Source organism: Streptococcus infantis (assembly GCF_047464615.1).
GTDB classification, from domain to species: domain Bacteria; phylum Bacillota; class Bacilli; order Lactobacillales; family Streptococcaceae; genus Streptococcus; species Streptococcus infantis_Y.
This window is the reverse complement of record NZ_JASHBO010000007.1, coordinates 57,672-115,342: the sequence shown is the minus strand read 5'-3', so window position 1 is coordinate 115,342 and position 57,671 is coordinate 57,672. Positions and strand designations below refer to the sequence as shown.

The 57,671-nt window shown below is 39.8% G+C and carries 49 protein-coding genes, 1 tRNA gene and 5 pseudogenes (2 of these 55 cut by a window edge); 45 read left to right on the top strand and 10 right to left on the bottom strand.

Annotated features, from left to right (window positions below; translation table 11 throughout):
* From QM450_RS05555 to nrdI, 21 genes and pseudogenes are all read left to right on the top strand, one after another.
* Positions 1-214 (top strand): annotated as a pseudogene (locus QM450_RS05555) (IS30 family transposase); it begins 739 nt to the left of the window's first position.
* A gap of 20 nt (positions 215-234) precedes the next feature.
* Positions 235-336: pseudogene (locus tag QM450_RS05550) on the top strand (alcohol dehydrogenase); the annotation flags it as partial.
* Positions 337-473: 137 nt separating this feature from the next.
* Positions 474-851: a DUF1033 family protein gene (locus QM450_RS05545; RefSeq protein ID WP_007555701.1), complete on the top strand. Its 378-nt coding sequence runs from the start codon at positions 474-476 to the stop codon at positions 849-851.
* 58 nt (positions 852-909) lie between these two features.
* A complete protein-coding gene (comGA, locus tag QM450_RS05540; protein WP_414319931.1) occupies positions 910-1,851 on the top strand; it encodes a competence type IV pilus ATPase ComGA in 942 nt (313 codons plus the stop codon).
* Entirely contained in the window at positions 1,772-2,815 is a 1,044-nt protein-coding gene (gene comGB / locus QM450_RS05535; protein WP_414319930.1) for a competence type IV pilus assembly protein ComGB, read from the top strand. Before comGA ends, comGB begins: the two co-directional genes overlap by 80 nt.
* The gene (gene comGC / locus QM450_RS05530) at positions 2,816-3,139 is read left to right on the top strand and encodes a competence type IV pilus major pilin ComGC (RefSeq protein WP_414319929.1); all 324 of its coding nucleotides are present in this window, start codon (positions 2,816-2,818) and stop codon (positions 3,137-3,139) included. It begins immediately after the preceding gene.
* A complete protein-coding gene (comGD, locus tag QM450_RS05525; protein WP_075230215.1) occupies positions 3,102-3,536 on the top strand; it encodes a competence type IV pilus minor pilin ComGD in 435 nt (144 codons plus the stop codon). The genes comGC and comGD overlap by 38 nt, the downstream gene beginning before the upstream one ends.
* On the top strand, positions 3,499-3,801 hold the full coding sequence (comGE, locus tag QM450_RS05520; RefSeq protein ID WP_414319928.1) for a competence type IV pilus minor pilin ComGE: 303 nt from the start codon (positions 3,499-3,501) through the stop codon (positions 3,799-3,801). The genes comGD and comGE overlap by 38 nt, the downstream gene beginning before the upstream one ends.
* Positions 3,764-4,225 carry a competence type IV pilus minor pilin ComGF gene (comGF, locus tag QM450_RS05515; RefSeq protein ID WP_414319927.1) on the top strand — a complete coding sequence of 154 codons (462 nt, stop codon included), beginning with the start codon at positions 3,764-3,766 and terminating at the stop codon, positions 4,223-4,225. The genes comGE and comGF overlap by 38 nt, the downstream gene beginning before the upstream one ends.
* The gene (gene comGG, locus QM450_RS05510) at positions 4,203-4,637 is read left to right on the top strand and encodes a competence type IV pilus minor pilin ComGG (protein ID WP_414319926.1); all 435 of its coding nucleotides are present in this window, start codon (positions 4,203-4,205) and stop codon (positions 4,635-4,637) included. The genes comGF and comGG overlap by 23 nt, the downstream gene beginning before the upstream one ends.
* 109 nt (positions 4,638-4,746) lie before the next feature.
* Positions 4,747-5,448 (top strand): histidine phosphatase family protein, encoded by a 702-nt coding sequence (locus QM450_RS05505; protein WP_414319925.1) that lies wholly within the window; start codon positions 4,747-4,749, stop codon positions 5,446-5,448.
* Positions 5,449-5,637: 189 nt separating this feature from the next.
* The gene (locus QM450_RS05500) at positions 5,638-7,344 is read left to right on the top strand and encodes an ABC transporter ATP-binding protein (protein WP_414319924.1); all 1,707 of its coding nucleotides are present in this window, start codon (positions 5,638-5,640) and stop codon (positions 7,342-7,344) included.
* Between the two features lies 1 nt (position 7,345).
* Complete coding sequence (locus QM450_RS05495; RefSeq protein ID WP_414319923.1) at positions 7,346-9,112, top strand: ABC transporter ATP-binding protein; 1,767 nt, start codon at positions 7,346-7,348, stop codon at positions 9,110-9,112.
* A 242-nt stretch (positions 9,113-9,354) separates the two neighbouring features.
* Positions 9,355-10,044, top strand: a complete 690-nt coding sequence (locus QM450_RS05490; protein ID WP_045614750.1) for a gamma-glutamyl-gamma-aminobutyrate hydrolase family protein — start codon at positions 9,355-9,357, stop codon at positions 10,042-10,044.
* 169 nt (positions 10,045-10,213) lie between these two features.
* Positions 10,214-11,563: a glucose-6-phosphate isomerase gene (locus QM450_RS05485; protein WP_248034795.1), complete on the top strand. Its 1,350-nt coding sequence runs from the start codon at positions 10,214-10,216 to the stop codon at positions 11,561-11,563.
* 130 nt (positions 11,564-11,693) lie between these two features.
* Positions 11,694-13,154 carry a glutamate--tRNA ligase gene (gene gltX, locus QM450_RS05480; protein ID WP_414319922.1) on the top strand — a complete coding sequence of 487 codons (1,461 nt, stop codon included), beginning with the start codon at positions 11,694-11,696 and terminating at the stop codon, positions 13,152-13,154.
* Positions 13,155-13,848: 694 nt separating this feature from the next.
* The gene (locus QM450_RS05475) at positions 13,849-15,063 is read left to right on the top strand and encodes a pyridoxal phosphate-dependent aminotransferase (RefSeq protein ID WP_045762715.1); all 1,215 of its coding nucleotides are present in this window, start codon (positions 13,849-13,851) and stop codon (positions 15,061-15,063) included.
* A gap of 253 nt (positions 15,064-15,316) precedes the next feature.
* Positions 15,317-15,901, top strand: coding sequence for a DUF2625 family protein (locus QM450_RS05470; RefSeq protein WP_414319921.1), 585 nt, complete (start codon positions 15,317-15,319; stop codon positions 15,899-15,901).
* A 508-nt stretch (positions 15,902-16,409) separates the two neighbouring features.
* Positions 16,410-17,300, top strand: a pseudogene (locus QM450_RS05465) (helix-turn-helix domain-containing protein); the annotation flags it as partial.
* A 61-nt stretch (positions 17,301-17,361) separates the two neighbouring features.
* Positions 17,362-17,895: an ABC transporter permease gene (locus QM450_RS05460; RefSeq protein WP_414319920.1), complete on the top strand. Its 534-nt coding sequence runs from the start codon at positions 17,362-17,364 to the stop codon at positions 17,893-17,895.
* A 75-nt stretch (positions 17,896-17,970) separates the two neighbouring features.
* A complete protein-coding gene (gene nrdI, locus QM450_RS05455) occupies positions 17,971-18,438 on the top strand; it encodes a class Ib ribonucleoside-diphosphate reductase assembly flavoprotein NrdI (RefSeq protein WP_414319919.1) in 468 nt (155 codons plus the stop codon).
* A 316-nt stretch (positions 18,439-18,754) separates the two neighbouring features.
* Here the strand turns inward: nrdI and QM450_RS05450 are convergent, their stop codons facing one another.
* Positions 18,755-19,003: a MarR family transcriptional regulator gene (locus QM450_RS05450; protein ID WP_414319918.1), complete on the bottom strand. Its 249-nt coding sequence runs from the start codon at positions 19,001-19,003 to the stop codon at positions 18,755-18,757.
* 565 nt (positions 19,004-19,568) lie between these two features.
* Positions 19,569-21,260 (bottom strand): arginine--tRNA ligase, encoded by a 1,692-nt coding sequence (gene argS / locus QM450_RS05445; RefSeq protein WP_414319917.1) that lies wholly within the window; start codon positions 21,258-21,260, stop codon positions 19,569-19,571.
* A 143-nt stretch (positions 21,261-21,403) separates the two neighbouring features.
* Between argS and argR the strand changes: the two genes are divergently transcribed.
* Positions 21,404-21,850, top strand: coding sequence for an arginine repressor (argR, locus tag QM450_RS05440; RefSeq protein ID WP_001231485.1), 447 nt, complete (start codon positions 21,404-21,406; stop codon positions 21,848-21,850).
* Between the two features lie 47 nt (positions 21,851-21,897).
* Positions 21,898-24,432 (top strand): DNA mismatch repair protein MutS, encoded by a 2,535-nt coding sequence (gene mutS / locus QM450_RS05435; protein WP_414319916.1) that lies wholly within the window; start codon positions 21,898-21,900, stop codon positions 24,430-24,432.
* A gap of 40 nt (positions 24,433-24,472) precedes the next feature.
* On the opposite strand, the gene QM450_RS05430 is transcribed toward mutS, so the two are convergent.
* Together QM450_RS05430 and QM450_RS05425 are read right to left on the bottom strand one after the other, a co-directional pair.
* Positions 24,473-24,931, bottom strand: coding sequence for a DUF3021 domain-containing protein (locus tag QM450_RS05430; protein ID WP_414319915.1), 459 nt, complete (start codon positions 24,929-24,931; stop codon positions 24,473-24,475).
* Positions 24,928-25,368 (bottom strand): LytTR family DNA-binding domain-containing protein, encoded by a 441-nt coding sequence (locus tag QM450_RS05425; RefSeq protein WP_301392188.1) that lies wholly within the window; start codon positions 25,366-25,368, stop codon positions 24,928-24,930. Before QM450_RS05425 ends, QM450_RS05430 begins: the two co-directional genes overlap by 4 nt.
* 342 nt (positions 25,369-25,710) lie before the next feature.
* On the opposite strand from QM450_RS05425, the gene rpsL reads away from it, so the two are divergent.
* From rpsL to QM450_RS05350, 15 genes are all read left to right on the top strand, one after another.
* Positions 25,711-26,127 (top strand): 30S ribosomal protein S12, encoded by a 417-nt coding sequence (gene rpsL, locus QM450_RS05420; RefSeq protein WP_001142333.1) that lies wholly within the window; start codon positions 25,711-25,713, stop codon positions 26,125-26,127.
* Positions 26,128-26,146: 19 nt separating this feature from the next.
* Complete coding sequence (rpsG, locus tag QM450_RS05415) at positions 26,147-26,617, top strand: 30S ribosomal protein S7 (RefSeq protein ID WP_000087876.1); 471 nt, start codon at positions 26,147-26,149, stop codon at positions 26,615-26,617.
* Positions 26,618-26,895: 278 nt separating this feature from the next.
* Complete coding sequence (gene fusA / locus QM450_RS05410) at positions 26,896-28,977, top strand: elongation factor G (protein WP_330787031.1); 2,082 nt, start codon at positions 26,896-26,898, stop codon at positions 28,975-28,977.
* A 113-nt stretch (positions 28,978-29,090) separates the two neighbouring features.
* Complete coding sequence (locus tag QM450_RS05405; RefSeq protein WP_414319914.1) at positions 29,091-33,485, top strand: PolC-type DNA polymerase III; 4,395 nt, start codon at positions 29,091-29,093, stop codon at positions 33,483-33,485.
* A 74-nt stretch (positions 33,486-33,559) separates the two neighbouring features.
* A complete protein-coding gene (locus QM450_RS05400) occupies positions 33,560-34,075 on the top strand; it encodes a DnaA ATPase domain-containing protein (RefSeq protein WP_414319913.1) in 516 nt (171 codons plus the stop codon).
* Positions 34,076-34,090: 15 nt separating this feature from the next.
* The gene (locus QM450_RS05395) at positions 34,091-35,041 is read left to right on the top strand and encodes a helix-turn-helix transcriptional regulator (protein WP_414319912.1); all 951 of its coding nucleotides are present in this window, start codon (positions 34,091-34,093) and stop codon (positions 35,039-35,041) included.
* Positions 35,042-35,048: 7 nt separating this feature from the next.
* Complete coding sequence (locus tag QM450_RS05390; RefSeq protein WP_414319911.1) at positions 35,049-36,371, top strand: DUF262 domain-containing protein; 1,323 nt, start codon at positions 35,049-35,051, stop codon at positions 36,369-36,371.
* Positions 36,365-38,218 carry a DUF262 domain-containing protein gene (locus tag QM450_RS05385; protein WP_414319910.1) on the top strand — a complete coding sequence of 618 codons (1,854 nt, stop codon included), beginning with the start codon at positions 36,365-36,367 and terminating at the stop codon, positions 38,216-38,218. The genes QM450_RS05390 and QM450_RS05385 overlap by 7 nt, the downstream gene beginning before the upstream one ends.
* A gap of 126 nt (positions 38,219-38,344) precedes the next feature.
* The gene (locus tag QM450_RS05380; protein WP_414319909.1) at positions 38,345-39,586 is read left to right on the top strand and encodes an aminopeptidase; all 1,242 of its coding nucleotides are present in this window, start codon (positions 38,345-38,347) and stop codon (positions 39,584-39,586) included.
* Between the two features lie 9 nt (positions 39,587-39,595).
* Positions 39,596-39,826, top strand: coding sequence for a GlsB/YeaQ/YmgE family stress response membrane protein (locus QM450_RS05375; RefSeq protein ID WP_049504434.1), 231 nt, complete (start codon positions 39,596-39,598; stop codon positions 39,824-39,826).
* A 327-nt stretch (positions 39,827-40,153) separates the two neighbouring features.
* Positions 40,154-41,062, top strand: coding sequence for a LysR family transcriptional regulator (locus QM450_RS05370; RefSeq protein ID WP_049504432.1), 909 nt, complete (start codon positions 40,154-40,156; stop codon positions 41,060-41,062).
* A 39-nt stretch (positions 41,063-41,101) separates the two neighbouring features.
* Positions 41,102-42,130, top strand: coding sequence for a tRNA preQ1(34) S-adenosylmethionine ribosyltransferase-isomerase QueA (gene queA / locus QM450_RS05365; RefSeq protein WP_414319936.1), 1,029 nt, complete (start codon positions 41,102-41,104; stop codon positions 42,128-42,130).
* 179 nt (positions 42,131-42,309) lie between these two features.
* Positions 42,310-42,858: a DUF6287 domain-containing protein gene (locus QM450_RS05360; RefSeq protein WP_414319908.1), complete on the top strand. Its 549-nt coding sequence runs from the start codon at positions 42,310-42,312 to the stop codon at positions 42,856-42,858.
* A 1,023-nt stretch (positions 42,859-43,881) separates the two neighbouring features.
* Positions 43,882-45,171, top strand: coding sequence for a DUF308 domain-containing protein (locus QM450_RS05355; RefSeq protein ID WP_261103793.1), 1,290 nt, complete (start codon positions 43,882-43,884; stop codon positions 45,169-45,171).
* A gap of 9 nt (positions 45,172-45,180) precedes the next feature.
* Entirely contained in the window at positions 45,181-46,269 is a 1,089-nt protein-coding gene (locus tag QM450_RS05350) for an AI-2E family transporter (RefSeq protein ID WP_414256322.1), read from the top strand.
* A 663-nt stretch (positions 46,270-46,932) separates the two neighbouring features.
* On the opposite strand, the pseudogene QM450_RS05345 reads toward QM450_RS05350, so the two are convergent.
* Both QM450_RS05345 and QM450_RS05340 read right to left on the bottom strand, forming a co-directional pair.
* Positions 46,933-48,077, bottom strand: a pseudogene (locus QM450_RS05345) (low temperature requirement protein A).
* A 163-nt stretch (positions 48,078-48,240) separates the two neighbouring features.
* Entirely contained in the window at positions 48,241-49,083 is an 843-nt protein-coding gene (locus QM450_RS05340) for an aldo/keto reductase (RefSeq protein WP_070888836.1), read from the bottom strand.
* A 102-nt stretch (positions 49,084-49,185) separates the two neighbouring features.
* On the opposite strand from QM450_RS05340, the pseudogene QM450_RS05335 reads away from it, so the two are divergent.
* Positions 49,186-49,527, top strand: a pseudogene (locus tag QM450_RS05335) (T6SS immunity protein Tdi1 domain-containing protein); the annotation flags it as partial.
* Positions 49,528-50,071: 544 nt separating this feature from the next.
* Here the strand turns inward: QM450_RS05335 and QM450_RS05330 are convergent.
* The 4 genes from QM450_RS05330 to QM450_RS05315 all read right to left on the bottom strand — a co-directional run bounded on the left by QM450_RS05330 (position 50,072) and on the right by QM450_RS05315 (position 52,927).
* Positions 50,072-50,587, bottom strand: a complete 516-nt coding sequence (locus QM450_RS05330; protein ID WP_021767032.1) for a DUF308 domain-containing protein — start codon at positions 50,585-50,587, stop codon at positions 50,072-50,074.
* Between the two features lie 218 nt (positions 50,588-50,805).
* Positions 50,806-51,222, bottom strand: a complete 417-nt coding sequence (locus tag QM450_RS05325) for a helix-turn-helix domain-containing protein (RefSeq protein ID WP_235084148.1) — start codon at positions 51,220-51,222, stop codon at positions 50,806-50,808.
* A gap of 96 nt (positions 51,223-51,318) precedes the next feature.
* A tRNA-Lys gene (locus QM450_RS05320) sits at positions 51,319-51,391 on the bottom strand.
* Between the two features lie 264 nt (positions 51,392-51,655).
* Complete coding sequence (locus QM450_RS05315; RefSeq protein WP_414319907.1) at positions 51,656-52,927, bottom strand: replication-associated recombination protein A; 1,272 nt, start codon at positions 52,925-52,927, stop codon at positions 51,656-51,658.
* A gap of 115 nt (positions 52,928-53,042) precedes the next feature.
* Between QM450_RS05315 and QM450_RS05310 the strand changes: the two genes are divergently transcribed.
* The 6 genes from QM450_RS05310 to pepF form a co-directional block, all read left to right on the top strand.
* Positions 53,043-53,513, top strand: coding sequence for a DUF3013 family protein (locus QM450_RS05310; RefSeq protein WP_414319906.1), 471 nt, complete (start codon positions 53,043-53,045; stop codon positions 53,511-53,513).
* A 9-nt stretch (positions 53,514-53,522) separates the two neighbouring features.
* A complete protein-coding gene (locus QM450_RS05305) occupies positions 53,523-53,951 on the top strand; it encodes an NUDIX hydrolase (RefSeq protein ID WP_414319905.1) in 429 nt (142 codons plus the stop codon).
* Positions 53,948-54,421, top strand: a complete 474-nt coding sequence (locus QM450_RS05300; protein ID WP_414319904.1) for a GNAT family N-acetyltransferase — start codon at positions 53,948-53,950, stop codon at positions 54,419-54,421. The genes QM450_RS05305 and QM450_RS05300 overlap by 4 nt, the downstream gene beginning before the upstream one ends.
* A gap of 136 nt (positions 54,422-54,557) precedes the next feature.
* Entirely contained in the window at positions 54,558-55,508 is a 951-nt protein-coding gene (gene prmA, locus QM450_RS05295; RefSeq protein WP_414319935.1) for a 50S ribosomal protein L11 methyltransferase, read from the top strand.
* 1 nt (position 55,509) lies between these two features.
* Positions 55,510-56,253, top strand: coding sequence for a 16S rRNA (uracil(1498)-N(3))-methyltransferase (locus QM450_RS05290; protein WP_414319903.1), 744 nt, complete (start codon positions 55,510-55,512; stop codon positions 56,251-56,253).
* 10 nt (positions 56,254-56,263) lie between these two features.
* On the top strand, positions 56,264-57,671 hold the 5' portion of the coding sequence (pepF, locus tag QM450_RS05285) for an oligoendopeptidase F (protein ID WP_414319902.1). It continues 389 nt past the right edge of the window; the window shows 1,408 of its 1,797 coding nt (coding positions 1-1,408); its start codon is at positions 56,264-56,266; its stop codon lies off the right edge, out of view.

The window sequence follows — 57,671 nt, the reverse complement described above, 5'->3', positions numbered from 1 at the left end:
TGTTTTCTAAGGAGCATATCTATTATGCACACCCCTATGCCTCTTGGGAAAGGGGAACTAATGAGAATCACAATAGGCTCATTCGGAGATGGTTACCTAAAGGAACTAAAAAACGACTCCCAAAGAAGTCGCATTCATCGAAAAGTGGATTAATAACTATCCTAAAAAATGCTTGAACTACAAGTCGCCTAGAGAATTTCTTCTCGCTGGCTAACTTGAACTTGAAATTTAGCTTTCAAACTTAGTGAAATAGAAAAGGCCTATGAAGTATTTAGTAAGGCTGCCGATCATCATGCGATTAAAGTGATCATTGAAAACGATATTTCAGAAGGTTAATCTTGTTTTTAAATCCAGTTATTCGTTTTTGAATAGCTGGATTTTTTGAAAATGTTATATAATTCGTGAAAATGAGCAAAATTCTTTCATTGTTCTCAAAATTTCGCTATAATATACGGTACAAAGGAAGTTAAACTATGTATCGAGTTATAAAAATGTACGGAGATTTTGAACCGTGGTGGTTTATAGAAGGCTGGGAAGACGACGTCATTGCGAGCAAAAAATTTGATAACTATTATGATGCTTTGAAATATTATAAGTCTTGTTGGTTTGAGTTAGAAAAGGAGATTCCCCTTTACAAAAGTAGAGGAGACTTGATGACTATTTTTTGGGATCCAGAAGATAAACGCTGGTGTGAAGAATGCGATGAATTTCTTCAGCAATATCATTCCTTGGCTTTGTTGGAAGATGGTCAAGTCATTCCTGATGAAAAATTTAGACCTGGTTACGAAAAGCAGACTGGTTTAGAAATCCACCGTACTTGTCGCATAAAAAAAGAAGAAACAACTTTTTAATGAAGTTGTTTCTTCTTTTTTTATATTTTCTTCGAATAATAAGAATGAGGAGGAAGATATGGTACAAACACTTGCACAAGAATTGATTACACTGGCCAAAAAACAGGGAGCTCAGGACATCTATTTTGTTCCTAAAGAAAAGATTTATGAGCTACATATGCGAGTTGGAGATGAGAGACATTTGATTAACACCTATGACTTTGAAAAGTTGGGGGCTGTCATTAGTCATTTTAAGTTTATTGCGGGGATGAACGTTGGAGAAAAACGCCGTAGTCAGCTTGGTTCCTGTGATTATCAGCATGGAGACAAGATTTCTTCATTACGTTTATCGACGGTGGGAGATTATCGTGGTCATGAGAGTCTAGTAATTCGGCTTTTGCATGATCAAGAACAAGAGTTGCGCTTCTGGTTTCAGGACCTTATAGAACTGGAAAAGGGCTTTAGGCAACGCGGACTTTATCTTTTTGCAGGCCCCGTAGGAAGTGGCAAAACTACTTTGATGCATGAATTAGCCAAGTCATTGTTCAAGGGACAACAGGTCATGTCCATTGAAGATCCAGTAGAAATTAAGCAGGAAGAGATGCTGCAACTACAGCTCAATGAAGCTATCGGACTTAGCTATGAGAACTTGATAAAACTTTCCCTACGACATCGTCCAGATCTTTTAATCATTGGAGAAATTCGAGATAGTGAAACAGCCCGTGCTGTTGTACGAGCGAGCTTAACGGGAGCTACAGTGTTTTCGACCATCCATGCAAAGAGTATTCGTGGGGTTTATGAGCGCCTCTTAGAACTTGGTGTTAGTGAAGATGAACTTGCAGTTGTTTTACAAGGTGTTTGTTATCAAAGACTAATCGGGGGAGGAGGAATTATTGATTTTGCAAATGGAAATTATCAAGAACACCAGGCAGAAAAGTGGAATGGACAAATTGACCAGCTTCTTAAAGAAGGACATATCACTGCCCTTCAAGCTGAAACGGAGAAAATTAGCTACCAGTAAGCAGAAGAAAATCATCACTCTTTTTAACAATTTATTTTCTAGTGGTTTTCATCTGGTAGAAATCATTTCCTTTCTAGAGAGAAGTCTCTTGTTGGAAAAGGAATATGTATCGCAGATGCGTCTAGGACTCTCGCAGGGAAAATCCTTCTCGGAAATGATGGGGACTTTAGGTTTTTCAAGTTCAATTGTCACGCAACTTTCCTTGGCTGAAGTTCATGGGAATCTTCATTTGAGTTTAGGGAAAATTGAAGAGTATCTAGATAATCTTGCTAAGGTCAAGAAAAAGTTAATCGAAGTTGCGACCTATCCAATCATTTTGTTAGCTTTCTTACTGCTCATTATGTTGGGGTTGCGAAATTATCTCTTGCCCCAACTGGATAGTAGTAATATAGCTACTTTAGTGATTAGCAACTTACCACAGATTTTTCTTGGGCTTGCTCTAGCGTTAAGTCTTGCATCTTTAACAGGATTGATTTTTTACAGAAAATCTAGGAAGATACAAGTCTTTTCTTTTCTAGCTAGAATCCCCTTTCTAGGTGTGTTTGTTCAGTATTATCTAACTGCCTATTATGCTCGAGAATGGGGAAATATGATTGGACAGGGTTTAGAATTGTCGCAGATTTTTCAGATGATGCAGGAGCAAGACAATCCTCTTTTTAAGGAAATCGGACATGATTTATCCCTGTCCTTGCAAAATGGGCATGAATTTTCTATGGTTGTGCAGAATTATCCTTTTTTTAGAAGAGAGTTGGGATTGATTATTGAATATGGAGAGATCAAATCCAAGTTGGGAAGCGAATTGGAAATCTATGCGGAAAAAACGTGGGAATCCTTCTTTACCCGAGTTAATCGTACCATGAATCTAGTTCAACCCCTGGTTTTTATTTTTGTAGCCCTACTAATCGTTTTATTGTATGCAGCTATGTTGCTGCCCATGTATCAAAATATGGAGGTTAATTTTTAGATGAAAAAAATGATGATGAAATTAAAAGAAGCTACGGTAAAAGGGTTCACTCTTGTAGAAATGTTAGTGGTCCTTCTTATCATTAGCGTCCTACTCTTACTTTTTGTACCAAATCTAACGAAGCAAAAGGATGCAGTGAATGACAAGGGGAAAGCAGCAGTCGTCAAGGTGGTAGAAAGCCAGGCCGAACTCTATAGTCTGGAGAAAAATGAGCGTGCAAGCCTAAGCAAGTTAGAGGCAGATGGACGTATCACTGCTGAGCAAGCAAAAGCTTACAAAGAGTATCATGATAAACAAAAGACAAGTCAAACAGTTGCGGATTAGGGCTTTTACCATGCTAGAAAGTCTATTGGTCTTAGGGATAGTCAGCATTTTGGCCTTGGGTTTGTCAAGTTCAGTTCAATCCACTTTTGCGGCGGTGGAAGAACAAATTTTCTTTATGGAGTTTGAGGAACTTTACCGAGAAACCCAGAAGCGAAGTCTGGCTAGTCAACAAAAGATGAATTTAATGTTAGAAGAGAGGAGCATTAGTAATGGTTATCAAAAGTTAGCCATTCCTAAAGGGATTCAGCTTCAGTCACATCAGTCAATAACATTTGATAAGGCTGGAGGTAGTTCATATCTGGTTAGCATCAGATTTCAAACAAGGAAAGAAGTGGTTCGCTACCGACTAAATATAGGAAATGGGAAGATTAAACGTATTCAAGAAGCAAAAAATTAAGGCGGTTATTTTACTGGAGGCAGTGATTTCACTAGTCATTTTCGCCAGTATTGCAACTCTCTTGCTGGGACAGATTCAAGAAAGTAGAAAGAGAGAAGCAGAACTTCTAAAACAGGAAGAAATTTTGCGAGTGGCTCGTATGGCTTTGCAGACTGGACAAAAGCAGTTGACTGTCAATGGGTTTACGGTTCATGTTATCTCGAATGAGCAAGGTTTGGAGGTGTATTATGGGACTGAAAAATTGCTGGCAATTCAAGATAAGTAGAGTCAGAGCGTTTACTCTTTTAGAATCCATGGTTGCTCTTCTTGTGATTAGTGGGAGTTTGCTTCTTTTTCAATCTATGAGCCAACTCTTGGTTTCAGAAGTTCGCTACCAGCAGAAAAGTGAGCAAAAAGAATGGCTCTTATTTGTGGATCAGCTGGAAGCAGAGCTGAATCGAGCCCAATTTGAAAAAGTAGAGAATGATAGACTTTACCTCAAACAGGATGGGAACCCCATTTCCATGGGAAAATCAAAGTCAGATGATTTTCGTAAAACAGATGCCAGTGGACGTGGCTACCAGCCGATGGTTTACGGTCTGAAATCAGCTCATATTTACCAAAACGGGCAAAATGTTCATTTTAATTTTCAGTTTGAAAAGGGACTTGAGAGGGAGTTTATCTATCGTGTGGAAAAAGAAAAAAGTTAGGGCTGGAGTTCTCCTTTACGCTATCACTGTTGCTGGAATTTTTAGTCTTTTGTTGCAGTTTTATCTGAACCGGCAAGTAGCTCATCATCAGGATTATGTCTTAAATAAAGAGAAACTGGTGGCTTATGCGATGGCTAAGAGAACCTATGAAAGAGCTAATTCTGAAAGTGGAGAACAGTCATTTAATGCAGGAAAGGCAACTTATCGTAATGACCAAAAGGGATTTACAGCGATTGTTGACACTGGGAAAAATCAATTTGAATTTCACTTTTCACCTTTGAAAAAGACCGACGATAAGACGAAGAAAACAGAAAAAAAGTCAAAAGAAGAAAGCGAGAAGAAAAAAGAAGAGGTTAAAAAAGAGGCCACCGAGCCATCTAAAGTTGCTCCTTCTAAGAATGATAAGACATAGATTATCAGATTTGTAAAATATAGTTTAAGTGGTGATGTTGGACTCAGTGGGTTAGGACAAGGTTTTTGTCTGAAATCATGCTATAATAGATACATATGGAGGACGGAAAATGTCAAGTGTAAAATTGTATCTAGTGCGTCATGGAAAAACAATGTTTAATACGATTGGGCGTGCTCAAGGTTGGAGTGATACTCCACTGACAGCTGAAGGAGAGCGAGGTATTCACGAATTGGGAATTGGTTTGCGTGAGTCTGGCTTAACCTTTGAGCGTGCTTATTCAAGTGACTCAGGGCGAACTATCCAAACTATGGGAATTATCCTTGAGGAGCTTGCTTTAACAGGGGAAATTCCTTATCGTATGGATAAGCGAATCCGTGAATGGTGCTTTGGTAGTTTTGATGGTGCTTATGATGGAGACCTTTTTATGGGGATCATTCCGCGTATTTTTAATGTCGACCATGTGCATCGTTTGTCCTATGCTGAACTAGCTGAAGGTCTGGTAGAAGTAGATACAGCAGGCTGGGCTGAAGGCTGGGAAAAACTAAGTGGTCGTATCTGGGAAGGTTTTGAAGCCATTGCTAAGGAAATGGAAGCTAATGGGGGAGGAAATGCTCTCGTAGTCAGCCATGGAATGACTATTGGAACCATTGTTTATTTAATCAACGGCATGCATCCGCATGGCCTTGATAATGGAAGTGTGACGATTCTCGAGTACCAAGATGGTCAGTTCTCGGTCAAGATTGTTGGCGACCGTAGCTACCGTGAAATTGGACGAGCTAAACTAGAAGAGCAAGCTAGTTCAGAGCAATAAAAATTCGGTTCTCAATTAGAAGATTTTTAAACGATTTTATAGAATGCTGATGTCGTCATTGCACAAGCTTGTAAGAATTAAGTGCTTTGACAATAGCATTCTTTTTTGTTAGAATAGCATCAACATGAAAGCATAAGAAGGGACTGACAGAGTTGTCGTTCCCTTTTGTCTATCTTAGAAGGGGGAAATATGCTGTTTCAGAAAATAAAAGCCTATAAATGGCAGGCTCTAGCTTCCTTAATTATGACAGGTCTAATGGTAACGAGTTCACTCTTGCAACCGCGTTATTTGCAGGAAGTTTTAGAGGCACTGCTAACAGGTGATAATGAGGCTATTTATAGTATCGGTTTTTGGTTAATCCTGGTTGCCTTGATTGGTCTAGTCGCAGGTGGAATTAATGTTGTATTAGCAGCTTACATTGCTCAAGGAGTTTCGTCAGACTTACGGGAAGATGCCTTTCGTAAGATTCAAACTTTTTCATACGCTAATATTGAGAAATTTAATGCAGGGAACCTTGTTGTTCGTATGACCAACGACATCAATCAGATTCAAAACGTAGTCATGATGACCTTCCAAATTCTCTTTCGACTACCACTTTTGTTTATCGGTTCCTTTATTCTAGCAGTTGTCACCCTACCTTCTCTATGGTGGGTGCTGGTTCTCATGGTTGTTCTGATTGTTGTCATAATGGGTTTTATGATGGGAGTGGTGGGACCACGCTTTTCAAAGTTCCAGACCTTACTAGAGCGTATCAATGCCATTGCTAAAGAAAATTTGCGTGGTGTGCGCGTGGTTAAGTCTTTTGTCAGAGAAAAAGATCAGTTTGATAAGTTTACGCAGGTGTCAGATGAATTATTGGGAGAAAACCTTTATATTGGTTATGCCTTTTCTGTTATGCAACCTGCAATGATGTTAATTTCGTATGGGGCTGTTTTTCTCTCAATCTGGCTTGTAGCAGGTATGGCAGAGTCAGATCCATCAGTCGTTGGTTCCATTGCTTCCTTTGTGAACTATCTGAGTCAGATTATCTTTACTATCGTTATGGTTGGATTTTTGGGGAACTCAGTTACTCGTGCCATGATTTCCCTCCGTCGTATTCGCGAAATCCTTGATACAGAACCGGCTATGACCTTTAAAGATGTGGAAGATGAAGAATTAGAAGGAAGTCTCAGTTTTGAAAATGTAACCTTCACCTATCCAAATGATGAAGAACCTATCCTAAAAGATGTATCTTTCGATATTGCAGCTGGTGAGATGGTTGGGGTTGTCGGAGCAACCGGTGCAGGGAAATCAACCTTGGCTCAGTTGATTCCACGTCTGTTTGATCCTCAGCAAGGTTCGATCAAAATTGGTGGAAAGGACATTCGGACAGTTAGCGAAGGGACGCTTCGCAAGACAGTCTCCATCGTCCTACAAAGAGCCATTCTCTTTAGTGGAACCATCGCAGATAATCTCAGACAAGGAAAGGGAGATGCGACAGTTTCAGAGATGGAACGCGCAGCTCGTATCGCACAAGCTAGTGAATTTATTAGTCGCATGGAATTGGCTTTTGAAAGTCCGGTTGAGGAACGTGGAACTAACTTTTCTGGTGGACAAAAACAAAGAATGTCCATTGCGCGTGGGATTGTCAGCAATCCTAAGATTTTGATTTTCGATGATTCAACCTCTGCACTTGATGCCAAATCAGAGCGTTTGGTTCAAGAAGCCCTCAACAAGGACTTAAAGGGAACGACTACGATTATCATCGCACAAAAGATTAGCTCTGTTGTTCATGCGGATAAAATTTTAGTGCTTGATCAAGGTCGATTGATTGGTCAAGGTAAGCATGCTGACTTGGTTGCAACAAACCCAGTTTATCGTGAAATTTATGAAACGCAAAAAGGAAAGGAGGAGTAGGATGAAGACATTTGAATTTTTTTGGAACTATTTTAAAGTTTACAAGATATCCTTTATCGTTGTCATTGCTATGATTATCATTGCAACGGTAGCACAAGCCCTCTTTCCAGTATTTGCAGGTCAAACAGTCACAGAGCTGGCTAATTTGGTTATAGCCTATCAAAATGGAAATCCAGATATGGTTTGGCAAAGTCTATTGGGACTCCTGATTAATCTTGCTTATATTTTGATAGTTTTAGTAGTTTCTAGTCTCATCTATATGGTCTTGATGAGCCGCATTATTGCCGAATCGACAAATGAGATGCGTAAGGGACTGTTTGGCAAGCTTTCTCGCTTGACAGTTTCCTTCTTTGACCGCCATCAAGATGGGGATATTCTGTCTCGTTTTACCAGTGATTTGGATAATATTCTCCAAGCTTTCAACGAAAGTCTAGTGTCTGTCATGACCAATATTGCCCTTTATATTGGCTTGCTGATTGTCATGTTTGCCAAAAATGTCACCTTGGCTTTGATTACGATTGCCAGCACTCCAGTTGCTATCATCATGTTGTTCTTTATCTTAAAGCTCGCGCGGAAATATACCAACCTTCAACAAAAAGAAGTTGGGAAACTCAATGCTTATATGGATGAGAGTATCTCTGGACAAAAAGCAGTTATCGTTCAAGGTATCCAAGAAGATGTGATTGCTGGCTTTGTTGAGCAAAATGAACGGGTTCGAAAGGCTACTTTCAAGGGCAGAATGTTTTCAGGAATTCTTTTTCCTGTTATGAACGGGATGAGCTTGGTCAATACAGCAGTCGTTATTTTTGTAGGTTCAGCTGTATTATTGAATGATCAGAATATCGAGAAAGCAACTGCACTTGGTTTGATTGTCATGTTTACTCAGTTTTCGCAACAGTATTACCAGCCCATTATCCAATTAGCGGCGAGCTGGGGAAGTTTGCAATTGGCCTTTACAGGTGCAGACCGTATCCAAGAAATGTTTGATGCAGAGGAAGAAATTCGTCCTCAAGATGCTCCAGCCTTTAGCGAATTAAAAGAGGGTGTGGAGATTCGTAACGTAGACTTCTCCTATCTCCCAGGGAAACCGATTCTAAAAGATGTCAGCATTTCAGCTCCAAAAGGGAAAATGATAGCGGTAGTTGGTCCGACAGGTTCAGGGAAGACTACCATCATGAATTTAATCAATCGTTTTTATGATGTGGATGCAGGCAGTATCAGCTTTGATGGTAGAGATATCCGAGAATTTGACTTGGATAGTTTGCGAAGTAAGGTGGGAATTGTTCTACAGGATTCTGTTTTGTTCAGCGGAACTATTCGGGACAATATTCGATTTGGTGTACCAGATGCCAGTCAGGAAATGGTAGAAGCAGCTGCTAAGGCTACACACATCCATGACTACATCGAAAGCTTGCCAGATAAGTATGATACCTTGATTGATGATGACCAGAGCGTCTTCTCGACTGGTCAGAAGCAGTTGATTTCCATCGCTCGTACCTTGATGACAGATCCACAGGTCTTAATCTTGGATGAGGCAACATCAAACGTTGATACTGTAACAGAAAGTAAGATTCAAAATGCCATGGAAGCTATTGTGGCAGGAAGAACTAGTTTTGTGATTGCTCACCGCTTAAAAACCATTCTCAATGCCGATCAGATTATTGTCCTTAAGGATGGTGAGGTTATCGAACAAGGAAATCATCACGAATTACTCAAGCTTGGAGGTTTTTACTCCGAACTGTATCACAATCAATTTGTCTTTGAATAATACTCTTCGAAAATCTCTTCAAACCACGTCAGCGTCCCCTTGCCGTACTCAAGTATAGCCTGCGGCTAGCTTCCTAGTTTGCTCTTTGATTTTCATTGAGTATAAGCAAAAAAGTTGTCCTAATTTTGGGCAACTTTTTCTGATAAAAAAATTTTATCACGGACTTAAAAAATACATATTAGACAGGAGTGGGCAAGGATGATAAGATAAGATTATCAATGGAGAAGGAAAGGAAATCAGTGATGGCAAGAACAGTTGTTGGAGTAGCGGCAAACCTATGTCCTGTGGACGCAGAAGGAAAAAATATTCATTCATCAGTCTCTTGTAAATTTGCTGAGAGTATTCGTCAGGTTGGCGGACTTCCTTTGGTGATTCCAGTTGGGGATGAGTCGGTGGTCCATGACTATGTAGAAATGATTGATAAGCTCATCTTGACTGGGGGACAAAATGTTCATCCTCAGTTTTATGGTGAAGAAAAAACGATTGATAGTGATGATTATAACCTAGCTCGTGATGAGTTTGAGCTCGCTCTTCTACAAGAAGCATTGCGTCAGAATAAGCCAATTTTAGCCATCTGCCGTGGCGTTCAGCTTGTGAATGTTGCCTTTGGTGGGACACTCAATCAGGAGATTGAAGGTCATTGGCAAGGTCTACCTTTTGGGACTTCACATTCTATTGAGACAGTTGATGGCAGTGTGGTGTCTAAATTATTTGGTAAAGAAAGTCAAGTAAACTCAGTGCACCGTCAGAGCATTAAAGACCTGGCACCAAATTTCCGTGTGACGGCTGTGGATCCACGTGACCAAACTGTTGAAGCAATTGAATCCATTGATGAACACCGTATTATTGGTCTCCAGTGGCATCCAGAATTTCTGGTCAATGAAGAAGATGGAAACTTAGAATTATTTGAGTATTTATTGAATGAATTGTAACGACTAGAAATTTAGTCGTTTTTTTATTCGTTGTTTACGAATGTTTATAGAGTTGCATTTTTACGCAAACGTTTGAATTGTGATAAAAATTGGAAATTTTTAGTATAAAAACTTGAAAAAATTGTTAGTAAGCGTTATGATAGAAAGGAAGAAATTTTGGAGGAATACTATGTCACATATTAAATTTGATTATTCAAAAGTATTAGACAAATTTGTTGCACCACATGAAGTGGAGTACATGCAATCACAAGTTACAGCAGCAGACGAATTGATTCGTAAAGGAACTGGTGCTGGTAGCGACTTCTTGGGTTGGTTGGACCTTCCTGAAAACTACGACCGCGAAGAATTTGACCGCATCTTGAAAGCTGCTGAACAAATCAAATCAGACAGCGATGTTTTGGTTGTTATCGGTATCGGTGGATCATACCTTGGAGCTAAAGCAGCCATTGACTTCTTGAACCACCATTTTGCAAACTTGCAAACCAAAGAAGAACGCAAAGCACCACAAATCCTTTATGCTGGGAACTCAATCTCATCAACTTACCTTGCTGACTTGGTAGAGTATGTTTCAGATAAAGACTTCTCAGTAAACGTGATTTCTAAATCAGGTACAACAACTGAACCAGCCATCGCTTTCCGTGTCTTCAAAGAACTTTTGGTTAAGAAATACGGTCAAGAAGAAGCTAACAAACGTATCTATGCAACAACTGACCGCCAAAAAGGTGCAGTTAAGGTTGAAGCAGATGCTAACGGTTGGGAAACTTTTGTAGTTCCAGATGATATCGGTGGACGCTTCTCAGTATTGACCGCAGTTGGATTGCTTCCAATCGCTGCATCAGGTGCAGATATCAAAGCCCTTATGGAAGGTGCTAATGCTGCTCGTAAAGATTACACATCAGACAAACTTTCAGAAAACGAAGCTTACCAATACGCTGCAGTTCGTAACATCCTTTACCGTAAAGGATATGCTACTGAAATCTTGGTAAACTACGAGCCATCACTTCAATACTTCTCAGAATGGTGGAAACAATTGGCTGGTGAGTCAGAAGGGAAAGACCAAAAAGGTATTTACCCAACTTCAGCTAACTTCTCAACAGACTTGCACTCATTGGGTCAATTTATTCAAGAAGGAACTCGTATCATGTTTGAAACAGTTGTCCGCGTTGACAAACCACGTAAGAACGTGATTATCCCTACTTTGGAAGAAGATCTTGACGGACTTGGTTACCTTCAAGGAAAAGACGTTGACTTCGTTAACAAAAAAGCAACTGACGGTGTTCTTCTTGCCCACACTGACGGTGACGTGCCAAACATGTACGTGACTCTTCCTGAGCAAGACGCCTTCACTCTTGGTTACACTATCTACTTCTTCGAATTGGCTATCGCCCTTTCAGGTTACTTGAATGCTATCAACCCATTTGACCAACCAGGTGTTGAAGCTTACAAACGTAACATGTTTGCCCTTCTTGGTAAACCAGGATTTGAAGAATTGAGCAAAGAACTCAACGCTCGTCTATAATAGAGCTGAAAAGAGTGGTTTTACCACTCTTTTTGCTTTTTCTTGAAAAGAGAAATTGGACTCTGGCACGACTTGTGATATAATATAGAGAGCAAAAAGGCAGACGCCTAGAGACTATATAGGAGAAGATATGTCAAAAGATATTCGTGTGCGTTATGCACCAAGTCCAACAGGACTACTACACATCGGAAATGCCCGTACAGCATTGTTTAACTACTTGTATGCACGCCACCATGGTGGAACTTTTATCATCCGTATCGAGGATACTGACCGCAAGCGTCACGTCGAAGACGGAGAACGTTCGCAGCTTGAAAACCTTCGTTGGTTGGGAATGGATTGGGATGAAAGTCCAGAGACTCATGAAAACTACCGCCAATCAGAGCGTTTGGAACTCTATCAAAAATATATCGACCAATTGCTTGCTGAAGGGAAAGCCTACAAATCTTACGTCACTGAAGAAGAGTTGGCAGCTGAACGTGAACGCCAAGAAGCAGCTGGTGAAACACCTCGTTACATTAACGAATACCTTGGTATGAGCGAGGAAGAAAAAGCAGCTTATGTTGCAGAACGTGAAGCCGCAGGTATTATCCCAACTGTTCGTTTGGCAGTTAATGAGTCTGGTATCTATAAGTGGCATGATATGGTCAAAGGTGATATCGAATTTGAAGGTGGCAATATCGGTGGGGACTGGGTTATCCAAAAGAAAGATGGCTACCCAACTTACAACTTTGCCGTTGTGATCGATGACCACGATATGCAAATTTCTCATGTTATTCGTGGAGATGACCACATTGCTAATACACCAAAACAACTTATGGTTTATGAGGCACTTGGTTGGGAAGCTCCAGAGTTCGGTCATATGACCTTGATCATCAACTCTGAAACTGGTAAGAAGTTGTCTAAACGTGACACCAACACCCTTCAGTTCATCGAAGATTATCGTAAGAAAGGCTACCTGCCAGAAGCAGTCTTTAACTTTATCGCTCTTCTTGGCTGGAACCCTGGTGGAGAAGACGAAATCTTCTCTCGTGAAGAACTCATTAAGCTCTTTGATGAAAACCGCCTCAGCAAGTCTCCAGCAGCCTTCGATCAGAAGAAGCTTGATTGGATGAGCAATGACTACATTAAGAATGCGGATCTTGAAACTATCTTTGAAATGGCAAAACCATTCCTTGAAGAAGCAGGACGTTTGACAGACAAGGCTAAAAAATTGGTGGAACTCTACAAACCACAAATGAAATCAGTGGATGAAATCGTTCCATTGACAGATCTCTTCTTCTCAGACTTCCCAGAATTGACAGAAGTAGAACGAGAAGTCATGGCTGGTGAAACAGTCCCAACAGTTCTTGAAGCTTTCAAAGCAAAACTTGAAGCCATGTCAGAAGATGAGTTTGTGGTAGAAAATATCTTCCCACAAATCAAAGCAGTACAAAAAGAAACAGGTATCAAAGGGAAGAACCTCTTCATGCCTATCCGTATCGCTGTTTCAGGAGAAATGCATGGTCCTGAATTACCAGATACCATCTACTTGCTTGGACGTGAAAAATCTATCCAACACATTGAAAAAATGTTGGAAGAAATTGCGAAATAATCTGGCGGAATTAAATTTCGTTCTAGATATTTGTAGAAGTAAAAACTGAGAGAATCACCTGGTTCTCTCTTTTTTATTGCCAAAGCAGAATCATATTCAATTAATACTCTTCGAAAATCTCTTCAAACCACGTCAGATTTATCTGCAACCTCAAAGCCGTGCTTTGAGCAACCTGCGGCTAGCTTCCTAGTTTGCTCTTTGATTTTCATTGAGTATAAATTTTTAAGTGACGCTTTAAAAAGAGTTCTTTTTATATGTACTTATTTGAAAATGCAAAAGTTTTAGTGTATAATACTAAGTGACAGGGCAAGGGAAAGAAGTCAGTGATATGGTAAAATTCTTTACAAACAGACTCGAATTAGCCCAGACATCGTCTATGTTGTTTGTTGAGTCGACTTATTTTTTCTTTGCGTTTTGCTGGACACAGGAAGAAATTCATGAGTTCATGCAACTATCATCCATAACGATGCCTTCGTTTTCGATTCGAAGTTTATATGCGAGACTTTAGATTTAGATGTATGTCTTACTAGAGGTGCATATTTTTCTCTTTCTTCTCCCAAAAATAGAAAGAAATCGACCTTGCTCTGTTTACCTTGCGTTAAGCAAGGTTTTTTTGTGGAATAGTAGTGGGCGATTTACGATTTTTCTATCAAGTGGTATAATATTAACTATCCTGATGAATTGAGGAACTCAAATGAAAGAATTTAACAAATCAATCAAATTAGAGCATGTGGCTTATGATATTCGTGGACCAGTTCTTGAGGAAGCCATGCGTATGCGAGCAAATGGAGAAAAAATCCTCCGTTTGAATACAGGGAACCCAGCTGAGTTTGGTTTTACCGCACCAGATGAGGTTATCCATGATTTGATTATGAATGCGCGTGATAGTGAAGGTTATTCAGATTCAAAAGGTATCTTTTCAGCTCGCAAAGCTATTATGCAGTACTGTCAGCTCAAAAAATTCCCAAATGTAGGTATTGATGATATCTATCTTGGAAATGGTGTTAGTGAACTAATTGTTATGTCCATGCAAGGTCTCTTGGACAATGGCGATGAAGTCTTGGTTCCAATGCCTGACTACCCACTTTGGACAGCTGCAGTTAGCTTGGCTGGAGGAAATGCCGTTCACTACGTCTGTGATGAAGAAGCTGAATGGTATCCAGACCTAGATGACATTAAGTCTAAGATTAGTTCAAATACTAAGGCTATCGTTTTAATCAATCCAAATAATCCAACGGGAGCCCTCTATCCCAAAGAACTCTTGTTAGATATTATCGAGATTGCTCGTCAAAATGACTTGATTATCTTTGCAGATGAAATCTACGACCGTATGGTTATGGATGGCAATGTCCACACACCAGTAGCTAGTTTGGCTCCAGACCTTTTCTGTGTTAGCATGAATGGTCTGTCTAAATCGCACCGTATCGCTGGTTTCCGTGTAGGTTGGATGGTCTTGTCTGGACCTAAACATCATGTAAAGGGCTATATTGAAGGTCTCAACATGCTTTCAAACATGCGCCTTTGTTCCAACGTCTTGGCTCAACAGGTTGTTCAAACTTCGCTAGGTGGTCACCAATCGGTGGACGAATTACTCTTGCCAGGTGGTCGTATCTACGAGCAAAGAAACTTCATCTATAATGCCATTCAAGATATTCCTGGTTTGTCAGCGGTTAAACCTAAAGCGGGTCTTTATATCTTCCCTAAAATTGACCGCAATATGTATCGTATCGATGATGATGAACAATTTGTCCTTGATTTCTTGAAGCAAGAAAAAGTACTTTTGGTTCATGGACGAGGCTTTAACTGGAAAGAACCAGATCACTTCCGTATCGTATATCTGCCACGCGTAGATGAGTTAGCCCAAATCCAAGAAAAGATGACTCGTTTCTTGAAGCAGTATCGTAGATAAGAACGATCTAGGTTTCGAGTACAATCAGTAAATTTTATCTCAGAGAAATCAAATGTTTTGATGATTTTAACATTGTTTCTCTGAGTTTTTTCATGTTATTAAAAAATGTATTGATTATCTGCAATATCCTGAGAAGTTTGAATTTGTTGATTTAGATAATGAAGTATCTGCGATTGAACTTCTTTAATGTTGTGCATATAAATAAAAATGAAGCAAGAGTGTAAAATTGAATGGGATAGGGTAGACGAATAAAATGTTAACTACGAAAAAGATTATTGCGGAATTTGAGGAAAGTTCTAATGATATTAAATTTCTTGAATTTAACAAAAAACTAACGGATAGTATAGAAAGACCACAAGAACTGAAGTTTATCTTAGAACATTTTTCTTATGTAACTGTGAATGGTTATTTAAAAATCTTGGGGAATGATTCAGAGAATGGATTCAGCTACTGTAATGAATTGTTTTCAAAATGTTATAACTCGAATCGTTGTTTGATAGCTTATGATATCTTGGGTGGTCTATTTGCAATAAATATTGAAAAATTAAATGCAATAGAATATTTCGCTCCCGATACATTAGAATGGGAGGATTTGGAGATAGATTATAAGGACTTTTTATATTGGGTGACGACAAATCAGTTAGACACATTTTATCAAGAACTGATAGTACCAGATTTGTTCACATTAGATTTATCGCTTGAAAAAAATGAAGTTGTTTTGACCTATCCTTTTATTTGGTCAATGGAGTACACTCCATCAGGTGCAGTTAGAAAAATAGTTCCCTTTAAAGAATTGTTAGAAATGAATGCTGATTTTTATAGACAGTTAAGGATGTGATAAATAAAGGGTACAATGCATGAAAAAGATATTTGAAATTAGTACATACAGTGAAATAGTATTAAATGGGAAATAATCATTAATGTAAACTGTTATTATTAAAGGCTTCCAAAGCAAAAAGCTTTTTTGTATAAATGTGTATTACGAATGTGTGACTGATAGACAAACATTAAAATATATGATAAACAAAAATAGAAAAAAATTAAAAGGAGAATCCTTATGTCAGTAATTTCATCAGTGGGCCTCACATATTGGTTGACAAAAGAAAAAGTCAAATAGTGTAGATAATAAATCTCACAATGAAATAAGGTCGGGCAAAAAGTCTTTAAAATAAAAGAAAAGCATATTATTAGATGTTTAAAAACCGTGATTTAACGCGATTCTTGAATTTTAAAATTTCGATGTATTGCAATAAAAATTAACCGAAAAACTACATTCTTTGTGAAATAAATTAGATGTTCGGATATATAGAGAAACGCTCTAGACAAAATCTCATGAGCCAGAAATATTGAATCAGCAACTGGATGAGGAAGCCTTTCTTACTCATCTCACCCAAAAAGAAAACTGGTGGATTGGGCTTTCAAAAGAAAAACAAGGGAATTTTGTTATTCCCTACTATGTTCTAGGTCAGGACTGGCAGATCGTCCTTGCAGATCAGGAATTTGAGGGTTTGCTAGTCATGTCTTTTGAAGCTCCTTATCAAGTCAACTTTGAAAAGTGGAAGCGTGATGTTGAAAAGACACTCTTTTATGGTTCGGTCAATTTAGATCAGTCTGAAAGTCTCTTTTCTTACTACGAACCCATTTATCGAGTGATCATCCAGGGGAATCTCCAGCAGATTATCGAGGAGTTGACCTTGCTTGAGAAGATTGTCCTTGAAAATACACCAAGGGTATCCATTACCAAGCAGCTCTTTACCCAGTTTGTCATGGATGTCTTCCATCTTTTTGAACATTTGAAAGCTGACGATATGACAGATATTGTCAAGAACATTCATGCCATTACAACTTTTGAGGATTTAGTCGCTTATACCAAGGAGACCTTGACTTCCTTCTTTGGCCAATACCGCATGAATGAAAATGTGGTCAGTGTGCTCGAGGTCATTGGTAGAGATTACAAAAAAGAACTTTCTCTCAAGGATATCAGCAAGGATCTCTTTATCAATCCCGTTTATTTGGGTCAGCTAATCAAGAAGGAAACCAATTCCACCTTTGCTGAGCTTCTCAATAAGCAACGCATCAAGGCTGCCCAGCAACTCTTGCTATCTACAAATGATAGTATTGAGGATATCTGTTATACAGTTGGTTACAGTAATGTTGGTTATTTCTATAAGGTTTTTCGAAAACTGTGTGGGAAGTCTCCTAAAGCCTACCGTAAACAGGTGGAAACGAACTTGTAACAGTTGTTCTCCTTCGTAAAATATGCTATAATAATTAAAAAATTATGAGGAGGTTACTTTTATGAAAAAGAAACCAATCTATCTTTGGGTATTGCTAATTTTATCAGCCTTACTCTCAGCAATGTCGCTATTTGGGATCATATCTCCAGTACCTACTGCGGAGGGGATGAGCAATCTAGAAACATCAGCATCAGGTGTTAATGCTACCTATGCTAAGGAGTTCGTTGATTACACCATTAAGGTATCGGAGCATGGTCATTCTGTCTTCAGCATTCTCTTGGTTGTCTTATCTGTTATTCTAGTTGTTGTGGCTTTGTTTTTCCTTATTCGTAAAAACCTTCAATTGGCTAACTACACTTATCTTGCTTATGTCTTCGTTGCCATCGTTGGATCTATCTACAACTTTATCGGCGTTCAGGATGCGGTTTCACTTTTTACAGATCCTAACATCCGTATGGGAGCGGAGCTTGGTGCCAAAGGTTCAGCCATTTTTGGGATTGTACTCAATGTTATCTTCCTAGCAATCGTCTTCTATAAAATGTGGCGTCAGCAAAAAGAATTAACAGAAGCTCAAGAAGAGGAAGAACTGGCCTAAGAGTTGACAAAGGATAACTATCAAGATACAATCTTGGTAGTTATTTTTTTGAATTCAAAAAAGAAGGAGGAGAGCATGAAAAAAATTTCCTTAGTCTATATCAGTCTGAGTGGAAATACTGAAAGTTTCGTCACACGTCTGAAAGCTTACTTATTAGAACAGTATGGGAACATTGAAGTGGACAAGATCCATATTAAAGATTTGGTCAAGGAGGGAGAGAATTTCTTTGAGATGACCAATCCATATGTCGCTTTTCTACCGACTTATCTAGAAGGTGGCAATGGTATTGACAATGGTGATGTGGAGATTTTGACCACTCCAGTAGGGGACTTTATCGCTTACGGTGACAATGCCAGCAAGTGTTTTGGTGTCGTAGGATCAGGCAATCGAAACTTCAACAACCAATACTGTTTGACGGCTAAACAATACAGCCAACGCTTCGGATTCCCCGTTCTAGCTGACTTTGAGATGCGTGGAATGCTGGGAGATATCAAGAAGGTCGCAGGGATTATTGCGGAACTCTATGAATTAGAAGCTTTGTAAGAGGTCAGATTTTCTGAGGAAGAGTTTTATTCCATGAATAAAGGATTTACTTCAAGAGGGAATAGTCGAAATGAGTAAATTACAGAGATCATTTTTAAAGTATATAAAACGCAAACCAAGCTTCAAGGATATTATGCTATGCAGTGCTTTGCTACTCTTAGAGTTCGCTCTGTTGCAGTTCTCCAAGAAATTTCTTGATGAAAGTTTGTCAGCTTACGGAACCATGGCATCACTAGGGATTGTTATACTGGTGGGAATCGTAGTTCTCCGGAAAAAATAGAAAAGGACTCGAGAAATACTATCTCGAATCCTTTTTTTATTTTCTGATGTCTTCAACAATTTCTTTTGAAATCATGATTCCCAAACGATATCCTTTATTGATGTAGTCAATGACATCGTTGATGTTTTCTGTTGTTTGAATCTTTTCCTTGATAGTAGCGCGAAAAGATTCATCCTTTAACAGCTGTTCTTGTAGAAGTCTTTGTAGTTTTTCCTTTTCGTATTTGTTAATGAGAAAAAGAACGACAAGACTGATGACAACTAAAATATAAGCATATTGGCTCATAAAGTCTCTCCCTAAGTGATAAAGAAGTTAATAGCAAGAGAAAAGCGAAAAAGATTTTTCGCTTTTCAAGTAATGACAATATAAAATCAGGCAGACGATAGCATAGCTAAAAAAGTGGTTGTTCTGCCCCTGACTCTAGCACCAAACCAAGATTCGTAGAAAATGTTGGTTTGGCTGCATAGATTACTCTGTAATCCAATAACTTTAAGATTACGACGTTTTAGGACATAAATGAATCATATTTATGTCCTAAAACTAGTGAAGCGCCTAGCTAAAGCCCGAATAGGATTTGGCGTTAGTTACTTAGACTGCATTACAATAAAGTGATTAAAAGCCTACGACATGAGCCTAACCAAATCGATATTATTTGGTTAGCTAGTCCGCATAAAAGCGGCTAGCGTCTAACAATTAGGAACTTTAGTTCCAATAACTTTAAGATTACGACGTTTTAGGACATAAATCGATCATATTTATGTCCTAAAACTAGTGAAGCGTTTAGGCAATTCGCCAGATAGCGATTGCCGTCAAGAGACTAGGAACTTTAGTTCCAGTCTCTTGTAACGATTTACATCTTCTCTGGTGCTTCTACGCCCAGCAGACGAAGTGCTTCTTTGAGGACAACCGCAGTTGCATAGCTGAGGGCTAAACGACTGTCGCGTTCTGGACTTTCATCCAAGATACGAGTGTGAGCGTAATATTTATTAAAGGCTTGCGCTAAGCTAATTGCAAATTTAGCAATGATAGAAGGTTCAAAGTTATCCGCCGCACGGTTGATAATACGTGGGAAATCTTGGATGAGTTTAATAATTTCCCAGCTTTCAGGATCATTCAAGCTATAGTTGGCACTTGTTTCTGGTTTGAAATCGGCTTTACGCAAGATGGATTGGATACGAGCATAGGCGTATTGAACATAAGGACCAGTCTCGCCTTCAAAGGATACCATAGCTTCAAGGTCGAAGTCGTATCCATTTGTACGGTCAGTTTTAAGGTCATAGAATTTAATGGCTCCAACTCCAACAGCATGAGCAACCTGGTCTTTATTTTCAAGTTCCGGATTTTTGGCTTCGATTTGCGCTTTGGCACGACTGACAGCCTCTGCAACTGTAGGCTCTAGCAAGATGACATTCCCTTTACGAGTAGAGAGTTTTTTCCCTTCTTTTGTAACCAAACCAAAAGGAACGTGAGTAATATCTTCACTCCAGTCGTAGCCCATCTCTTGCAAGACAGCTTTGAGTTGTTTAAAGTGGGCGGATTGCTCTTGACCAACGACATAGATAGATTTAGCAAATTGATATTCGTTTTTACGGTAAAGGGCAGCGGCCAAGTCACGTGTGATGTAGAGAGTTGCACCATCAGATTTCTTGATAAGAGCTGGGTGTTCAATTCCATATTTTTCAAGATTCACAACTTGGGCACCTTCTGATTCGACCAAAAGTCCTTTTTGAGAAAGGATGTCTACAACTGCATCCATCTTGTCATTGTAAAAGGCTTCACCGTTGTAGCTGTCGAATTCAACCTTCAATTCATTATAAAGGCGGTTAAATTCCACCAAACTTTCATCACGGAACCATTGCCAAAGTGCGAGAGCTTCCTCATCTCCATTTTCAAGTTTACGGAACCATTCGCGTGCTTCTTCATCCAAGCCAGGGTCATTTTCAGCTTCAGCATTGATGCGAACGTAGAGTTTAAGAAGTTCATCGATCGGATGAGCTTTTACAGCTTCTTCGTCACCCCATTTTTTGTAGGCAACAATTAGCATTCCAAACTGTTTACCCCAGTCTCCTAAATGGTTGACCTTGACTGTTTGATAACCGATTTTTTGGAAAATATGTGACAAGCTATCTCCGATAACAGTTGAGCGCAGGTGACCAATAGAGAATGGCTTAGCAATATTGGGACTAGACATGTCGATAACAACATTTTCTTGTTTACCAATATTTTGGTCAGCATAATGTTCTTTTTCAGTGATAACAGCTTGTAATACTTGAGCAGAAATGGCATTTTTATCAAGGAAGAAGTTAACATAAGGTCCAGTAGCGACGACTTTTTCAAAGGCTTGGCTATTGATTTTTTCAGCGATATCTGCTGCAATCATTTGTGGAGCTTTTCTCTCAACTTTTGCTAGAGTAAAGGCAGGGAAGGCGATGTCTCCCATGTCAGAGTTTTTGGGTTGTTCTAGTAAATTTAAAATAGCCTCTTGATCCAGGCTCTCAATGACGCTAGCCAATTCGCTAGCAATCAATTGTTTTGTATTCATTATAAACTCCTTTGGACTTTTCTTCTATTTTATCACAATTTTGAGGAATGATAAGAATTTTTTTGAAATATTCGGTTTTTTTGGTATAATGTTCTTAATTAAATAGTTGTAAAATATTATAAATATTCACTCGAGAGGATGTTATGAGAAAAAGAGAACGCCATCAGTTAATCAAACAAATGATCACTGAGGAAAAATTAGGAACTCAAAAGGAGATTCAAGATCGTTTGGAAGCACGCAATGTTTTTGTAACGCAAACGACATTGTCGCGTGACCTTCGCGAACTGGGCTTGACCAAGGTTAAGAAAAATGATAAGGTCTACTACGTACTAGCAAATGAGACAGAGAAGATTGACCTGGTTGAGTTTTTATCCCATCATTTGGAAGGTGTAGCAAGAGCTGAGTTTACCTTAGTTTTGCACACAAAATTGGGTGAAGCCGCAGTTTTAGCCAATGTTGTCGATGCCAACAAGGATGAATGGATTTTAGGAACAGTTGCGGGTGCCAATACTCTCTTGGTAATCTGCCGAGATCAGCATGTTGCTAAACTCATGGAAGATCGTTTGTTAGATTTGATGAAGGATAGATAAGGTCTTGGGAGTCTCTCTCAAGACTATTTTTAACAAGGAGAGAATGGATGACGACAGAAAAATTATCACCTGGCATGCAACAGTATGTGGATATTAAAAAACAATATCCAGATGCTTTTTTGCTCTTTCGTATGGGTGATTTTTATGAGTTATTTTACGAAGATGCAGTCAATGCTGCCCAGATACTAGAAATTTCACTAACCAGTCGCAATAAGAATGCTGAAAATCCTATTCCCATGGCTGGAGTGCCTTATCACTCAGCCCAACAGTATATTGATGTCCTAGTTGAGCGTGGCTACAAGGTGGCCATCGCTGAACAGATGGAGGATCCTAAGCAGGCTGTTGGCGTTGTAAAACGTGAGGTCGTCCAGGTGATTACACCAGGTACAGTCGTCGATAGTAGTAAACCAGATAGCCAAAACAACTTTTTGGTGGCCATCGACCGTGATGGTCAGCAATTTGGCTTGGCTTACATGGACCTGGTGACGGGTGATTTCTATGTGACAGGCTTATTGGATTTTACCCTGGTCTGTGGTGAAATCCGAAATCTTAAGGCAAGAGAAGTTGTCATCGGCTATGACTTAACTGAAGAGGAAGAACAGATTCTCAGACGTCAAATGAATTTGGTACTTTCCTATGAGCAAGAATCATTTGAAGACATCCATCTACTGGATCCACGATTGGCACCCGTTGAACAAGCTGCCAGCAGTAAGCTTCTTCAGTATGTCCATCGGACTCAGATGAGAGAGCTCAACCACTTGAAGTCAGTTGTTCGCTATGAAATCAAGGATTTCTTGCAGATGGATTATGCAACCAAGGCTAGTTTAGATCTAGTAGAAAATGCTCGTTCTGGCAAGAAACAAGGGAGTCTTTTCTGGTTGTTAGATGAAACCAAGACTGCCATGGGGATGCGTCTTTTGCGCTCTTGGATCCACCGTCCCTTGATTGACAAGGACCGTATCCTTGAACGTCAGGAAGTTGTACAGGTCTTTCTGGATTATTTCTTTGAACGTAGTGATTTGACAGAAAGCCTAAAGGGAGTCTACGATATTGAGCGCCTTGCTAGTCGTGTTTCTTTTGGGAAAAGCAATCCTAAAGACCTCTTGCAATTAGCGACTACCTTGGCCAGTGTTCCAAGGATTCGCGCAATTTTAGAAGGAATGGAGCAACCAGCTCTTGCCTATCTAATTGAACAACTTGATGCTATCCCTGAGTTGGAAAATCTCATTAGCGCAGCCATTGCTCCTGAAGCTCCTCATGTGATTACAGATGGGGGTATTATCCGGACTGGATTTGATGAGACTTTAGACAAATACCGACGAGTTCTCAGAGAAGGGACTAGCTGGATTGCTGAGATTGAGGCTAAGGAGCGAGAAAACTCTGGCATCAGCACGCTCAAGATTGACTACAATAAAAAGGACGGTTACTATTTCCATGTTACTAATTCGCAACTGGGGAATGTGCCAGCCCACTTCTTCCGTAAGGCTACGCTGAAAAACTCTGAGCGTTTTGGGACAGAGGAGTTGGCGCGTATCGAGGGAGAAATGCTAGAGGCGCGTGAGAAGTCAGCCAGCCTTGAATATGAAATCTTTATGCGTATCCGTGAGGAGGTTGGCAAGTATATCCAACGTCTACAAGCCCTGGCCCAAGGAATCGCTACTGTTGATGTCTTACAAGGACTAGCGGTAGTAGCAGAAAATCAGCACTTGATCCGTCCAGAGTTTGGTCAGGATTCGCGAATTGACATTCAAAAAGGTCGTCACGCTGTCGTTGAGAAGGTCATGGGAGCTCAAACCTATATTCCCAATAGTATCCAAATGGGTGAAGATACTAGCATCCAGCTGATTACAGGGCCTAATATGAGCGGGAAGTCAACCTATATGCGTCAGCTAGCTATGACAGCAGTTATGGCCCAGATGGGTTCTTATGTACCGGCAGAACGTGCTCACTTGCCAATTTTTGATGCAATTTTTACCCGTATCGGGGCAGCAGATGACTTGGTGTCTGGTCAGTCCACCTTTATGGTCGAGATGATGGAGGCCAATAATGCCATTGCGCATGCGACTGAGAAATCCCTCATTCTCTTTGATGAGCTAGGACGTGGAACGGCAACCTATGATGGCATGGCCTTGGCTCAGGCCATCATCGAGTACATCCATGAGCATATTGGAGCCAAGACTCTTTTTGCGACTCACTACCATGAATTAACCAGCCTGGAAGCTAGTCTTGAACATCTAGTAAATGTTCACGTGGCTACGCTTGAGCAAAATGGTCAGGTTACTTTCCTTCATAAGATTGAACCAGGTCCAGCAGACAAATCGTACGGTATTCACGTCGCTAAGATTGCTGGATTGCCGACAGATTTGCTAAAAAGAGCGGATGCGATTCTAACTCAACTAGAAAGTCAAAGTCAGGAAAGTCCTGCCCCAATGAGGCAAACGAATGCAGTCTCTGAACAAATTTCCCTATTTGACTCAGCGGAAGAAAATCCTATCCTAGCAGAATTGGCTAAAGTAGATGTGTACAATATGACACCGATGCAGGCCATGAATCTCTTGTTAGAATGGAAGCAAAAATTATAAGTCAAAACCCACTCAAAAGACTGAGTGGGTTTCTGTTGTATTATTTTTTCTGAGCCAATAGTTGGTTGATGTGGGCAACCTTCTTTGATTCTCTTTTATAAAGAATCGTCCAGATGATGAGATATACGATTGCAAACTCTGGGATGAGTTGAAGAATGAAAGTCCAGCGAAGTGGAAACCAACCTGCCAGAATTGCTAGAGGAACAAAACCTAATAGCATGAGGAAGAAGTGAGTGACAGTCGCACGAAGAAGGCTCCAATCTTGAGCGAATAGACGACTGCCAAAACTAAAGAGAACTCCGATAGCTGCCCAGATGATAGAACAGTAGAGCAAAACTAGAGCGCCATGTACCTGTTGTTGGAACATGAATTGGCCAATCAAAGAGTTGGGGCTAAGTGGTGCGTAGTTGCTTGGTGAATAGATAAACGAAAAGATAATAGATAGGATGAGACCGATGAGGATACCAGTTGAGGCATCGTGAAATACTTGTTTTTTCATAGTTCTAATTTCTCCTTAATAGCTTTGAGGTAACGGCGAGATGAGTAGGTGAAACTGTCATTTTTTAGATAAATTTCAATCAAGCCGTTAGAGGTTAGTTTTAGATGACTGATAGCATCAATGTTGACAATTTCCGATTGGGAAATTTGGATAAAGGAAGCAGGTAGAATTTCACTCGCTTGGTAAAGGCGAATGTCGAGCGCATAGGTTTGGCTATCCGTTTCAGCCAACACTTTACGGTTTTCAATATAAACGCGCTGAATAGTACCGACTTCAATGAGATAAAGCTGATCTTGAAATTTTCCTTTAAGAGTTTCTTTTTGATCCAGTGATTGAACAAAGTCTTGAACTTTTTGAACTCTAGGGGACAAAGATGGTGCTTCTATGATGATTTGTTCTTCTGCATATTGTTGATCAATGTCAAGTCTGACTTTCATATTTTCTCCTTTGTAAAGTTGTAATAGAGATCTCTTACTTACAAATCTATTAAACACCATTTTCTTGGCAATTACAAGAAGGTTTGTCTATGTGGTCGGTTGAAGAGTCTATCTGGTAGGCGAGCGTTTTCAACTAAATTTAAGATCAAAGAAGTCAAAAAATAAGTAGAAATATATTGACAAAAATAGAAAAAACGTGGTACAATAATAGACGGTACTTTTTACTTTTGGTCTCTCAAGAGTGTACAGGGACGTGCTGACAAATGTTGCAAAAGTACACACAGATGATAGCTGTCACCAAGTGTATCATCACCAAAAATAAAAAAACACAGGAGAATGTAGATGCCTACAATTAACCAATTGGTTCGCAAACCGCGTAAATCAAAAGTAGAAAAATCTAAATCACCAGCTTTGAACGTTGGTTACAACAGTCATAAAAAAGTTCAAACAAACGTTTCTTCACCACAAAAACGTGGTGTTGCAACTCGTGTTGGAACAATGACACCTAAAAAACCTAACTCTGCCCTTCGTAAATTTGCTCGTGTACGTTTGAGCAACCTTATCGAAGTTACTGCCTACATCCCAGGTATCGGACACAACTTGCAAGAGCACAGCGTGGTGCTTCTTCGCGGTGGACGTGTAAAAGACCTTCCAGGGGTACGTTACCATATCGTCCGTGGTGCACTTGATACTGCAGGTGTTAACGATCGTAAACAAGGCCGTTCTAAATACGGTACTAAACGTCCGAAAAAAGCATAAGGAAAGGGGATAAAGAGAAATGAGTCGTAAAAATAGAGCTCCAAAACGTGACGTATTGCCAGATCCGCTTTACAATTCACAATTAGTTACTCGTCTTATCAACCGCGTTATGCTTGATGGTAAACGTGGTACAGCTGCTTCAATCGTTTACGGTGCTTTTGAACAAATCAAAGAAGTTACTGGTAACGATGCACTTGAAGTATTTGAAACAGCTATGGAAAACATCATGCCTGTACTTGAAGTACGTGCACGTCGTGTTGGTGGTTCTAACTACCAAGTCCCAGTTGAAGTTCGTCCAGAACGTCGTACAACACTTGGACTTCGTTGGTTGGTAACAATCGCTCGCCTTCGTGGTGAACACACAATGCAAGACCGTCTTGCAAAAGAAATCTTGGATGCTGCTAACAACACTGGTGCAGCAGTTAAGAAACGTGAAGACACTCACCGTATGGCTGAAGCTAACCGTGCCTTCGCACACTTCCGTTGGTAAAATCATGATGCTGGGAACGGCAAGGATGCAAAGTGAAAATAGGAAACTAACGCAGTATTCGATGAATACAAGGAAGTTTATCTTTTTCACACAGCATCCCGTTCCGGCTCAAATCGGCTAATTAACTTTAGCCCTTGTTCAACTCAACTTACCATTTCGTAAGTTGAAACCAACAATAACAAGATAAACATTGAGAACGGGTAGGTCCTGCCTATCCGTTTTTATTAAATCGTGTTATAATAGAATAGAAATAAAAAAATATAGGAGAAACAAACCTCATGGCACGCGAATTTTCACTTGAAAAAACTCGTAATATCGGTATCATGGCTCACGTCGATGCTGGTAAAACAACTACAACTGAGCGTATCCTTTACTACACTGGTAAAATCCACAAAATCGGTGAAACTCACGAAGGTGCGTCACAAATGGACTGGATGGAGCAAGAGCAAGAACGTGGTATCACTATCACATCTGCTGCGACAACAGCTCAATGGAACAACCACCGCGTAAACATCATCGACACACCAGGACACGTGGACTTCACAATCGAAGTACAACGTTCTCTTCGTGTATTGGACGGTGCGGTTACAGTTCTTGACTCACAATCAGGTGTTGAGCCTCAAACTGAAACAGTTTGGCGTCAAGCAACTGAGTACGGAGTTCCACGTATCGTATTTGCCAACAAAATGGACAAAATCGGTGCTGACTTCCTTTACTCAGTAAGCACACTTCACGACCGTCTTCAAGCAAATGCACACCCAATCCAATTGCCAATCGGTTCTGAAGATGACTTCCGTGGTATCATCGACTTGATCAAGATGAAAGCTGAAATCTATACTAACGACCTTGGTACAGATATCCTTGAAGAAGACATTCCAGCTGAATACCTTGACCAAGCTCAAGAATACCGTGAAAAATTGATCGAAGCAGTTGCTGAAACTGATGAAGAATTGATGATGAAATACCTCGAAGGTGAAGAAATCACTAACGAAGAATTGAAAGCTGGTATCCGTAAAGCGACTATCAACGTTGAATTCTTCCCAGTGTTGTGTGGTTCTGCCTTCAAGAACAAAGGTGTTCAATTGATGCTTGATGCGGTTATCGACTACCTTCCAAGCCCACTTGATATCCCAGCGATCAAAGGTATCAACCCAGATACAGAAGAAGAAGAAACTCGTCCAGCATCTGATGAAGAGCCATTTGCAGCTCTTGCCTTCAAGATCATGACTGACCCATTCGTAGGTCGTTTGACATTCTTCCGTGTTTACTCAGGTGTTCTTCAATCAGGTTCTTACGTATTGAACACTTCTAAAGGTAAACGTGAACGTATCGGACGTATCCTTCAAATGCACGCTAACAGTCGTCAAGAAATCGACACTGTTTACTCAGGTGATATCGCTGCTGCCGTTGGTTTGAAAGATACTACAACTGGTGACTCATTGACAGATGAAAAAGCTAAAATCATCCTTGAGTCAATCAACGTTCCAGAACCAGTTATCCAATTGATGGTTGAGCCTAAATCTAAAGCAGACCAAGACAAGATGGGTATCGCCCTTCAAAAATTGGCTGAAGAAGATCCAACATTCCGCGTTGAAACTAACGTTGAAACTGGTGAAACAGTTATCTCTGGTATGGGTGAGCTTCACCTTGACGTCCTTGTTGACCGTATGCGTCGCGAGTTCAAAGTTGAAGCGAACGTAGGTGCTCCTCAAGTATCTTACCGTGAAACATTCCGCGCTTCTACTCAAGCACGTGGATTCTTCAAACGTCAGTCTGGTGGTAAAGGTCAGTTCGGTGATGTATGGATTGAATTTACTCCAAACGAAGAAGGAAAAGGATTCGAATTCGAAAACGCAATCGTCGGTGGTGTGGTTCCTCGTGAATTTATCCCAGCGGTTGAAAAAGGTTTGGTAGAATCTATGGCTAACGGTGTTCTTGCTGGTTACCCAATGGTTGACGTTAAAGCTAAGCTTTACGATGGTTCATACCACGATGTCGACTCATCTGAAACTGCCTTCAAGATCGCTGCATCTCTTGCACTTAAAGAAGCTGCTAAATCAGCACAACCAGCTATCCTTGAACCAATGATGCTTGTAACAATCACTGTTCCAGAAGAAAACCTTGGTGATGTTATGGGTCACGTAACTGCTCGTCGTGGACGTGTAGATGGTATGGAAGCTCACGGTAACAGCCAAATCGTTCGTGCTTACGTTCCACTTGCTGAAATGTTCGGTTACGCAACTGTTCTTCGTTCTGCATCTCAAGGACGTGGTACATTTATGATGGTATTCGACCACTACGAAGATGTACCTAAGTCAGTGCAAGAAGAAATCATTAAGAAAAACAAAGGTGAAGACTAATTTGTCGTCACTAGAAAAGAAGTCACTTTGTGGCTTCTTTTTCTGTTTGGTAGAAATAGGAAAAAGTACCTCAAATATGGTAAAATAGAAGGAGTATATTGTGAGGAAAATGGATGTCAACCACTTTTGAAATTTTAATGAATCAGTTGGGAATACCCGATGAAATGAGAAATCATGAGGCCTTCTCTCAGGCTGAAATAGATCAAGTTATTGTTCATAAACGAAGCAAGGTTTGGGAGTTTCGTTTTGTTTTTGAAAATATCTTGCCTTTTGAACTTTTTCTAGAGTTGAAAAGAGGTTTGAAGGATGAATTCTCAAAAACTGGAAATCAGGCTAGTTTTGAGATAAAAACTAGAAATCAAGATTTTTCTAGAGAACTTTTACAAGCCTACTATCGAGAGGCTTTTTCGGAAGGTCCTTGTGCTAGTCAAGGTTTTCGTTCCATGTATCAAAATTTTCAGGTGCGATTTGAAAATGAACAGTTGATTATTGAAGCCTCTGAAGCTGCAGATACAGAGCATTTCAGAAAAAACCATTTGCCAAATCTTAGCAAACAACTTGAGCTCTTTGGTTTTCCTAAACTTTCTTGCATCTTAGAAAAAAATGAAGATCTCACGAGGGAAGAGCAAGAAGCCTTCCATACAGAGAATCAAATGATTGTTCAGGCTGCTAATGACGAGACACTTCGAGCTATGGAACAGTTAGAACAGATGGCACCGCCTCCTCCAGTTGAAGACAAACCTGTCTTTGATTTTCAAGCCAAGAAGGCAGCTGCCAAGCCAAAACTAGACAAGGCAGAGATTACTCCAATGATTGAGGTCAATACTGAGGAGAACCGTCTGGTTTTTGAAGGAGTCGTCTTTGATGTTGAGCATAAGGTGACTAGAACGGGTCGTGTCTTGATTAACTTCAAGATGACGGACTACACTTCTAGCTTCTCCATGCAAAAATGGGTCAAGAATGAAGAAGAAGCCCAGAAGTTTGACATGATCAAGAAAAATTCCTGGCTCCGTGTTCGAGGAAATGTCGAGGTCAATAATTTTACACGAGATTTGACCATGAATGTGCAAGATATCCAGGAAGTTGTCCACTATGAACGGAAAGACTTGATGCCAGAGAGAGAGCGTCGTGTTGAGTTTCATGCGCATACCAATATGTCGACCATGGATGCTCTACCTGAAGTTGAAGAACTCGTTGCGAAAGCAGCTAAATGGGGTCATAAAGCGGTAGCAATCACGGACCACGGAAATGTTCAATCCTTCCCTCATGGCTATAAGGCGGCTAAGAAAGCTGGCATCCAGCTAATCTATGGGATGGAAGCCAATATTGTTGAAGACCGTGTTCCTATCGTCTATAACGAAGTGGAGATGGATCTTTCTGAAGCTACCTATGTAGTCTTTGACGTGGAAACGACTGGTCTATCTGCTATCTATAATGACTTGATTCAGGTGGCGGCTTCCAAGATGTATAAGGGCAATATCGTAGCTGAATTTGATGAATTTATCAATCCTGGTCACCCCTTGTCAGCCTTTACGACAGAATTGACAGGGATTACGGATGATCATGTGAAAAATGCCAAACCCCTGGTTCAAGTTCTGAAAGAATTCCAAGAATTTTGTAAGGATACCGTTCTTGTAGCCCACAATGCAACCTTTGACGTTGGCTTTATGAATGCCAATTATGAACGTCATGGCTTGCCAAAAATCACTCAGCCTGTCATCGATACGCTAGAATTCGCAAGAAATCTCTATCCTGAATACAAGCGCCACGGTCTAGGGCCTTTGACTAAACGTTTTGGTGTTGCCTTAGAACACCACCACATGGCCAACTATGATGCGGAAGCAACTGGCCGTCTGCTTTTCATCTTTATCAAGGAAGTAGCAGAAAAACATGGTGTGACAGATTTGGCACGATTAAACCTTGATTTAATCAGTCCAGATTCTTATAAAAAAGCTCGCGTCAAGCATGCAACTATCTATGTAAAAAATCAAGTGGGCTTGAAAAATATCTTTAAGCTGGTTTCTCTCTCAAATACCCAGTATTTTGAAGGAGTTCCACGGATTCCACGTACAGTACTAGATGCCCATCGAGAAGGCTTAATCTTGGGTTCTGCTTGTACGGAAGGAGAAGTCTTTGATGCAGTTGTATCACAAGGTGTAGATGCAGCGGTCGAAGTTGCTAAATACTATGACTTTATTGAGGTGATGCCTCCAGCTATCTATGCACCTCTGATTGCCAAAGAGCAGGTCAAGGACATGGAGGAACTCCAAACTATTATCAAGAGTTTAATAGAGGTTGGAGATCGCCTCGGCAAACCCGTTCTTGCGACAGGAAATGTCCACTATCTTGAACCCGAGGATGAGATTTATCGAGAAATCATAGTGCGAAGTCTAGGTCAGGGGGCTATGATTAACCGAACGATCGGTCATGGAGAAGCTGCTCAACCAGCTCCACTACCCAAGGCACATTTTAGAACGACTAATGAAATGTTGGATGAATTTGCCTTTCTAGGGGAAGACTTGGCTCGTAAAATTGTCATTGAAAACACCAATACCATGGTAGAAATCTTTGAGCCTGTTGAGGTCGTTAAAGGTGACTTGTATACACCTTTCATTGATCAGGCCGAAGAAACGGTCGCTGAGCTAACCTATAAAAAAGCTTTTGAAATTTATGGAAATCCACTGCCAGATATCGTTGATTTACGAATTGAAAAGGAATTGACTTCTATCCTGGGGAATGGTTTCGCTGTGATTTATCTAGCTTCGCAAATGCTAGTGCACCGTTCCAATGAACGAGGCTATTTAGTTGGTTCCCGTGGGTCTGTTGGATCTAGTTTCGTTGCAACTATGATTGGGATTACCGAGGTTAATCCCCTTTCTCCTCACTATGTCTGTGGTCAGTGTCAGTACAGTGAGTTTATCACAGATGGTTCTTACGGTTCAGGATTTGATATGCCAAATAAAGACTGTCCAAACTGTGGCCACAAACTCAGCAAGAATGGACAGGACATTCCTTTCGAGACCTTCCTTGGTTTTGACGGGGATAAGGTTCCCGATATCGATTTGAACTTCTCAGGGGAGGACCAGCCGAGTGCCCACTTGGATGTTCGTGATATCTTTGGGGAAGAATATGCCTTCCGTGCAGGAACGGTTGGTACGGTGGCTGCTAAGACCGCCTATGGATTTGTCAAGGGTTACGAGCGTGACTATGGCAAGTTCTACCGTGAAGCCGAAGTGGAGCGCCTAGCCCAAGGAGCTGCTGGTGTTAAACGGACTACTGGACAGCACCCAGGAGGAATCGTTGTTATCCCTAATTATATGGATGTCTATGACTTTACTCCAGTACAGTATCCTGCAGATGATGTCACTGCTGAATGGCAAACGACTCACTTTAACTTCCACGATATCGATGAGAACGTCCTCAAGCTCGATGTCCTGGGTCATGATGATCCGACCATGATTCGCAAGCTCCAGGACTTGTCAGGCATTGATCCAAATGATATTCCTATGGATGATCCTGGTGTCATGGCCCTTTTCTCAGGTACAGATATCCTTGGAGTGACACCTGAACAAATCGGTACTTCAACTGGTATGCTTGGTATTCCAGAATTTGGAACCAACTTTGTTCGAGGGATGGTGGATGAAACCCATCCGACGACCTTTGCGGAGTTGCTTCAGCTTTCTGGTTTGTCTCACGGGACAGACGTATGGTTGGGAAATGCCCAGGACTTGATTAAGGCTGGAATTGCGGACCTATCAACCGTTATCGGATGTCGGGATGATATCATGGTTTACCTCATGCACGCCGGTCTAGATCCCAAGATGGCTTTTACTATCATGGAGCGAGTACGTAAGGGATTGTGGCTCAAAATCTCTGAAGAAGAGCGCAATGGTTATATCGAAGCCATGAAGGCCAATAATGTGCCTGAGTGGTATATCGAATCTTGTGGGAAAATTAAGTACATGTTCCCTAAAGCCCACGCGGCTGCCTACGTTATGATGGCCCTTCGTGTGGCCTACTTCAAGGTTCATCATCCGATTTATTACTACTGTGCTTACTTCTCCATTCGTGCCAAGGCCTTTGATATCAAGACTATGGGTGCAGGCTTGGATGCCATTAAACGCAGAATGCAAGAAATTGCTGAAAAGCGCAAGAACAATGAAGCTTCCAATGTGGAGATCGACCTCTACACAACACTTGAAATCGTCAATGAGATGTGGGAACGTGGCTTCAAATTTGGCAAGTTGGACCTCTATCGCAGTGATGCGACTGAATTCATCATCGATGGAGACACCCTCACCCCACCATTTGTCGCTATGGATGGTCTAGGTGAGAACGTTGCCAAGCAATTGGTGCGAGCTCGTCAAGAAGGTGAGTTCCTCTCTAAAACCGAACTACGCAAGCGTGGTGGGCTCTCATCAACCTTGGTTGAAAAGATGGATGAAATGGGCATTCTCGGCAATATGCCAGAGGACAACCAGTTGAGTCTGTTTGATGATTTGTTTTAAATAAAAATTAACAGACGGACAAATATTGTCCATCTGTTTTGTTATACTTATACCATAAAAAGAAAGAGGTTTAAATGATGGTCAATACAGGATTAGATAACAAATATCAATTTGAAAATTTTATAGAAAAAGATGGTAATGCTTTGGCAAAGAAAGGATCCTTAGAAGTAGTGAAGAACTTAGGATTAAAATATAATCCCCAATATAATCCTCTTTATATTTATGGGGAATCAGGTTCAGGTAAAACACATCTCCTGCAAGCTATTGGTAATAAGGTTCTTGAGAACAATCCAGAAAAGCGAGTAAAATATATTTCTGCCGAAAACTTATTAGAAAATGAGCTAGAGATACAAAAAGTTAGAGATGCAGAATTAGACCTTCTTATAGTTGATGATATCCAGATATTGGGAGAAAAAGATGATATGATTCAAGAAAAATTCTTTAATCTTTTTAATTCTCTACATGTTAAGGATAAGCAAATGGTTTTCTCTAGTGACACTGAACCAGATCAATTGGAAAATGTACCTTCTCGTTTGATTGTGCGTTTTAAATGGGGGATGACAGCGTATCTAACATCGCTTGAAGATTAACAAAAAGGATTTTAGATGAATGATCAAGAGAGACTACTAACGATCTTTTTACGCTTACAGTTTGGGACTCCGTTAGGAAAAAAGCAATTGGCTCAGGAATTTGAGGTTAGCGAAAAGACGATACAGAGAGATTTTTCGCTACTCCGTGATATTTTATCTAGTAACACCAGTTATAGTGGAGATTTGCTTTATAACCGTAAGACGAATAAGTATTGTTTAGCAAGTAAGTCAGTTTTTAATAAAAAGGATATTCTCGTTATTTCAAAGATTTTATTGGAAAATCGAGCACTGAATCGGTCAGAAATTGATAGCTTACTAAAAAATTTACTGGTCTTAGTTCCCCGTGATGATCAGAAAGAAATTGAACAGATTATTGGTAGTGAAAAGCTTAATTATGCTCCCTTAACGGATCAGCAAGATAGAATAGAGAAAATATGGAATTTATCAGAAGCTATTTTGTATGAACAGGTTCTAGATATTGTCTATCAAAACCCGTATTCTGAGTCTTCTAAGAGGCAGACTGTTTTACCAGTCTCTCTTTACTATGATAGTCATTATTTCTATCTGGTTGTCTACCAGTTGAAACATGCTACTTATATTACTTTAAGAATAGACCGTATCCAGTCCTGGTCTCTTAGTGATATAGAGAAACCTTCTATTTCTTATCGAGATAAATTTAGAGATGGAGACATTCGTAACGAGAGAGTGGACGCTTTTATCGGGAAGAAAATCAGTATTGAAATCGAGTATTTGTACGATCCGACGATTGTGATGGATCAATTTCCAAATGCAAAAATAGTTGGGAAAAATGGTAGCTGGACTCATTTTCAGTTTGAAAGTCAGCATACACCGGGGCTTAAACGCTGGTTACTGGGACAAGGGGAAGCAGTTACTGTTTTGTCTCCTCGGATTTTAGTAGAGGATATGAAGCGAACAGTTCAAGAAATGATAGATAAATATAAATGAGGATAAAATGAGTATTCAATTTACTTCTAAAAAGGTTGGAGAACTATTGAAAGAAGGGGACTTGCGGATTCCTTCTTATCAAAGACCTTATAAATGGAACAGAAAACATATTCGTAATCTTTTTTATGATTTACGAGATGCTATGGAGAAAAAGGAATATCAGATTGGTTCCGTTATCTTGCATGAAATCTTGCATGAAAAGGAAAAATACTTAGATATTGTCGATGGACAGCAACGGCTAATTTCTATTTCCTTGTTTCTTCATTTATTAGATGATTTAGAGAATTATAAGGGTGCTAATCAACTGCTGAGTGCTGAATTTGGAGAGCTATCTTGCTATCATGCGAGTGAAAATTATAATGAGTGGGAAAATTTGACTCAATTGGTTGGTGAAAATCAGGCAAAAGATATTTGCAATTTTTTATTGGAAAATTGTTCTGTCTCCGTGATTACTATGCCACAGGAACGATTATCTGAAGCCTTTCAGTTATTTGATTCTCAGAATAATCGTGGAAAATCTTTAGAACCTCATGATTTGCTCAAAGCCTACCATCTTCGCAAGTATGATTCAGAAGATGAAAAGATTGTCGAAAAGTGGGAGCAATTTGTAGAGGATAAAGAGTTAAGTCTCAAAGAGTTGTTTGATAAACATCTTTTCCGTATGAGACGTTGGTCGCGCGGAGAGACAGGATTAACAAACAAACGTTATGGATCTTATCTGCGTTTTACAGAGGATTTTATTGACGATTTTAAAGGCGTTGATTTGAATCAGAACTTTCCATATCTAGAATTGTATCGTCATATTGAAAAATTCCCTCTTTCAATTACTATGCCAATCATTGATGGAAGTACATTTTTTGAATATATTGAATCTGCTCATAAAACTATTAAAGATCATAAAGATTTTTTAAATGCAAAGTTAGGATTTTCTGATGAGCCTGAAGGGGAAGAAAAAAATCTTGCTTACCCAAAAGGTATGTTAAACATTTACAATAGCTCAAAAGGACGCTACCTCAAGTGTCACAATATATTCTTAAATATTTGCTCGCTTTTTGCAGAGAGATTTGGAAAAGATGAGCTATCAAAGGATATAGTAGAGACCTTGTTTATTTGGTCTTATTACCCTCGAGTTAAGTCTAAAGCAATATATGATGCAACTTTTGGAAACTATGCTGCTGGTGGAAGGTTTAGACAAAAAGAGGTTCAAAAACTATTTCAACTTTTAGCTCATGCTGTCACTCCGAATGATTTCATGATCAAGATAGATAGAGAGCTATTTGAAAATTATACTGTGGACAAGATTATAGAAGAGGAAAAAGGTAAATGGTAGAAACACATATAAGCTTATCAGTTAATCGTTTGTTAAATGAAGATATCTATGCTATTCCTCTTTATCAGAGAAATTTTGCCTGGACTTATGATGAGATTGAGCAGTTATTGAATGACGTAGCAGATGCTTTTCAAGAAAATAGAGACAATTACTACTATATTGGAACATTAGTCGTTAATAAAGAGAATGACATTTTCAAAATTATAGATGGGCAACAGCGAACAACAGCCCTTAATTTGATTGCCTTAGCTTTGAAGCATGAGTTTTGTTTTGATAGATTGAAATCTGTCAATCTTACTTTCCCAGCTAGGAAGAAGTCAAATGAGAACATTCAAAAGCTATTTACCAAGCAAAAAATTTCTGAGGACGATGAAAATGAGCTGACTAGAGGTTATAGACATGCTTATGACGCATTGAAAAAAATGCTAGAGGAGCGGCAATTTGAATCTGAATCTTTCTTTAATTATCTATTTGATAATGTCATTATTTTTCGTAGTATTCTTCCCAATGATTTAGATTTGAATTTATATTTCGAACGTTTCAACTCTCGAGGAGAACAACTAGAGGCTCATGAGATTCTTAAGGCACAAATGATGTCTAAATTTGGTGAAGATCAAGAAATGGCGCAAAAGTTTGCAAAAATTTGGGATGCCTGTGCAGAGTTTGAAAAGCCGGTAATAAAAACTTTTCAAATCCGAAGTAGACCAAATAATACTGATGAAGAGGGGGAGAAAATTTTTGGTAAAGAATTTACTAACTTCAAATTGGAAAGTGTATTTGAGAAAATAAGAGTAAAAAAAATTGAGCAACGAAGTTTACTAGATACAATTACTCAGACAAAATATGAAAGTAGTAGCTTAGTAAATAATGGAGCAGATATTTCAAATTATACGACTGTAATTGATTTTCCAACATTTTTGCTTCAAGTTTTTTTCATCATGGAAGGAAATGATGAAACTACATTTGATGATAAAAAATTATTGAAAATTTTTGAAATTGAACGACGAGATAGAGAATGGGTCCAACAATTTGGGCAACTACTTCTGACTATGAAGCATATATTTGATACGCTTATCGTAAAAAATGTCCAATTAGAAAATGAAACCGAATGGCAAATCAAACGAGGTCAGTATGAGACATATCAACGAAATGAAAATGGAGGATGGAAATATGTTCGAATTAATTATCAAAAAAATACTTTTGACAATTTAAACAAAAACATTATCCTCCTTCAATCCATGTTTGCTGTGACATTTACTGCCAATCGTGACAGTCGTTGGTTATATGAAATCTTACAATTTCTCTTCAGACATATTGAAGAACTAAATGATCAAGAATTTGGTGCTCATTTTAAAGAATTTCTCGAAAAAATGGCAGTGACGTATGCAGAAGAAAGATTGTTTACTGAGGATAGAAGAATTAAGAAATATGGTGCAATTCCTGTTTATGCTTTTAACTTTGTAGATTATGTTTTATGGAAAAATCGTGAAGAATTAAAGAAAGCATACGATGTTAAGTTTGAAGATTTCAAATTTGCATATCGTCGTTCTATAGAGCATTGGTTTCCACAACATCCAAATAGTGATGAAAGAGTTGAAAAAATTGATGATAAATTTTTGCACTCCTTTGGGAATCTCTGTATCATTACAGATAGTCAAAATTCGAAGTTTGGAAATTTAGTTCCAAGTGCAAAATATAAACAGTGGGAAGGAATTTTCAATCGCCAGAGTTTAAAATTACAGATGATGGCAGATGTAACGGTAAAGAATGATAAATGGGGTATTTGTGAGATTCAAGTTATGGAAAAAGAAGTGGAAAGATATATACACGACTTTTGTGATAGTTAATTAAAAACAAGCTTTCTTAGGCTTGTTTTTAAATTTACATCATATGTGATATACTAGTAAGGGAAGAATTTTGAGTAAGACAAATATGCTCAAAGATTTGAAATAAAAATAGAAAAGAGAAACAACATGGTTTTACCAAATTTTAAAGAAAATTTAGAAAAATATGCTAAGCTTTTGGTTGCAAACGGAGTGAACGTGCAACCTGGTCATACCTTGGCTCTCTCTATCGATGTGGAGCAACGCGAGTTGGCTCACTTAATCGTCAAAGAAGCCTATGCACTTGGAGCGCACGAAGTTATCGTTCAATGGGCAGATGACTTTTTAAACCGTGAGAAATTCCTTCACGCGCCGATGGAGCGTTTGGACAATGTGCCAGAATACAAGATCGCTGAGATGAACTACCTTCTTGAAAACAAAGCAAGTCGTCTCGGTGTTCGTTCTTCTGACCCAGGTGCCTTGAACGGAGTGGATGCTGAAAAGCTTTCAGCTTCTGCTAAAGCTATGGGAATTGCCATGAAGCCAATGCGTATCGCAACTCAATCTAACAAGGTTAGCTGGACTGTAGCAGCCGCTGCTGGACTTGAGTGGGCTAAGAAAGTCTTTCCAAATGCTGCGAGTGACGAAGAAGCAGTGGATCTCCTTTGGGACCAAATCTTCAAGACTTGCCGTATCTACGAAGAAGATCCAGTTAAGGCTTGGGAAGAACATGCTGCTATCCTCAAGAGCAAGGCGGAAATGCTTAACAAGGAGCAATTTTCAGCTCTTCACTACACAGCACCTGGAACTGATTTGACACTTGGATTGCCTAAGAACCACGTTTGGGAATCTGCCGGAGCGATCAATGCCCAAGGTGAAGGATTCTTGCCAAATATGCCAACAGAAGAAGTCTTTACAGCTCCTGACTTCCGTCGTGCAGATGGTTATGTCACTTCTACAAAACCTCTTAGCTACAACGGAAATATCATCGAAGGGATCAAAGTGACCTTTGAAAATGGTCAAATTGTTGATATTTCGGCTGAGAAGGGTGATCAAGTAATGAAGGACCTTGTCTTTAAGAATGCTGGTGCGCGTGCCTTGGGAGAATGTGCCTTGGTACCAGATCCAAGTCCAATTTCTCAGTCAGGAATTACCTTCTTTAACACCCTTTTCGATGAAAATGCTTCTAACCACTTGGCTATTGGTGCAGCTTACGCAACTAGCGTTGTTGGTGGAGCTGAGATGAGCGAAGAAGAGCTGGAAGCTGCAGGACTTAATCGTTCAGATGTTCACGTTGACTTTATGATTGGTTCTAACCAAATGGATATCGATGGTATCCGTGAGGATGGAACACGCGTACCACTCTTCCGCAATGGAGATTGGGCAATTTAAGGAGAAACTATGATTGGAAGTATGTTTGTCGGGCTTTTAATCGGACTATTAGCAGGAGCTATCACCAATCGTGGCGAACGCATGGGCTGCTTCGGGAAAATGTTTCTCGGCTGGATTGGTGCCTTTTTAGGACAATTAATCTTTGGTTCTTGGGGACCAAGCCTAAGCGGTACAGCCATTATCCCATCAGTTCTCGGGGCTATGATTTTGCTAGCCATTTTTTGGGAAAGAGGAAGCTAAGTTTCGCTTTAGAAGGCAGATTAACTCTAAAGAATAAGAGAGAGGCTGGGACAAAAGTCCTAGCCTCTCAATTGTCTTTGGATTGTCGATCAAGACGCAGTGGTTGAGTGGCCTCTACTACGCTGATTTCATCAGCTTTTACAGCCCTACTCAACTGTGCGGAGGTGGGACGACGAAATCGAATTCTAACGAATTACCGATTTCTGTCCCACTCTCTCTTTTTAGGTTGCTAGATAAAGTCATTTGAAAGCATTCATCTAAGCTTAGCCACAGAGCTTTCAGTGACTGGTTCTTTTTATATTGCCTCAAGTATGGTACAATAAAAGCATGAGAATTCAACAATTACACTATATTATCAAAATTGTAGAGACAGGTTCGATGAATGAAGCTGCCAAACAGCTCTTTATCACGCAGCCCAGTCTATCAAATGCAGTTCGTGACCTAGAAAATGAGATGGGAATTGAGATTTTTATTCGAAATCCTAAAGGAATCACCCTCACGCGTGATGGAATGGAGTTTCTATCTTATGCTCGTCAGGTTGTTGAGCAAACTCAACTTCTAGAAGAACGTTATAAAAACCCTATCGCTCATCGCGAGCTTTTTAGTGTGTCTTCGCAACACTATGCCTTCGTAGTCAATGCCTTTGTTTCCTTGCTCAAGAAGAGCGATATGGAAAAGTATGAGCTTTTTTTGCGTGAAACCAGAACCTGGGAAATCATCGACGACGTCAAGAACTTCCGCAGTGAAGTCGGAGTCCTATTTTTAAATAGCTATAACCGTGATGTCCTTTCTAAGATGTTGGATGATAACCATCTGGTTGCCCACCATCTCTTTACAGCCCAACCTCATATCTTTGTCAGCAAGACCAACCCTCTTGCTAAAAGAGACAAGGTGCAGTTGGCAGACCTAGAAGACTTCCCATACTTGAGCTATGACCAAGGAACCCATAATTCCTTCTATTTCTCAGAAGAGATTTTGTCTCAGGAACACCACAAGAAATCCATCGTGGTTAGTGACCGTGCGACTTTGTTCAATCTCTTGATTGGTTTGGACGGCTATACCATCGCGACTGGTATCCTCAATAGTAACCTTAACGGAGATAATATCGTCTCTATTCCGCTTGATATTGATGATCCTATTGAATTGGTTTATATCCAGCATGAGAAAACAAGCTTGTCTAAGATGGGTGAACGCTTCATCGAGTATTTGCTTGAAGAAGTTCGTTTTGATAGCTAATCATAAGTACATTAGAAAAGAAAAGGAAATATGACTACAATGAATACCAATGATTTTGATTTTCACTTGCCAGAGGAGTTAATTGCTCAAACTCCTTTGGAAAAGCGCGATGCCTCTAAGCTTTTGATGGTCAATCGCCAGACTGGAGAATTTCAAGATCGCCATTTTCACTCTATTATCGAGATGCTAGAGCCAGGTGATGCCCTAGTTATGAATGACACCCGCGTCTTGCCAGCACGACTTCATGGTCAAAAGGAAGAAACAGGTGGACACGTTGAACTCTTACTCTTGAAAAATACAGCTGGAGACGAATGGGAAGTGTTGGCGAAACCAGCCAAACGTCTCAAGGTCGGTGCTCGAGTTGTCTTTGGTGATGGTCGCCTAAGCGCAGTTGTGATCGAGGAATTAACCCATGGAGGTCGTATTGTTCGCTTTGAGTATGAGGGGATTTTCCTTGAAGTGCTTGAAAGCCTTGGAGAAATGCCTTTGCCTCCTTATATCCACGAAAAGTTGGATGACCGTGAACGTTACCAGACAGTTTATGCCAAGGAGAGTGGTTCAGCGGCTGCTCCGACTGCAGGTTTGCATTTTACCAAGGAGTTACTAGAAGAAATCCAGCAAAAAGGTGTTCACCTTGTCTACTTGACCTTGCACGTTGGTCTTGGTACCTTTAGACCTGTTTCCGTCGACAATCTAGATGAGCACGAGATGCACTCAGAGTTTTATCAATTGTCTGAGGAAGCTGCAGCGACCTTGCGTCAGGTCAAGGAAAATGGTGGTCGCGTGATTGCTGTGGGGACAACCTCTATCCGTACGCTAGAGACCATCGGAAGCAAGTTTGACGGACAAATCCAAGCAGACTCTGGCTGGACCAATATCTTTATCAAGCCAGGATATGACTGGAAGGTTGTGGATGCTTTTTCTACTAATTTCCATTTGCCTAAGTCTACTTTGGTCATGCTTGTCTCAGCTTTTGCAGGCCGTGAATTGGTTCTCAAAGCCTATCAGCATGCTATCGATGAAAAGTACCGTTTCTTTAGCTTTGGCGATGCCATGTTTATCTATTAAAAATAGAAGGGCTAATTCCTGATTGGATTAGCCTTTTTTGATGTCAAATAACTATTGAATTATATGGAAATAAATGATACACTGAAAACTACAGGTTAGCCGTCAAAAATATATGTAATTTTAGGCTAGCTATTTTAGATGCAGATGAGACTGTATCATCATTTTAAAAGGAGATTATCATGAAAAAAACATTGCGCTACACCAGTCTTTCAGCTCTTGCCTTGTTGGCTGCGGTGACACTTGCTGCTTGTGGAGGAAATGCTGAAAAAACTACAGCATCTTCAAGCAAAGAGGCTTCATCCTCTAAAGTAACTAAGGAGTCATCAAGTAAAACAGAAGCTAGTCAAAAAGAGGAGCAGAAGTCTGAGACAAGTTCTTCAAGCGCTACAGCTACTCAAAATGAGACAAAGGCGGAAAATCAAAAAGATTATTCTAAATTCCTTGGAACTTGGGAGAATTATGCTGGAACAACTGCTACAGTCACAGCGGATGGAATCGTGACCATTCAAAGCTCAAAAGGCACCTTTAAATATGAGATGGACAAAGTAGAGGAGAAGGACGGTTACTATTTGACAGGAATTCATCTTGTTGGTGGTGGAGAAGGAGCACGCCTTATCTTTACCCCAGCAGGCGTAGCAAATGAATTAACTGGTACGGATGGTAGCCAAGACGTCTTGGCAATCGGTCAATCACCAAGCGACAAAGATAGTCATTTTTACCGTAACTAAGCATGAGAAAAGAAGAAGTGAGCCAAACTGATGGCTCACTTTTTGAATTGTAAAAATTGTAGGTGAGATTGATTGACAAGTATAGTGGATTGAACTTAGAGTAGTACAATATAGATTCTAAAATATTTTTAGAAATTAATTTGACTTTCCTAACCTCTTTGTTCACATCTTATTTCAATCAACTATAAAAAACCTTTAAGTAGCCGGTTGACCAAAAGTAGAACAGATACGAAAAAAAAGCCTTGAAATCAAGGCTTTTTCCTGTTGTATTTAGATGCCCCCTACAGGGATTTGGAAAGGACTTTCATATTGAGAGCAATTAAAAATATTGAAATATAAGTGATTTTAGGTATTTTCAATGTCATGATTTAAAAATGGGACAAAAGTGGGGCAAATCAGTTATAGACAAGCAAAAAAGCCTTGTAAATCAAGGCTTTTTCCTGTTGATTTAGATGCCCCCTACAGGGATTTGGAAAGGACTTTCATATTGAGAGCAATTAAAAATATTGAAATATAAGTGATTTTAGGTATTTTCAATGTCATGATTTAAAAATGGGACAAAAGTGGGGCAAAAACCATACAGATTCTAAACTGTATGGTTCTTTTTTTATCTAACCAAGAAAGGTTAAAACTTATTAAAACAAATGCAATCAACTGTTGAAAACTTTTTAGTCCGTGTAATATAAAAACAAGTAAAAAGTTGAACTATAGGGAATATTGTGTCATAATAGGTAATAGATGAATAATTAATAGATTGGAAATAATGCTTTCTTACCTTAACAAGTTGAATTGGTTATACATTTTTTCGTCGCAATTGTGTCTATCTCTCGAGTTTAGCTAGTTTTTATAAGCTCTGGCTTCTAATCAATATAACAAATTTTAGAAGTGCATAAGACAAGATGGTGACATTACTACAGTCATTTCTAGTCACCATATGTTGCTGGCACAGGCTGTTTGTAGTGTTGGCTATTTACTAGTCAGTTTAATCGGAGTGTTTAATTTTTATTGTTGAAAGGTTTTTATATGGCGAAAATTCTATCTTTAGGTCTGACAGGTAAGAAATTACTTGCTCAGGGGTTCTTGTTTGTTCTGCTAGGTCTCATCTTGATGGTCACGGGGACTTGGTTGCCAGTAAAGGTTATTCGACTGGTTCTGTTTTTAGCTTGGATAGCAACGGTCTTAGATTTAGTATTACGTATTTTCAAAAAAAGTCAGTCAACGGACACCTTGGGAGTTGCACTGGTTAAATTGTTAGTGCTGGGATATTTGCTTGGCTCCAATCTTGCGACGGATGTGCCGATTTATATTTTGGCTCTTGTGATTGGAGTTTATCAGATTTTTCATGCTAGTATTAACCTTGTCACCTATGTTCTCTACCGCAAAAACAAAATTCGACCTCGTTTTCGTCTCTTACTAGATGGACTCGTACTAGTTTTTCTTGGTGGGACTAGTCTTTTGTCATCTACAGGAAATTCTGTCTTTCAACTCTTTGTATTAGGGGCTTATTTTTTCCTTTATGGTGTGTCCAATATCCGTGATGGTTTCTTGTTTGAGGAGGAAATTGGGAAAAACCATCTCAAACGTCGCATTAGAATTAGCTTACCTATTGTCCTAGCCGCTCTCATCCCTGCAAGAACTTTAGCAAAAATCAACAAATTCATGCAGGAAAATGCTGATGAGAGAGAGGATATCCATCTTGGAATGGTGAAGTCTGGTAAGACAGCGGAGCTTGAAATTTTTGTTCATACAGCTGAGACCTCTCTGTTTTCGGCAATTGGTCATGTGGATATCTGCTATCAAGGCCGTGTTATTTCTTATGGCAACTATGATCCGTCTTCTGAGACCTTATTTGGCATGGTAGGAGATGGTGTCTTATATTTCTGTGATCGTGACAAGTACATTGACCTATGTAAACGTGAGAGTCAAAAAACGCTTTTTGGTTATGGGATAGATTTGACGCCTGAAATGGAAAAAGCAGTTCAGAAAAAGTTGGCTGAATTGAAACAACTGACGATTCCATGGGAGCCAAGTGCAGATAAAATAATGACAGGTGATGGTAAGGAAGACTACACCTACGCTTATAAAATCAGACATGAGACAGATGGGGAACTTTATAAATTTATCAAATCTAAGTTTAAATCCTACTTTGTCTTGTCCACAAACTGTGTGCTCTTGGCTGATACCATAGTCGGTCAGGCTGGCACCGATATCCTCTCACCCAAAGGATTTATCGCACCAGGAACTTACCAAGCTTACCTTGACCGAGAGTTTGAAAAACCAAATAGTATAGTCGTATCTAAACATGTTTATTAAGGAGAATTTATGAATTTAGTAAAAAAATACACCCCATTAATACTTTTTATAGGGCTGGTTACTCTTGTAATTCTGAATGCATCAAGCTTTATATCAGGGGCAGTATCTCTCTTTGAAGTAACTTCTACCTTGATTTATGGTGCTGTCATTGCTTTTGTGCTCAATGTTCCCATGAAAAAAATTGAAGAATTCCTAGTTAAAATGAAGGTAAAGGCAGGGTTGCGCCGTCCGATTGCTATGGTGCTTGTTTTCCTATCTCTTATCTTAATCGTGATCTGTCTTTTGGTTTTGGTGCTTCCAACCCTTGCTCAGACTATTAGTCAGCTGGGAGCAGTCCTTTCAACAGTCCTGACTCAACTTGGGAAATTGCTAGACAGCTCGGAATTTGTAACCAAAGACATGCTGTCAACTATCGTATCAGGAATTCAGGGACAGTCTAGCTCTATTAGTCAAGCTTTGATAACCTTCTTATCCGGTCTGACTAGTAATATAGGAAATATTTTTTCAAGTATAATGAATGCCTTTCTGATTATAGTATTTACCTTTTTATTTTTATCCAGTAAGGAACATCTGGCAGCGATGACGAGTAGACTTCTAAAAGTTATATTTCCAGAGAAAGTGGTGACAAAGTTAACTTACATTGGACAAGTAGCACTAGAGACTTATGACCAATTTTTGATGAGTCAGCTGATTGAAGCAGTCATCATAGGAGTTATGATAGCGGTTGGCTACAGCCTGTTTGGACTACCTTATGGGGTAATGACAGGTATATTTGCAGGAGTGCTATCGTTCATTCCTTATGTAGGGCCTATGATTGCTTGTGTTGTGGGAGCGATTTTTATCTTCACAGTGAGTCCTACTCAAGCCTTACTTTCTCTTCTTCTATATCAAGTTATACAGCTGATTGAAGGAAACCTTATTTATCCTAGAGTTGTAGGTCAATCTATTGGTTTGCCAGCTATTTTCACGCTTGCGGCTGCTAGTATTGGAGGCAATCTCTTTGGCTTACTTGGGATGATATTCTTTACACCGATATTTGCTGTTATCTATCGATTGGTTAAAGAATTTGTCGTTGCAAAGGAAAATCAGGTAGATTGAGAAAGACTGAATTTAATAAGATATACTAAGAAGAGAGTGAAAGATTCTCTTCTCTTTTATTTCTAAATGACTTGCTCTTGTTCTGTTGCGAAAATTTATGAATTCATAATAGCCCATTTTAATCTCTATGCGGATTGGCCATGTAATATGGGCACAAATTAGTATAGTTTAGTTAATTATAGACTAGCTCTGTACTGTAAAAAACAGTTGGTCTTATCAAATATTGCTAGCAATTGATTGAGAATAAATGATAAGTTTGATAAGGTTGGAAAACCTTTATAATGATTTGCTACAAAAAGTTATTTGACATCAAAAAAGCCTTGAAATCAAGGCTTTTTCCTGTTGATTTAGATGCCCCCTACATGAATTTGTAAGAACTTTTCATATTGAAAATAAACAAAAGTGTTGAAATATAGCTGATTTTAGGGAAATACTTTTAGGTGTTTTCAATGTCAGGATTTAAAAATGGGGCAAAAGTGGGGCAAAAACGAATGACTCACATTTGGTTTGAAAACCTATAATACCTAATGATTATGCCATACTAGATATATAGTGTTGTTATAAATAAATGTCAGTGCGAGTTCAAATCGGAGGATAAAATGGAAAAACAAATTAATGAAAAAAAAGCCTTGGTTCCCAAAGCTTTTTAATGTTATAAACTCATTAAAATATCCCCCAGTTAGATTTGGAATATTTTTTAGTCTGTGTCATATAAAAATAAATAGAATGAATAGCTATAGCTAGAGCTAAAATGGTTGTAATACTTACTACTATTATAGGATTAGAAGCAAAGATTAAAGAGAGAATCAAGGCAGCCAGATAGAGTGTAGCTTGGACACAGTAGTAACTTTTCGAATAGCGAAGATAGTGTTTGTTATAGGGCCCATTTGCTAGGACAGCAGCTTGGAAGAGGCCAATTCCGATATAAAAGAAGCTGGTTGCAAAGAGACGATTAGCTTCAGGATTCAGAAGAAAACTCATCGATACAGTCATCATCATAAGCCCAATGAAAATAGGATAGTGACTGTAAATTAGAAATAGCCCCTTTTGATTAGATTTTTCATCAATAGCATGGTCGAATTGACCAAAATAAAACAAGAACAGAGAAATCATAATAATGAAATAAAGAACCGAATAAATCGAGAAATTCTCGATTGTAAAGAAGTTAGCTAGCTCCATAATCATCTCTCCAAACGTAATAATGACAAGAAGGGAGATGCGCTCGATTAAATGGGGGAGAACTATCTGGAAATGATCATCTTTACTAATCGAGGTAATTGGCGTAATAAATGTTAGCAGAATACTAGCATAAAGGATATAGACTCCAATGTAAATAGGAAGAAGAGCTGCTAGATAGATTTCTAAACTTCGTAGACCTGTTATCCATAGAAAACCTTTGATACTTTCCCTATGAACATTATCGGTTGATTTTTTAAAAAACTCAACCAAATATTGAAAAAATAAGGTAAGGGTTAATGTACCAATAGCCCAACAGACATAATGAAAATATTGTTGCCAATCATCTTTAATCAAATTGGATATAAAGAGTAAAAGTCCCATTTTGATAAACATGATTACCATGTTAAATAAAGAGTTCTTTCCATAGCGATTGGTATAAACGGTTTGAATCATCCATGAATCAGTGAGAAGCAAGACAGACATGAAAAAATCAAGCAAAGAATTCCAAGTCAAAATACCGTTATGAAGATGGTGAATTAAAGCAGTTACTTTTGAAATCGCAAAAACAAACACTAGGTCATAAAAAGTTCTGAAAATTCTACACGTTTATGTTTAACAAGAGTTGTCATCTTAAGACCTTTCTATTTTAGAAGTACAATTTATTATAACAGAAAATGGTAATAAAGAAAAAGGAGATGCTTAAATAACTTCATGTGACGCGAATTGTCAAAACCTTGACTTCTTTTGTCATTTACTTGAAAAAGCAACCCTGACGAGTTGCTTAAAATCCTATTAAAAATTAACTGTGTCAGGATCATTCTGAGTTTTGATGCCTTGAATCTTATCCAAGACTGCCATATCTTCCTCTGATAAGTCGAAGTCGAAGATATCCAAGTTGGCTTCAATATTTTTAGGTGTCACAGACTTAGGTAGTGGCAAGAAACCTTTTTGAAGGCTCCAACGCAGAGCAACTTGTGCTACAGATTTACCGTTACGTTCAGCCACTGCTTCAACATCTTCATTTCCAAAAATGCTACCTGTACCTAGTGGACTATAGGCTTCAAGAAGGATATCGCGCTCTTGGCAATAGGCAACTAAGTCTTTTTGGTCACAACCTGGAGCCAAGAGGATTTGATTGACATGTGGCACAATTTCAGCCGTTTCAAGAAGAGCTTCTAGGTGATGTTGCATAAAGTTAGACACACCGATAGCACGCACCTTACCTTCTTTGTAGGCTTCTTCCATTGCCTTCCAAGCGCCTGCATTACCAGACTTCCAAGCATCATTCTCACGAAGTGCCTTTGGATTTGGCCAATGGATAAGCAAAAGATCCAAATAATCCACACCGAGTCTTTCGAGAGACTCATCGATAGAAGTCTTAGCCAACTCGTAATCGTGCTTATCATTCCAAAGTTTGGTAGTTAGGAAAATATCCTCACGTGCCAAATTACTATCAGCAATCGCCTTACCTACAGAAACCTCGTTACCGTAAATTTGTGCGGTATCAATATGTGTGTAACCAGCCTTAAGTGCGAAGCTAACGCTGTTATAGGCTTCTTCGCCTTCAGCAATTTGCCAAGTTCCAAAACCAATTTTAGGAATAGCAACCCCATTTGCAAGCGTATATGTTTCCATGATTTTCACCTTTTCTTTTTTTAATAGTACTATCTTAAAAAAGATAAGACAAAAATGCAAAGATTTGCTACGGCTATTATTATGAATAGTTCCTTACTTCTTTTTCCGATGTTCGTAACAGCCTTTGGAGATATTATTACTTGGGAAGAGAATGAATTTGTTGGTATTGTAAAATAAAATCTTCAAGACTGCGACATTATTATCAAGAGCCTGAAATATTTTCTTCAGTATTTAGATAACTCATATGTGACTGATAACTTTGAACTGGATTTATATAGACAGGCTGTGTTAAAACATGGTCCCTTGTCATATAACCAATGTTTCGGTTTTGTTCCTTTACTAGCATTAGGAGGCTTTAAAGATGTGGAACATATGGATAAAGTCAAAGTCCTGGAGCACATTTATCTCATGTACCAACTCACAGGCGGAGTGATGGACGATTGATAGAAAGGAACCACCTTCGAGGTGGTTTTTTCGACGAAAACGAGTGTGAGATAAATAACGAGTCTTTGGATGAGACTCGTTTATTTTGTGAATATAAACTTTTTGGTACAAAATTTGGTATAAAAAACAAAATGACAAGCAAAAAAGCCTTATAAATCAAGGCTTTTTCCTGTTGTTTAGATGCCCCCTACATGGATTTGTAAGAACTTTTCATATTGAAAATAAACAAAAATGTTGAAATATAGCTGATTTTAGGGAAATACTTTTAGGTATTTTCAATGTCAGGATTTAAAAATGGGGCAAAAGTGGGGCAAAAACGAATGACTCGTATTTTGTTTGAAAACCTATAATACCTAATGATTATGCTATTCTAGATATATAGTTTTGTTATAAATAAATGTCAGTGCGAGATCAAATTGGAGAATAAAATGGAAAAACAAATTTCTACGCAGAATGGAATGCGAAAAAGTGATAATTAAAGAGACAAAAAAGCTGAGAATATGATTTCCCAGCTTTTTTGAATGCGATAGAAATAGCAACTAGACTATTTACGAAAGACCTCAATAATGTAGGTGAAACCAGTAACTAAAAATGCAAAGGCAATGACATAAACGACAAAGACACCTGTAGCCACTGGATTGAACAGAATCACTAGACCTAGTAAAAATTCAAGCAAGGCTACCCACGTGATATTGCTACCAATAATAGGGAAAATCAATCCTAGACGATTGCCTTTAAAGAAAGCAATAATGGCTTCTACAATTAACCAAATTCCTACAATGGTCGGAATGACGACCGGCAGGGTCAAAAAGCCATAAGCAACGAGGTAAAGAGCTAAGAGAAGACTAACAAATCCTTGGAAAAGATAAACAGGTGAGCGAAGCTCTTTTGGTGCAGAGAAATAGCCTAAAATAGCTGCTATAGAAGAAACCAGTAAATCAAATGCAATCCACCAGCTGTAAGCAACAAGATTAGCTACTGGGTTTGTAAATAGGAAAAGTCCTAAAAGGACAAAAACAACTCCTGCAAGGAATAGCAGTAAACGATTAGAAAATTTCATTTCAATACCCCCTATATAGTATAGTTTTCTAATAAAACTACTGTACTTATTTTTATAGAAAATGTCAATAAAATAAATAAACAATTTGGAAGTTTCAGTCTGACTTACAAAAAGAAAAGGAGTTTTCACTCCTTTTCACAGATTGAAGACAAAGTCCTTATAAAAGTGTCTTCTAAAGATTTTAACTTCAATCTGAAGCGAGGTTATCCTCGCTTTTTCTATTTATCAAACAATTCCTTATTTTCAATTAAGAGCTCTAGTGGAGATTTATCTCTTGCTTCAATAAAACCAGGTTCATATTGGGTATGAAGTGTTCTTTTCTGAGAAGTTGGATCAATATACAACTCTTTTCCATCTTCTGTGTATAGTTGGTTGCCTCTTGTTAGGTAAAGTAAATCCTCTAAGTACTGTCCATCAGTATGTAGGAAATGCTCGATGTATTTGACAGCTTTTAAGATTTCACTTACTTTATCAGAGTATTCATTAGATTCAAGAACACTCTTTTCTAACTCAATCTCTTTACTCGTTCCAAAGAGTTGGGTTGGAGTTGCATTAAAATATTCCGCTATCTTATCCAAATTTGCAAAGGTAGGATAGCTTTTTTGTTTTTCATAATCAGAGATGTCTGGAAAGATTGCTCATAAAAAAAATGTGGGGCAAATGATGGGGCAAATCAGTTATAGACAAGCAAAAAAGCCTTATAAATAAAGGCTTTTTCCTGTTGATTTAGATGCCCCCTACAGGGATCGAACCTGTGACCCACGGATTAAGAGTCCGCTGCTCTGCCAGCTGAGCTAAGGAGGCAAACAAAAAAGCTGTATTGGTGCCGAAACTTCACGGTTTGTATTGAACCCGCGCAATTAAGCAGGTGGGCAACTCGCTCTAACTGAAGCTGTTTCCGTGTGAGACGGCCTACATGCTGTTAGAAGACTTTTGTTTCCCTAATAATACAAAAAATAGTCGGTCAACACTTAAGTGTGAGGTCGTACACCACAGCGTTTCTATGTTTATATAATACCACTTTTTCAAAAAAAATCAAGGGGTAAATGTAATTATTTGGAAAGGATTTCACAAATTTCGTAATTTATCAATGGTTTCCTTGCGCTGAGCTAGGGCTCGTTCGTATTTTCCAGTATCTTCTGGTGAGAAATAGCTATGGTCGCGAATTTTTTCTGGCAAATAATCTTGCTTGATCCAGTGGCCTGGATAACTATGTGGATAGAGGTAGTTTTGCGCATTGCCCAGTTCCTTGCTACCGCTATAGTGACCATCTCGCAGGTGTCTTGGAATTGGTAAGTGACCAGACGTTTTAAGGTCGGTCAGAGCCTTATCCATAGCCACATAGGCTGTGTTTGACTTGGGCGAGAGTGCCAGATCAATGACGACATTGGCAATGAGAATGCGAGCTTCTGGAAACCCAATCCTCTGTGCAGCATCCAAAGCAGTTACGGTATGGATCTGGGCATCGGGATTGGCCAAGCCGATATCTTCGTAGGCAATTACCGTCAAACGACGTGCCAAGCTAGGTAGGTCACCAGCCTCTATCAAGCGAGCAGCATAGTGGAGGCTAGCATCCACATCCGAACCTCGAATGGATTTCTGTAGAGCGGATAGAACATCGTAATGTCCATCTCCATCCTTGTCCATAGTAATGTAGCTTCTCTGGAGACTATTTTCCATAATATCGAGCGTGATATGGCGGATTCCTTCGTCATTTGCCGGAGTAGAAAGAACTGCCAAATCCAGCGAGTTGAATGCAGAACGGAGGTCTCCATTGGTAGATGTTGCGATAAAATCAAGGGCATCATCATCTAACTCAACTGGGAAATAAAAACCTCGTTCAGGATCAGTCAGGGCGATTTGAATGGCTTCTTTGACATCTTGGTTAGACAGAGGTTCCAACTCAAAAATCTGAACACGACTGCGGATGGCTGGAGTGACAGAAAAGAAAGGATTTTCCGTTGTCGCCCCAATCATGATAACCAATCCACTTTCCAAGAGAGGAAGGAGGAAGTCTTGCTTAGTCTTGTCGAGACGGTGGATTTCGTCTAGTAGCAATACAAGCCCTCCTGAGAATTTTGCTTCCTCAGCGATTTCTTGAAGACGTTTTTTACTATCAACAGTGGCATTAAAGGTCCGAAAGGCATATTTGGTCGTTCCAGCGATGGCCGAAGCGATACTGGTTTTTCCGATGCCTGGAGGTCCATAGAGAATCATGGATGATAGACGGTTGGCCTCCACCATGCGACGGATGATTTTTCCTGGGCCCACCAGATGCTCTTGACCGATGACCTGGTCGATGGTTTTGGGGCGCATACGAAGCGCGAGATTGTCTGGCATAGCAGTCCTTTCTAACATGGATTTTCTGATACTAATGTGGTAATATGGTAGTATCTATTTTAGCATATTTCCGAGTATTCGGGGCGATTTAAGAGTCGTATAGAAAGAGGACAAAATGGCAACATACGGATTTTTAGATGTTTTACAGGAAGAGTTGGACAAAAACTTTCCTTTTGACTATGAGATTAGTTGGGACAAGCGTAATCATGCAGTAGAAGTGAGCTTTTTACTAGAAGCGCAAAATCCTGCAGGAGTGGAGATGCTGGACGAGGACGGGGAGGTGTCATCAGACGATATCCTTTTTGAGGAGGCGGTGCTCTTTTACAATCCTGCCGGGTCAACAGTCAATCTGGAAGACTATTTGACAGTTATCCCTTACCTTCCTAAAAAAGGTTTTTCTCGTGAATTTTTAGCTTATTTTGCACTATTCCTTAAAGATACTGCCGAGGTTGGACTAGATGCCCTCATGGACTTCTTGGAAGACCCAGAAGCAGAAGAATTCGTCATGGAATGGAACCAAGAAGTCTTTGAAGAAGGGAAAGCAGGCTTGGAAGAAGGAGAATTTTACCCTTATCCGAGATATTAGGAGATTGTAGTGGATATAGACATTTCAGATTTCACAGGCTGCAAGATTGCCCTCTTTTGTGGGGATAAGGTCTTGACTATCTTACGTGATGACAAGGACAATATCCCTTGCCCCAACATGTGGGAATTGCCAGGTGGAGGTCGTGAAGGGGACGAAAGCCCTTTTGAGTGCGTAGCGCGTGAAGTTTATGAGGAACTAGGCATTCATTTGACCGAAGATTGTCTACTTTGGAGCAAGGTCTTTCCCAGCATGCTCTATGAAGGCAGACAGTCGGTCTTTATGGTTGGGCAGCTAAGTCAGGATCAGTTTGACAATATCACTTTTGGAGATGAAGGGCAGGCCTATAAACTGATGCCTATTGAGGAGTTTTTGAAGTCTAAACAGGCAGTACCTCAGCTCCAGGGGAGATTGAGGGATTATTTGGAGGAAAGTTTATGATAAGACTTGAGAGAGCAGGAGCAGAAGATTTAGAAACCATTATTGCTATTCAGAGAGCTAGTTTTAAAGCAGTTTATGAAAAATACCATGATGAATATGATCCCTATCTAGAAGATCGCGAGCGAATCAAATGGAAATTGGTCGAGCGTCCCAATAGCTATTACTACTTTGTAAAAGAAGATGAAGAAAAGATTGGTTTTTTACGAATTCAGACTAATGAAGAGTTAATGAAAGCTTGGTTGGGAACAGCAGCGATTTTGCCCCAGTATCAAGGAAAAGGTTATGGTTCTGAAGGATTGAGATTACTGGAAAAGGAATTTCCAATGATTAAACAGTGGGATTTGTGTACGGTATTACAGGATGCGGGCATGATCGCCTTTTATGAGAAAAATGGCTACCGTCAAACTCATATCGAGCCTGAAAAAGAAGGTATGGATATGGTTTACATGAAAAAATTGATTGACAAATAGAAAGGATGGTTCGGTTACATTTCTAAACTGAACCCGCCCTAAACACTGTGCCAAAAAGATAAATGTCTCTTAGACACAAGCGTCTTCAGAGAATTTCCTATTTGGCTTTGTGTTTTACGGGCTTGGTATCTTAATGATGGAAACATGGCAAGAGTTAAAAGTTACAGTGAAGCGTGAGGGAGAGGAGTTAGTCTCTAACCTCTTGATTGAGCTGGGCGCCCAAGGGGTGGCGATCGAAGATAGCATGGACTATGTGGGGAATGTGGACCGTTTTGGTGAGATTTTCCCAGAAGTCGAGCAACAGGAAGAAATCGTGGTGACTGCCTACTACCCTGACACAGTTGATGTAGCAGTGGTGGAAGCGGACTTGCAGGCTCGTCTCTTAGAATTGACCGACTTTATGGACTTAGGAGAAATCAAGATTGGCACGACTGCCTTGGCTGAGGAAGACTGGGCCGACAACTGGAAGAAATACTATGAACCGGCACGCATCACCCATGACTTGACCATCGTTCCGTCATGGACAGAATATGAAGCGACAGCAGGAGAAAAGATTATCAAGCTAGATCCAGGGATGGCCTTTGGGACAGGAACGCATCCGACGACTAAGATGAGCCTTTTTGCCTTGGAGCAGGTCCTTCGCGGTGGGGAAACAGTGCTGGATGTGGGGACTGGTTCAGGGGTCCTTTCCATTGCTAGCTCACTTCTTGGCGCTAAGGAAATCTTTGCCTATGACTTGGATGATGTAGCGGTTCGCGTCGCTCAGGAAAATATTGAGCTCAACCCGGGTATGGAAAACATCCATGTAGCTGCAGGTGATTTGCTTAAGGGGGTTGAGATTGAAGCTGACGTCATCGTGGCCAATATTTTGGCGGACATCCTCATTCATCTGACGGATGATGCTTATCGCTTGGTCAAGGATGAAGGCTACCTGATCATGAGTGGTATAATCAAGGATAAGTGGGACATGGTGCGTGAGTCGGCTGAGTCAGCTGGATTTTTCCTTGAAACCCACATGATTCAAGGGGAATGGAATGCCTGCGTCTTTAAGAAGACCAAGGATATCTCCGGTGTGATTGGAGGCTAGCATGCAACAATACTTTGTCAAGGGTAGTGCAATCTCTCCTATCACCATCGAGGACAAGGAAACCAGCAAGCACATGTTTCAGGTTATGCGCCTGAAAGAAGATGACCAGGTTACCTTAGTTTTTGATGATGGGATCAAGCGCTTGGCGCGCGTGCTGGATGTGGAAAATCGTCAGTTTGAGTTGGTCCAAGCGTTAGCTGATAATGTGGAACTGCCAGTCCAAGTGACCATCGCATCAGGATTTCCCAAGGGGGACAAGCTGGAGTTCATCACTCAAAAAGTGACAGAGCTAGGTGCTAGCCAGATATGGGCCTTCCCTGCTGACTGGTCCGTTGCCAAGTGGGACGGCAAAAAATTGGGCAAAAAGGTCGAGAAACTAGAAAAAATCGCCCTTGGAGCAGCCGAGCAAAGCAAGCGTAATCTGGTTCCAAGTATCAAGCTTTTTGAGAAAAAAGCAGATTTTCTAGCCCAGCTGGACCAGTTTGACTCTATCATAGTGGCTTATGAAGAATCAGCAAAAGAGGGAGAAGCCGCTGCGCTCTTGCAAGTAGTCGCTGGACTGGAAAAAGGAGCAAAACTGCTCTTTATCTTTGGACCAGAAGGTGGTCTTTCACCTGCGGAAATTGAAAGTTTTGAAGCTAAAGGAGCTGTTCTGGCAGGACTTGGGCCTCGGATTCTAAGAGCAGAAACAGCACCGCTTTACGCCTTATCAGCCCTTAGTGTTTTATTAGAATTAGAGAAATAAGAGGAAGAAAATGGAACAAAAACATCGTTCAGAATTTCCAGAAAAGGAACTCTGGGACTTAACAGCCCTATACCAAGACCGTGAGGATTTCTTGCGTGCGATTGAAAAGGCTCGCGAAGATATCAACCAATTTAGCCGTGACTACAAGGGCAATCTGCATACTTTTGAAGATTTCGAGAAGGCTTTTGCGGAATTGGAGCAAATCTACATTCAGATGAGCCATATTGGCAACTATGGCTTTATGCCTCAGACGACAGACTATAGCAACGAAGAATTTGCTAATATCGCCCAAGCTGGGATGGAATTTGAAACAGATGCCAGCGTAGCCTTGACCTTCTTTGACGATGCCTTGGTGGCAGCAGATGAGGAAGTTTTGAACCGTTTGGGTGAGCTGCCACATTTAACAGCAGCTATTCGTCAGGCCAAAATCAAAAAAGCCCACTATCTAGGGGCAGATGTGGAGAAGGCCTTGACCAATCTGGGTGAAGTTTTCTACAGTCCACAGGATATCTACACTAAGATGCGAGCTGGAGACTTTGAAATGGCTGACTTTGAAGCTCATGGCAAAACCTACAAAAACAGCTTTGTGACCTATGAGAATTTCTATCAAAACCACGAGGATGCTGAGGTTCGTGAGAAATCCTTCCGTTCCTTCTCAGCAGGCCTTCGTAAGCACCAAAATACGGCTGCGGCAGCTTATTTAGCCCAAGTCAAGTCTGAAAAACTGTTGGCAGACATGAAGGGCTACGACTCCGTCTTTGATTATCTTCTGGCTGAGCAAGAAGTGGACCGTGCCATGTTTGACCGCCAGATTGACCTCATCATGAAGGACTTTGCGCCAGTTGCTCAGAGATACCTCAAGCATGTTGCCAAGGTGAATGGTCTTGAAAAGATGACTTTTGCTGACTGGAAATTGGACTTGGATAGCTCCCTTAATCCTAAAGTGACTATTGACGACGCCTATGATTTGGTCATGAAGTCCGTAGAACCTTTGGGACAAGAATATTGTCAGGAAGTTGCTCGTTATCAAGAAGAGCGCTGGGTGGACTTTGCTGCCAATAGTGGCAAGGATTCTGGTGGCTATGCAGCGGACCCATATCGCGTGCATCCATATGTCCTTATGAGCTGGATAGGTCGTTTGAGTGATGTCTATACCTTGATTCATGAAATCGGGCATTCTGGTCAATTCATCTTTTCAGATAATCACCAAAGCTACTTTAATGCCCACATGTCGACCTACTATGTCGAGGCGCCTTCGACCTTCAATGAATTGCTCCTCAGTGACTACTTAGAGCACCAGTCTGATGACCCTCGTCAAAAACGTTTCGCCCTTGCTCACCGCTTGACAGACACCTACTTCCATAACTTTATCACTCACCTTTTGGAAGCAGCCTTCCAGCGTAAGGTGTATACATTGA

Bases quoted from the DNA above. Each gene is read 5' to 3' on its own strand.
- comGA (WP_414319931.1), top strand. From the start codon at position 910: ATGGTACAAACACTTGCACAAGAATTGATTACACTGGCCAAAAAACAG.
- argS (WP_414319917.1), bottom strand. From the start codon at position 21,260: ATGAATACAAAACAATTGATTGCTAGCGAATTGGCTAGCGTCATTGAG.
- QM450_RS05400 (WP_414319913.1), top strand. From the start codon at position 33,560: ATGATGGTCAATACAGGATTAGATAACAAATATCAATTTGAAAATTTT.
- rpsG (WP_000087876.1), top strand. From the start codon at position 26,147: ATGAGTCGTAAAAATAGAGCTCCAAAACGTGACGTATTGCCAGATCCG.
- QM450_RS05490 (WP_045614750.1), top strand. From the start codon at position 9,355: ATGGCAAGAACAGTTGTTGGAGTAGCGGCAAACCTATGTCCTGTGGAC.
- argR (WP_001231485.1), top strand. From the start codon at position 21,404: ATGAGAAAAAGAGAACGCCATCAGTTAATCAAACAAATGATCACTGAG.
- mutS (WP_414319916.1), top strand. From the start codon at position 21,898: ATGACGACAGAAAAATTATCACCTGGCATGCAACAGTATGTGGATATT.
- QM450_RS05395 (WP_414319912.1), top strand. From the start codon at position 34,091: ATGAATGATCAAGAGAGACTACTAACGATCTTTTTACGCTTACAGTTT.
- QM450_RS05360 (WP_414319908.1), top strand. From the start codon at position 42,310: ATGAAAAAAACATTGCGCTACACCAGTCTTTCAGCTCTTGCCTTGTTG.
- QM450_RS05450 (WP_414319918.1), bottom strand. From the start codon at position 19,003: ATGAGCCAATATGCTTATATTTTAGTTGTCATCAGTCTTGTCGTTCTT.
- QM450_RS05505 (WP_414319925.1), top strand. From the start codon at position 4,747: ATGTCAAGTGTAAAATTGTATCTAGTGCGTCATGGAAAAACAATGTTT.
- gltX (WP_414319922.1), top strand. From the start codon at position 11,694: ATGTCAAAAGATATTCGTGTGCGTTATGCACCAAGTCCAACAGGACTA.
- QM450_RS05425 (WP_301392188.1), bottom strand. From the start codon at position 25,368: ATGAAAGTCAGACTTGACATTGATCAACAATATGCAGAAGAACAAATC.
- QM450_RS05385 (WP_414319910.1), top strand. From the start codon at position 36,365: ATGGTAGAAACACATATAAGCTTATCAGTTAATCGTTTGTTAAATGAA.
- QM450_RS05390 (WP_414319911.1), top strand. From the start codon at position 35,049: ATGAGTATTCAATTTACTTCTAAAAAGGTTGGAGAACTATTGAAAGAA.
- QM450_RS05330 (WP_021767032.1), bottom strand. From the start codon at position 50,587: ATGAAATTTTCTAATCGTTTACTGCTATTCCTTGCAGGAGTTGTTTTT.
- QM450_RS05310 (WP_414319906.1), top strand. From the start codon at position 53,043: ATGGCAACATACGGATTTTTAGATGTTTTACAGGAAGAGTTGGACAAA.
- fusA (WP_330787031.1), top strand. From the start codon at position 26,896: ATGGCACGCGAATTTTCACTTGAAAAAACTCGTAATATCGGTATCATG.
- QM450_RS05405 (WP_414319914.1), top strand. From the start codon at position 29,091: ATGTCAACCACTTTTGAAATTTTAATGAATCAGTTGGGAATACCCGAT.
- QM450_RS05460 (WP_414319920.1), top strand. From the start codon at position 17,362: ATGAAAAAGAAACCAATCTATCTTTGGGTATTGCTAATTTTATCAGCC.
- QM450_RS05545 (WP_007555701.1), top strand. From the start codon at position 474: ATGTATCGAGTTATAAAAATGTACGGAGATTTTGAACCGTGGTGGTTT.
- QM450_RS05380 (WP_414319909.1), top strand. From the start codon at position 38,345: ATGGTTTTACCAAATTTTAAAGAAAATTTAGAAAAATATGCTAAGCTT.
- QM450_RS05355 (WP_261103793.1), top strand. From the start codon at position 43,882: ATGGCGAAAATTCTATCTTTAGGTCTGACAGGTAAGAAATTACTTGCT.
- QM450_RS05350 (WP_414256322.1), top strand. From the start codon at position 45,181: ATGAATTTAGTAAAAAAATACACCCCATTAATACTTTTTATAGGGCTG.
- QM450_RS05300 (WP_414319904.1), top strand. From the start codon at position 53,948: ATGATAAGACTTGAGAGAGCAGGAGCAGAAGATTTAGAAACCATTATT.
- QM450_RS05470 (WP_414319921.1), top strand. From the start codon at position 15,317: ATGTTAACTACGAAAAAGATTATTGCGGAATTTGAGGAAAGTTCTAAT.
- QM450_RS05500 (WP_414319924.1), top strand. From the start codon at position 5,638: ATGCTGTTTCAGAAAATAAAAGCCTATAAATGGCAGGCTCTAGCTTCC.
- QM450_RS05370 (WP_049504432.1), top strand. From the start codon at position 40,154: ATGAGAATTCAACAATTACACTATATTATCAAAATTGTAGAGACAGGT.
- QM450_RS05315 (WP_414319907.1), bottom strand. From the start codon at position 52,927: ATGCCAGACAATCTCGCGCTTCGTATGCGCCCCAAAACCATCGACCAG.
- comGE (WP_414319928.1), top strand. From the start codon at position 3,499: ATGGGAAGATTAAACGTATTCAAGAAGCAAAAAATTAAGGCGGTTATT.
- queA (WP_414319936.1), top strand. From the start codon at position 41,102: ATGAATACCAATGATTTTGATTTTCACTTGCCAGAGGAGTTAATTGCT.
- comGF (WP_414319927.1), top strand. From the start codon at position 3,764: ATGGGACTGAAAAATTGCTGGCAATTCAAGATAAGTAGAGTCAGAGCG.
- QM450_RS05495 (WP_414319923.1), top strand. From the start codon at position 7,346: ATGAAGACATTTGAATTTTTTTGGAACTATTTTAAAGTTTACAAGATA.
- QM450_RS05290 (WP_414319903.1), top strand. From the start codon at position 55,510: ATGCAACAATACTTTGTCAAGGGTAGTGCAATCTCTCCTATCACCATC.
- comGD (WP_075230215.1), top strand. From the start codon at position 3,102: ATGATAAACAAAAGACAAGTCAAACAGTTGCGGATTAGGGCTTTTACC.
- QM450_RS05485 (WP_248034795.1), top strand. From the start codon at position 10,214: ATGTCACATATTAAATTTGATTATTCAAAAGTATTAGACAAATTTGTT.
- rpsL (WP_001142333.1), top strand. From the start codon at position 25,711: ATGCCTACAATTAACCAATTGGTTCGCAAACCGCGTAAATCAAAAGTA.
- QM450_RS05475 (WP_045762715.1), top strand. From the start codon at position 13,849: ATGAAAGAATTTAACAAATCAATCAAATTAGAGCATGTGGCTTATGAT.
- comGC (WP_414319929.1), top strand. From the start codon at position 2,816: ATGAAAAAAATGATGATGAAATTAAAAGAAGCTACGGTAAAAGGGTTC.
- comGB (WP_414319930.1), top strand. From the start codon at position 1,772: ATGGACAAATTGACCAGCTTCTTAAAGAAGGACATATCACTGCCCTTC.
- prmA (WP_414319935.1), top strand. From the start codon at position 54,558: ATGGAAACATGGCAAGAGTTAAAAGTTACAGTGAAGCGTGAGGGAGAG.
- QM450_RS05375 (WP_049504434.1), top strand. From the start codon at position 39,596: ATGATTGGAAGTATGTTTGTCGGGCTTTTAATCGGACTATTAGCAGGA.
- nrdI (WP_414319919.1), top strand. From the start codon at position 17,971: ATGAAAAAAATTTCCTTAGTCTATATCAGTCTGAGTGGAAATACTGAA.
- QM450_RS05430 (WP_414319915.1), bottom strand. From the start codon at position 24,931: ATGAAAAAACAAGTATTTCACGATGCCTCAACTGGTATCCTCATCGGT.
- QM450_RS05340 (WP_070888836.1), bottom strand. From the start codon at position 49,083: ATGGAAACATATACGCTTGCAAATGGGGTTGCTATTCCTAAAATTGGT.